The organism is Maritalea mobilis (assembly GCF_019800885.1).
In the GTDB taxonomy this organism is placed as follows: domain Bacteria; phylum Pseudomonadota; class Alphaproteobacteria; order Rhodobacterales; family Rhodobacteraceae; genus Roseibacterium; species Roseibacterium beibuensis.
This window is the reverse complement of the sequence record NZ_JAHVKE010000003.1, coordinates 1-56,353: the sequence shown is the minus strand read 5'-3', so window position 1 is coordinate 56,353 and position 56,353 is coordinate 1. Positions and strand designations below refer to the sequence as shown.

Genomic DNA, 56,353 nt, shown 5'->3' with positions numbered 1-56,353 from the left:
CCCGACCCGCAGCCGATGGGGACATAAACGGTGTCGAGGTCGGGTACGGCCGAGAACAGCTCGAACCCATAGGTCGCCACGCCGCGCACCAGTTCCTCGTGGAACGGCGGCACGATGAAGAGCCCCTCTTCCCCGGCGACGCGGAACGCTTCCTCCCTCGCGGTGTCGAAATCCTCTCCGAACTTGATCAGCTCGGCCCCGAAGGCGCGCATCGCGGCGTTCTTTTCCACCGAGTTGCCACGTGGGACATAGACCTTGGCCGTCAGCCCGGCGGCTACCGCCGCCCGCGCCTGCCCCTGCCCGTGGTTGCCGCGCGTCGCCGTGCAGATGCCCGGCACATCGGGATGGGTGCGTGTCAGCCAGTCGATGAAGGTGATCGCGCCGCGCACCTTGAACGATCCGGTGGGCGTGTGGTTCTCGTGCTTGATCCAGACCTCGGCCCCGAACCGCTCGGCCAGTTGCGGCCATGAATATTGCGGGGTCGGCAGCATCTGGCTGGTGACGAGGGCGTGGGCCTGTTCAAGGTCGGAACGGGTGAACTGCATCGAAAACCTCCGGGCGCGGTGCGTTTTCGCGAAGCCTACCCTGCGCAGGCCGCCTTGTATGCAGCCCATTGCGAGGCCTAGGGTCGCGCCAGGCAGACAGGAGGGACGGCATGACGATACTTATCACCGGCGCGAACCGTGGCATCGGCAAGGGGCTGTCCGAGGCCTATGCGGGTCGCGGCGAAACCGTCATCGCGACCGCCCGCAGCGCCGAGGGCTGCACGCCGCTGGACGTGGCCGATCCGGCCTCGGTCAGCGCGCTGGCCGAAGGGCTGGATGGGCAGGCCATCGACCTGTTGATCTGCAATGCCGGGGTTTATCCCGACAAGGATCAATCGCTCGACACCGGCTATCCGCCCGAGATGTGGGCCGAGGTCTTTGCGGTGAACGTCACGGGCGTATTCCTGACGGTGCAGGCGCTTCTGCCGAACCTGTCGAAATCCGCCGCCCCGAAAATCGCCATCATCTCCAGCCAGATGGGGTCGGACACGCGGGCACCGGGGGGAAGCTACATCTACCGCGCCTCCAAGGCCGCGGCGCTGAACCTGGGCCGGAACCTCGCCACCGACCTGCGCCCGCGCGGGATCGCGGTGGGGATCTATCACCCCGGTTGGGTCCGCACCGACATGGGCACCGAGGCCGCCGATATCGGCCTGGACGACAGCGTATCGGGACTGATCGCGCGGTTCGACGCCCTGTCGCTGGAGACGACGGGCTGTTTCGAGACATGGGACGGACGGCCACACCCGTTCTGACAAGGCCGCTCCCCGACAGATCGGCCCTTGCGGCACTGGGTTCAGCGGCCTATGAGGCGCGCTGAGACAAAGAGGGACGGGGCGCATTTCATGCCCATTCTGGTGATGAAATTCGGCGGCACGAGCGTTGGCTCGCTCGACCGCATTCAACGCGCCGCAAAGCGCGTGGGCCGCGAGGTGGCCAATGGCTATGACGTGATCGTCATCGTCAGCGCCATGTCGGGCGAAACCAACAAGCTGGTCGGCTATGTCGAGGAAACCTCACCGCTGTTCGATGCGCGCGAGTATGACGCCGTCGTGTCCTCGGGCGAGAACGTGACCGCCGGCCTGATGGCCATGACCTTGCAGGAAATGGATGTCCCGGCGCGCAGCTGGCAGGGCTGGCAGGTGCCGGTCAAGACCACCAGCGCCCATGCCAGCGCCCGGATCGAGGAAATCCCGAACGAGAACATCCTCGCCAAGTTCGGCGAAGGCATGAAGGTTGCCGTTGTCGCGGGCTTCCAGGGGATCAGTCCCGAAGGGCGCATCACCACGCTGGGACGCGGCGGGTCGGACACCACCGCCGTTGCCTTTGCCGCCGCTTTCGGGGCCGAGCGGTGCGACATCTACACCGACGTGGACGGGGTCTATACCACCGACCCGCGCATCACCGCCAAGGCCCGCAAACTCGACCGCATCGCCTTCGAGGAGATGCTGGAGCTTGCCAGCCTCGGGGCCAAGGTGCTGCAAACCCGGTCGGTCGAACTGGCCATGCGCTACAATGTCAAACTGCGGGTTCTGTCGAGCTTCGAGGAACCCAGCGACGAGGCGGGCACGCTGGTCTGTGCCGAGGAGGATATCGTGGAAAGCAATGTCGTGGCCGGTGTGGCCTATTCCCGCGAAGAAGCGAAGCTGACGCTGACCCATGTCGAGGACCGGCCCGGCATCGCCGCCGCGATCTTCGGCCCCCTCGCCGATGCGGGTGTGAACGTGGACATGATCGTGCAGAACATCTCGGACGCCGGGATGACCGACATGACCTTCTCCTGCCCGGTGAACGAGGTGAAGCGCGCTGAGAAGGCGCTGAAGGACGCGCGGGATGCCGGCGAGATGGGCTTTGCCGAGTTGATCGCCGATACCGAGGTCGCCAAGGTTTCCATCGTGGGGATCGGCATGCGCAGCCATGCGGGCGTGGCGGCGAAGATGTTCAAGACCCTCCGCGACGAGGGGATCAACATCAAGGTCATCACCACCTCCGAGATCAAGGTCTCGGTCCTGATCGACCGGAAATACATGGAACTGGCCGTTCAGGCGCTGCACGACGCGTTCGAGCTGGACAAGGCCGCCTGATCCGAAAGGACCTTTGCGGCTGGCGCAAGGCGGGCTTGCGGGCTTGGGCGGTGCAAAAATGCTGCACCTGCATAATATCATGGAAACTTGACCCGGTAAGTTGCATCCGTGAGGTTCCCATGACGACCAGCAGCCTGGCCCACGCCGCCGCTTCCCCCTTTGCCCATTTCGGCGCGCGTGTCGTCGAGATCTTCGCCGCCGTCGCCCATGCGCTGTCGGTCAGCGCAGGTGCTCAGCAGCGCATCGACCGCATCCATGCGCTTCAGGCGTTGAGCGACGCGGAACTGGCCGAGCGCGGCATCGCACGCGACGATATCGTCGCGCATGTCTTCGACGATTTCATCAAGTCCTGATCCTTCGATGTCTTGAGGCCGTATCCGGAGTTCGCCCCGGATGTGCCCCATGGTGCTCGGGCCAACGTCGAAGCGGGCCTGCGGAACATCGCTGCAGCGCGGCAATGGAACGCCGCGCCGGTGATTACCCTACATCTGGCCCTCCAGGTCCCAAGCCCGGCGACCGTTTTAGGTCCTTCCCGTTTCTCCCACAGATTCCCCACCTGCGCCGCGAGTGCGGAGGCCCCTAGCCGCCTATCGCACCGAGATCCCTCGTCCGATGCGCAGCGCCCTTCCGTCCCGACCTTGACACTCCGGCGCGTCTGCCCTCCCTCATGGGGGGCGAACAGGACCAACGGGACAAGACCAGATGCGCATCATCGACATTCGCGAGGTGACCAAGCCGATCGCCTCGCCGATCCGCAACGCCTATATCGACTTTTCCAAGATGACCGCGAGCCTTGTGGCGGTGGTCACGGACGAGTTTCGCGATGGGCGGCGGGTGGTTGGTTACGGCTTCAACTCCAATGGGCGGTACGGGCAAGGCGGGCTGATCCGCGAACGCTTCCGCGACCGTGTGCTTGAGGCCGACCCCGACAGTCTGCTGGATGACACCGGCCTGATCGACCCGGGCAAGGTCTGGGCCGCGATGATGGTGAACGAAAAACCGGGCGGGCATGGCGAACGCTCGGTGGCCGTGGGCACCATCGACATGGCGGTCTGGGACGCGGTGGCAAAACTGGCGGAAAAGCCGTTGTTTCACATGCTGGCCGAAAGCGAGGGGCGCACACCCGAGCCGCGCGTCTTCGTCTACGCGGCGGGCGGCTATTACTACCCCGGCAAGGACGACACGCAGTTGCGCGCCGAGATGCGCAGCTACCTCGACCGGGGCTACACCGTCGTGAAGATGAAGATCGGCGGCGCTTCGATCGACGAGGACAAGCGCCGGATCGAAGCCGTGCTGGACGAAATCGGCACCGAGGCGCAACTGGCCGTCGATGCCAACGGGCGCTTCGACCTGGAAACCGGGATCGCCTATGCCAAGATGCTGCGCGACTACCCGCTGTTCTGGTACGAAGAGGTTGGCGACCCGCTCGACTACCAGCTTCAGGCCGCGCTGTCCGAGTTCTACCCCGGCCCGATGGCCACCGGCGAAAACCTGTTCAGCCATCAGGATGCGCGCAACCTGCTGCGCTATGGCGGGATGCGGCGCGACCGCGACTGGCTGCAATTCGACTGCGCGCTGTCCTACGGGCTGGTCGAATACAAACGCACGTTGGAGGTGCTGGACCAATTGGGCTGGTCCCGGCGGCGCTGCATCCCGCATGGCGGGCACCAGATGTCGCTCAACATCGCGGCGGGTCTGGGCCTCGGGGGCAACGAAAGCTACCCGGACCTGTTCCAACCCTATGGTGGTTTTCCCGATGGCGTCGCGGTCGAGGATGGCCATATTACCATGCCGGATCTGCCGGGCATCGGGTTCGAAGGAAAATCCGACCTCATTTCGGTGATGCGTGACTTGGCGGAATGACCGCCCGATCAGGCCATTAACCCTTCTTCCGTTGCGCGCCCCCTGCCCCGCACGGTAGGACTCGTTTCCGGGGCAGGCGCCAACGAGGCGCCAAAAGGCGCGAGGGTCATGGTCGAGCAATCCGAAAGCGAAAGCCGCAAGCTGCTGTCACGGCTGCAGGCCGTGATGGCCGAGGCCGCTGCCGGCCAGGAACGGCTGGACCGGATCACGCACCTGATCGCGGATTCGATGGGGACCGAGGTTTGCTCGATCTACCTGCTGCGCGACGCCGACACGCTGGAGCTTTGCGCGACGCAAGGTCTTGCCGCAGAGGCCGTGCACGTGACGCGCATGCGCATCGGCGAGGGCCTTGTCGGCCGCGTGGCACGGCAGGCCCGGCCCATCAACACGCCGAACGCCCCCGCCGAACGCGGCTTTCGCTACATGCCGGAAACCGGGGAAGAGGCCTATTCCTCGTTCCTCGGCGTGCCGATCCAGCGCCTGGGCGAACGGCTTGGCGTGCTGGTCGTGCAGTCCAAGGAAGCGCGGAAATTCTCGGGCGACGAGGTCTACGCGCTCGAGGTTGTCGCCATGGTCATCGCCGAGATGACCGAGCTTGGCGCCTTCATCGGCGAGGGCGCGGCGATGAGCGCGCGGCACCAGCAGCAGGTGCTGCTTCGCGGGTCCGTGGGCCAGGAAGGCGCGGCGATGGGCCATGTCTGGCTGCACGAACCCCGCGTGGTCGTGACCAAGCCCGTGTCCGACGATCCCGAGACCGAGGCACAGCGCCTTCGCGATGCGGTCGCCCAGCTTCGCCTCGACGTGGACGAGATGCTGACCCGCGCCCCGACCGCAGATGCCGAGCAGCGCGAAGTGCTGGAAGCCTACCGCATGTTCGCCCGCTCGCGCGGATGGATGCGCCGGATGGAGGAAGACATCCAGCGCGGCCTGTCGGCCGAAGCCGCCGTCGAGAAGGAACAATCGACAGCCCGCGCGCGGATGGAAACGCTGCCCGACGCCTACCTGCGCGAACGGCTGCACGACCTCGACGATTTGTCGAACCGTTTGCTGCGCCTGCTGACTGGGCAAGGAACGGATACGGGTGCGGAACTGCCGCCCGATCCCATCCTCGTGGCGCGCAATATCGGCCCAGCCGAGTTGCTCGATTATGGTCGCCGCCTCAAGGGCGTCGTGCTGGAGGAGGGCTCCGTCGGGTCGCATGCCGCCATCGTGGCGCGGGCGCTGGCGATCCCCCTCGTGATCCATGCCAAGCGCATCACCACCGAAGCGCTGAACGGCGATCCGATCCTTGTTGATGGCGACGAAGGCATCGTGCACCTGCGCCCCGAGGAAACCGTGGCGCAGGCCTTTCGCGACAAGCTGGCCATGCAGGCCGAGGCGCAGGAACGCTATGCCTCGATCCGCGACAAGCCCGCCGAAAGCCTTTGCGGAACGGTCGTGTCGCTGCAGATGAATGCGGGGCTCATGGCCGATCTGCCGTCCTTGCCGTCCTCGGGTGCGGAAGGCGTGGGCCTGTTCCGCACCGAGTTGCAGTTCCTGACACGCAACAAGGTGCCGCGCCGGGGCGAGTTGGCGGCGCTGTATGCGCGTGTGATCGACGCGGCGCAGGGCAAGCGTGTCGTGTTCCGCACGCTCGATATCGGGTCGGACAAGGTCCTGCCCTACATGAAACCCACCGAGGAGCCGAACCCGGCCCTCGGCTGGCGCGCGATCCGCGTGGGCCTCGACAAGCCGGGGGTCATGCGGATGCAGTTGCAGGCCTTGATCCGCGCCGCGAACGGCGGCCCCCTGTCGGTCATGTTCCCCTTCATCGCCCAGTTGGAGGAGTTCACGGCGGCCCGTGACCACCTCATGCGCGAGATGGAGCGCGAGGCGACGCTGGGCCATACCCTGCCCGAGAAGCTGGAAATCGGCGCGATGCTGGAGACGCCCAGCCTTGCCTTCGCGCCGCGCCAATTCTTCGAGATGGCCGATTTCATCTCGATCGGGGGCAACGACCTCAAGCAGTTCTTCTTTGCCGCCGACCGCGAGAACGAGCGCGTGCGTAAGCGGTATGACACCCTGAACGTGTCCTTCCTGACCTTCCTGGAACAGATCGTGCATCGCTGCTCGGACACGGGCACGCCGCTGAGTTTCTGTGGCGAGGATGCCGGACGCCCGCTCGAGGCGATCTGCTTTGCCGCGATGGGCTTGCGCACCCTGTCGATGCGGCCAGCCTCGATCGGGCCGGTCAAGTCGATCCTGCGCCGCGTCGATCTGCGCGAGGCACGCAGCGTCATCAACGAGGCCCGCGCCGAGGGCGCGCAGTCGGTGCGCCCGGCCGTGATGGAGTGGCTGCGGCGGCAATAACCCCGTGCCCACTGGACGCCCCAGCCCGATTGGCCTAGCCAGACGCCACGTCAACGGGAGGGTCAGGCATGGGACAGGGCGTGAAGGGGTTCGGCGATTGGGATGTCATCATCGTCGGCGCAGGCTCGGCCGGATGTGTCTTGGCCAACCGGTTGTCCGTAGATCCCAAAACGCGCGTCCTGCTGTTGGAAGCGGGCGGGCATGACAACCATCCGTGGGTGCATGTTCCGGTCGGTTATCTTTACGCCATGGGCAACCCGCGCCTCGACTGGTGCCTCAAGACCGAGGCCGAACCGGGGCTGAACGGGCGCACGCTGAACTACCCGCGTGGCAAGGTTCTGGGCGGCTGTTCGTCGATCAATGGCATGATCTACATGCGCGGACAGGCGCGCGATTACGATCTCTGGCGGCAGATGGGCAACCCCGGCTGGGGCTGGGACGATGTGCTGCCATATTTCAAACGCTCCGAAAACTACCACGGCGGCGCGGATGACGAGCATGGCGCAGAGGGTGAGTTGCGCGTCGAGAAGCAACGGCTCAGCTGGCCCATCCTCGACGCGGTGATCGAGGCCGCCAAGGAACTGGGCATCCCCGAGACCCACGATTTCAACCGCGGCGACAACGAGGGCGCGGGGTATTTCGAGGTCAACCAGCGCGGCGGCGTGCGCTGGAACGCGCGCAAGGCGTTCCTCGACCCGGCGAGAGGGCGCGAGAACCTGCGCATCGTCACCGATGCCGAGGTACAGCGCCTCAGCCTCGATGGCCGCCGCGCGACGGGTGTGATCTTCCGCCAGGACGGGCAGCTGTTCCACGCCAAGGCGCGCGGCGAGGTGGTCTTGTCGGCGGGCGCCATCGGAACGCCCAAGATCCTCGAACTCTCGGGGATCGGGCGCGGCGAGATTCTGCGCGCGCATGGCATCGAGGTGGTGCAGGACACACCGGGCGTGGGCGAGAACCTTGCCGATCACCTGCAGATCCGCACGATCTACCGGATCGAGGGCGCGCGCACACTGAACGACTACTACGCCAACCCGATGGGCAAACTGAAAATCGGGCTCGACTACGCGCTCGGGCGGAAGGGTCCGCTGGCCATGGCGCCCTCGCAATTCGGCATCTTCACGCGCTCCAGCCCCGAGCATGAAACCCCGAATATCGAGTATCACGTGCAGCCGCTGTCACTGGAAAAATTCGGCGAACCGCTTCACCCGTTCCCGGCGCTGACCGTCTCGGTCTGCAACCTGCGGCCCGAAAGCCGCGGCTCCTGCCACATCACCAGCCCCGAGCCGGACGCGGCCCCTGCGATCAAACCCAATTACTTCTCGGCCCCGGCGGACCAGCGCGTGGCGGTGGACTCGATCAAGCATGCGCGGCGGCTGATGGCGACCAGGACCATGGCGCAGTTCAACCCGGTCGAGATCAAACCGGGCCCCGAGGTGGATGGCGAAGAGGCACTGTTGAAAGCGGCGGGCGACATCTCGACCACGATCTTCCACCCGGTCTCGACCGCGCGGATGGGGTCGGATGCCGAGGCCGTGGTCAGCCCGGAGCTGACGGTGAACGGCATCGCGGGCCTGTCCATCGCGGATGCCTCGGTCATGCCGACGATCACCTCGGGCAACACGCACGCCCCCGTCACGATGATCGCCGAAAAGGCCAGCGACATGATCCGGGCGCGGCTGCGGGCCTAGTGCCCTTCCTCGGCGCCCCAGCGCGTCACCCGGCCTGAGACGCCGTCCCAGTCGCCCACGCCCAGCACACGGGCCGGGTTCGTCGGCGGCGGCATCTCGACCCCGTCCAGACGCCGAAACCCGAAGCGGCTGTAGTAGGGCTCATCGCCGACCAGCAGGATGCGCGGCCAACTGAGCGCCTCGGCCCGCGCGACACCCTCGCGGATCAGCATGCCGCCCAATCCCTCGCCCTGCCGGGTCGGGTGCACGGCGACCGGCCCAAGCAAAAGCGCCTCGGCGCGCCCGATACGCACCGGCCAGAACCGGATCGCCCCGCCAAGGATACCGTCCGGATCACGTGCGACGAGGCACAATTCGCGCACGGCGGGGATGCCATCGCGCAACCGGTAACTCGACAGGGCCTCTCGCCCCGGTGCAAAGCACAGATCGTAAAGCGCCTCGACCTCCCAGCGGTCGTCAGGATTTTCGCGGGTCAGCGCGTACATGGTCGAAAAAATTGCCCGGTTGCCTCTGGCCGAGGGCCTAGCACGGCGCTACCCCTTTGCCAAACACGCCAGGAAAGACGCGCATCTCATGTTCTACCGACCCGAGGACGGCCACGGCCTGCCCCACAATCCGTTCAACGCCATCGTCACGCCGCGCCCGATTGGCTGGATCTCGACGCGCGGGGCGGATGGATCGGAAAACCTTGCCCCCTACTCGTTCTTCAACGCAGTGGCCTATGTCCCGCCGCAGGTCATGTTCGCATCGACAGGCAGCAAGGATGACCGCGGCGACACGAAGGACAGCGTGGCCAATATCCGCGACACGGGCGTGTTCTGCGTCAACATCGTGGAATACGCGATGCGCGACATGATGAACCAGACCTCCGGGCCATGGCCCAAGGAAACGGACGAGTTCGACCTGGCCGCTATCGCTCGGGCCGAGTGCGAGACGATCGCCTGTTCCCGTGTTGCCGCCGCGCCCGCCAACCTGGAATGCCGCCTCACACAGATCGTGAAGCTGGAGGGCGAGGCGAATTTTGCGGTCTTCGGCGAAGTCGTGGGCGTGCACATGCGCGACGACTGCATGAAGGATGGCCTGTTCGACGTCTTGTCCTTCAACCCGCTGACCCGGCTGGGGTACCGCGACTATTCGGTCGTGCGAGAGGTCTTCAGCCTCAAGCGCCCGGGCGAGTGAGGCAGGCCTGACCGGCCCGCCCCGCCGATGGGTCAGTGCCCGCCGAGGATACCTGTGCGCACCGAGTAGTTCGTGGCGATCTGGTAATCGGGGTCATCGTCGCTATCGATCATCAGGTGCCCGGCCTTGGTCAGCAGGCGGTGGCAATCCCGCGACAGGTGGCGCAGTTCGATCCTCTTGCCGGCGGCCTCGTAGCGACCGGCCAGTTTTTCGATGGCTTGCAGCGCGGATTGGTCCGCCACCCGGCTATCTGCGAAATCCACCACCACGCGGCCCGGGTCATTCTCGACATCGAACAGTTCGTTGAACCCCTCGGCCGAGCCGAAGAAAAGCGGCCCCTGCACCTGGTAGACCTTGGCGCCTTCGGGGGTTTCGTAGGTCTTGGCATGAATGCGGGTCGCGTTCTGCCAGGCATAGGCCAGCGCCGAGACGATGACGCCCACGACCACCGCCGTGGCGAGGTCGGTCAAAACCGTCACCACGGTCACCAGCACGATCACGACGGCATCGGTCAGCGGCACCTTGGTCAGGATCTTGAGCGAGTTCCACGCGAAGGTCCCGATCACGACCATGAACATCACGCCCACCAGCGCGGCCAGCGGGATCTGCTCGATCAGGGGCGCGGCAAACAGGATGAACACCAGCAGGAACAGCGCCGCCGCGGTGCCCGCGATGCGCGTGCGCCCGCCCGATTTCACGTTGATCATGGACTGGCCGATCATGGCGCAGCCACCCATGCCGCCGAAAACGCCCGTCACCGTATTGGCCACGCCTTGGGCCACGCATTCCTGGCTGGCGCCGCCCCGCTCGCCGGTGATCTCACCGACGAGGTTCAGGGTCAGAAGGCTTTCGATCAGGCCGATGGCGGCAAGGATCAGGGCATAGGGCAGGATGATCCACAGTGTTTCCAACGTCATCGGCACGGCCGGGATGTGGAAGGCGGGCAGACCGCCCTCGATCGAGGCCATGTCGCCCACGCGCGGCACGTCGAGGCCGAAGCCGATCACGATGGCCGCCGTCACGGCGATGCCCGCCAGCGGGGCGGGAATGACCGTCGTCACGCGCGGCAACAGCCAGATCACCGCCATGGTCAGCGCGACAAGCCCCAGCATCAGGTATAACGGCAGGCCCGACAGCCACTCGCCATTCGCCATGCCATGGCCGGCATGTTCGGCGCTCCCCGGCACCTGGAACTGGCTGAGTTGCGCGAGGAAGATCACGATGGCCAGCCCGTTCACGAAGCCCAGCATGACCGGGTGCGGCACCAGCCGGATGAACTTGCCCAGCTTGAACACGCCGGCCGCGATCTGGATGATCCCCATCAGGACAACGGTCGCGAACAGGTATTCGACGCCATGCTCGGCCACGAGGCTGACCATGACCACTGCCAGCGCGCCTGTCGCGCCCGAGATCATGCCGGGACGCCCACCGATCAGCGCGGTGATCAGGCCCACGATGAACGCGGCGTAAAGGCCCACGAGCGGGTGCACGCCCGCGACAAAGGCAAAAGCCACGGCCTCGGGCACCAGCGCCAGCGCGACCGTCAGGCCAGAGAGCAGTTCGATCCGAAGCCGGTCGAAGCTCATCCCGTTTTGGACGATGTTCAGATCGGAGGTCGACAGGCGGCCGGTGACCGCCGCCAGAAGGGTGCGGGTCATGTCGTCACTTTCCGGTTCGGGGAGGGCGCCAGGGTTCGCGTCGCCGGCGCGCCGTCACATATGTTTGGCCCGCGCATAGGCCAAATGGCCGGCCAAAGCACGGTATTCTTGGGCATACTGCCATCGCTGCGTCGCAGCGTAAACCATTCTCAGCGGGTGGCCGCCATGCGAAAGCGGCATAGCTGCCCTGCGATTTTCGACGTCAGGGCCGGAGGATAGCGGGCACGAAGGGACGGATCGTCGATTTTTCGAGCAGCGGCTTCAACCGCTTCAGGAAGGCCCCGATCAACCCTTCGCCGCTTGGGGCGGCCAGTGCCTTGCGTATATCGCGGGTGCGCAGGCTCAACACCTCGGGCGGCACGACGCCCGTGAGATGCTCGAGATCCGGCTCCAGAAAGGCGGTCGACCCCACCCGCGCCCGCGTGACGAACACCCCGATAACGGGCGGCAAACGCTCGGGATCTTCGAGGAAGCGGCGCAACGGCGCGGCCAACCGGCCCCGCCAGATAGGGCCCCCGACGATCAACAGGTCGGCCGGGCCGATCGCTTGGGACATGGAAATATCAGGCAGGGTGGCACGCAGCGCATCAATTTGGGCGCGGACCCACCCCAAGGGGCCGCGATACCGTGGACAAAGGATTTCCAGGATCTCGCACCCGGTCTCATCCGCCAGAGCGCGCGCAACGGCCCGGCTGTGTCCCGATCGGGAATAGATGACAATCCGTGCCTGCATCCTTGTCCTTCCCGCTCAATTTTCTATCAGATGAAAACTTTTCACTCTGTTAACTCTATTTGACACTAAATGTGTCAACTTGGCGAGTCTTGCAACCCCGGCCAGAGGATGGTTCTGCTTGGGGGTCGCAAACATCATGAGGGTAGCGGGCCATGTTCACGAAGATTGCCGTGATCGGCGGATCGGGCGTCTATGACATCGACGGGTTGGAAAATGCGGAATGGGTGTCGGTCGACAGCCCCTTCGGAGCACCCTCCGACCAGATCCTGACCGGGCGTCTGGGCGGTGTCGACATGGCCTTCCTTCCGCGTCACGGGCGGGGGCATGTGCATTCCCCCTCCACCGTGCCTTACCGCGCGAATATCGACGCGCTGAAACGGCTTGGCGTGACAGACGTGATCAGCGTTTCGGCCTGCGGCTCGTTCCGCGAAGAGATGGCGCCAGGCGATTTCGTGATCGTCGACCAGTTCATCGACCGCACCTTCGCCCGCGAGAAGAGCTTTTTCGGAACCGGCCTCGTCGCGCATGTCTCGGTCGCGCACCCGACCTGCCCGCGCCTGTCCAAGGCCTGCCTTGAGGCCGCGACCGCCGAGGGGATCACCGTGCATGATGGCGGCACATACCTCGCGATGGAGGGGCCGCAATTCTCGTCGATGGCCGAGTCGAAGATGTATCGCGACGCCTGGGGCTGCGACGTGATCGGCATGACCAACATGCCCGAGGCCAAGCTCGCCCGCGAGGCCGAGCTTTGCTACGCCTCGGTCGCGATGATCACCGATTATGACAGCTGGCACCCCGAGCACGGGGCGGTCGATATCAGCGACATCATCGCCACGCTGACCGGCAATGCCGACAAGGCCCGCGCGCTGGTGGCCCGCCTGCCCGCGCTGTTGGGCGCGGAGCGTGCGCCCTGCCCCCATGGCTGCGACCGTGCGCTTGACTACGCGATCCTGACTGCACCGGACAAACGCGACCCGGCGATGGTCGAGAAACTGTCTGCCGTCGCGGGCCGCGTCCTGGGATAGGATCTGATCATGCCCCTCGACACCTGGCTGACCTTTCTTGCCGCGTCCTTCGTGCTGCTGATCATACCGGGGCCGACGATCCTGCTGGTGCTGTCCTATGCCCTCAGCCAGGGGCGGCGCGTGGCGCTGTCGACAGCGGCGGGCGTCGCCTTGGGCGACCTCGTCGCGATGAGCGCGTCGCTTGCCGGCCTCGGCGCGCTGGTATTGGCGTCCGCCACCCTGTTCACCGTCCTGAAATGGGTCGGGGCGGTGTACCTGGTCTGGCTCGGGATCAAGCTGATCCGCTCGGCCCGCGCGGGTGAGGTCGCCCTGCCGGAAACCGGTATCGTCAGCCCGCGCCATACCTTCGGGCATGCGGCGGCGGTCACGGCGTTGAACCCGAAATCCATCGCCTTCTTCATCGCCTTCGTGCCGCAATTCCTTGACCCCGGCGCGCCGCTTCTGCCGCAATTCGGCATCCTGATCGCCAGTTTCGTCAGCCTCGCCGCCCTGAACGCGCTGGCCTACGCCCTTCTGGCCGACACCCTGCGCCGCCACCTCGTGCGGCCCTCGGCGATCGCGTGGCTGACGCGGGCCGGCGGCGCGACGCTGATCGGCATGGGTGTGCTGACGGCCACCCTGCGCCGCGCTTGAGGCCATGGGACTGACACCCGGCACGCTGTGGTCCCTGCTGGGGTATCCCGGCGGACCGCCGGGGCTGGAAAGCTTTGCCATCGTAGAGGCCTCTACCGAAGGTACGATGACGGTCGAGGCGGTGCGGCTGACCATCTCGGGCAAAGACGTGCCCGCAACGCTGCTGCGCCCACGCGCTGCCGGTCCACGCCCCGCCCTCCTCTATGCACATGCCCATGGCAACGCCCCCGGTATCGGGCGCGCCGAGCTGCTGTCCGGTCGGCCTGCGCTGCTGTCCCCGTACGGGCCGGCCCTTGTCGAAGCGGGGTTTGCGGTTCTCTGCCTCGACATGCCGGGCTTTGGCGACCGGCAAAAGGACGGGCCGGAGAGCGCCCTGGCGAAGGCCGCGCTGTGGCGCGGGCGAACACTTCTGGGGCAAATGCTGTCGGAGTTGTCCGGAGGCCTGGACTTTCTCTGCCGCGATCCCGGCATCGACGCCACCCGCCTCGCCACGCTCGGGATCTCGATGGGCGCGACGCATGCCTATTGGCTCGCAGCCCTGGACCCGCGTGTTCGTGCCTGCGCGCATCTTTGCGCCTTCGCCGAGATCGCCCCGCTGATCGACAGCGGGGCCCATGACCTGCATGGGCCGTACATGACCGTGCCGGGCCTGCTGACAGAGGGGGACATGGGCGATGTCGCCGCCCTGATCGCGCCACGCCCGCAGTTGGTCTGTTCCGGCGCCGATGATCCGCTGACCCCGCCCGAGGCCTTGACCCCGGCGCTTTCGCGCCTGCGCGCGGCCTATGCGGCTTGCCTAGGCGCCCTTTCCATCCTGACGGAACCCGGCAGCGGACATGCGGAGACACGCGCGATGCGCGATGCCGTGCTGTCCTTCCTGCGCCACGCCCTGGCATGACCCGGCAGCGCCGCCACACCCCTGCCCGTGTGCGCACCCGCCGCCTTGATCCCGCCCCGCGCGCTTGCCATCAACACCGCATGTCTCGGCTCTTGATCATCCTGGCCCTTCTCGGCCTGACGCCCCTGCGCGCCGACGCGCAGGAGTATATCGAGGTGCCCGGCCTGATCTCGGACGAGGCGTTCTATCGGCTTGTCGCCTGCGCCGCGCCGCCGGATGGTCCGTGCAACAAGCCGTTCATCCGTTGGCCCGAGGACCGACGTCTGTCGCTGCGCATCGGGATCGCGCAGATCGCGCCGGGCTTCCCGGACTACCGCTTCGATCTCGTGGATGTGGCGCTGGATGACGCCATAGACGAGATTAACGGCGCTGGCGCGCACCTGTTTCTGGAGCGGGCCTACGAGCCGCCCTTCGACATTCCCCTGCATCTGGTCGGGGCGCGCCAAGGGGGCCGGATCACCGGAACCGGTGTGCCCGAGCTTGACGGCAGCGACATCGCCATCGGCCGCGTCGCCATCCGGTCGCGCGGGGCCGAGATCACGGCAGCCGCCATTGCCATTTCCGCCGATATCCGCCGCCGCGAGATCGCCTCGGTCGTGCTGGAGGAACTGGTCCAGGCCATGGGCCTTGTCACCGACATCGACTCGCCCGCCTACGAACGCTCGATCTTTGCCGAGAACGGCAATTCCACCGTCCGGCTCAGGGGGCAGGATCTTGCCGCCCTGCGTCGTCATTACCCGCGGCTCTGACCGCCCTCGTCACCTGAAAGGCCCCGTCCGATGCTCGATACCAAGGTTCTGCAGGACTACATCCGCACCATTCCCGACTTCCCGCACGAGGGCATCATGTTCCGTGACGTGACGACCCTGTTCCAGGATCCGCGGGGCTTCCGGCTGGCTGTGGACCAGTTGCTCGCCCCCTTCGTGGGACAGCGGATCGACATGGTGGCGGGCCTTGAAGCGCGCGGTTTCATCCTGGGCGGCGCGGTGGCGCACCAGCTGTCCAAGGGCTTCGTGCCGATCCGCAAGAAAGGCAAACTGCCCGCCGCGACCATCGAGCAGGAGTACGAGTTGGAATACGGGCGCGCGACGGTCGAGATTCACGACGATGCGCTGAAGCCCGGCGACAAGGTTCTGCTGGTCGACGACCTGCTGGCCACTGGTGGCACGGCAGAGGCCGGTATCAAATTGATCGAACGGCTGGGGGCCGAGGTCGTGGGCTGTGCTTTCGTGGTGGACCTGCCCGAGATCGGCGGCCGACAGAAACTGGAAGCGATGGGCATGGCCGTCCACGCCCTGTGCCACTACGAGGGGGCCTAGGCGCCCCCGAGCGCCGCAAGGATCGCCGCGTCGGGCATTTCAGCGCCGCCAATCCGCACACCATCGCGCAGGACCGAGAACACCGCGGCCGGGTAGACGGCGCGGTGCCGGGCGCTTTCGGGGTCCATGAGCTTGTCATGGCGCAGCACGATCCCCCGCGCCGCCGCCGCTTCGATCAGCCGGGTGGCGCGCGCCTCAAGGGCCATGCTTTCCCCGGTGGTCTGAAGCACCGGACCCGCCCCAAGCAAGGCCGCGCGGGTTTGCCAATCGCGCGGCAGACGCGCCAATGGCCATGGCCCGTGCAGAACCCGCCCCCAAAGGCGTGCATTGCGCGCCGTCTCATCCAGCGTCATCCACCCGCGACCGGGCGCGAGATCAGGGGAAATCAGCCCCTCGTCCCGCCCGGTGACGGCCAGAACAGCGGCATAGCCATAGTATGTCGCGAACCCTTCCACGCCAGCCCAGAGGCGACGCACCGCCTCGGCGGCGTCGGGGCCTGGCGCAACGCGCAGATCATGCACCACGACGGCGCGTGCCCCGCCTTCGATCGGCCGCCAGGACAGGCGACCGGGCTGGAACATGACGAACCCCTTCAGCGGGGGGCGTACCATTCGGATTTCGAGCCCCTCGGCGAAGCGGGCCATCAACCAGTCTCGATCGTAGGGGGCGTGCGGGGCGGCCAGCATCCGGTCCACCCGCTGAAACGAGCATCTGTCGAATGTCGGCGGTGACACAGTCACCAGTTCTTTCAACTTCCGCGGCATGGCGGGCTCCCCGCATGAGCATCAGGTCGCGCGACCCAAGGCCAAATTGCCGCAGTATCCGACGGTCTACATTGATCTGACGCAAACCGGACCATCCGGCAGATTTACGGTTTGTTTACCATTGAACGACATCTTGAGGGCGTTCGCGTTTCCCCAAGGCGCGGATGTCTGACGACATGTCACGTCAAAGGGGCTGCGCGCCCTGTCCCAGTTTCGGTGCGCAGCCCACCTTTCCAACCATTTGTCGCGATTGTATTTCCCGCGCCAAAAGGCTAGCCCATGACCGTCGCGGGCGTGATGGAATTGGTAGACATATCGGACTTAAAATCCGTGGGCCGTATGGCCGTGTGGGTTCGAGTCCCACCGCCCGCACCATCCATGCCCCCGTTTGGACGCCGGGGGATGCTGGTCAAAACCCGAAAGAAAAGCGCCGCAGCAGCACGAGCGACACGCCGAAACTGTCTTCACTATGCACGATGGGCGAGTCCGCGGCATCACCGGCCAGCCGGTCCCAGGTCAGCGTGCCGTCGAGGCTCCAGTCATTGGACAACTGGTAGGTCGCGCCGACCTCCAGCCCGTAGCTGACAAGCCCTGCACCGGGATCATAGGCCGAGAAGGACGAGGCGCCGGCCTCGGTCGGCGTCACGCCGAAATAGGTGGCCGTGTAATCCTCGGACCCCCAGAGCATGCGCGGGCCCACCGTGAGGGTCAGATCCTGCGACGGGCGGAAGATGGCGTCTGCTCCAAGCTCGCCCACGAAGCTCTCGTGACCGATCACGCCGTAGCGGATATCGGCGAAGGCTGCGAAATTCTGCGCCGTGTACCCGATGCCCCCACCCAGTTCGACGCTGAAATCGACATCGTCGAGGCCTGCCAGTTCGGGGGAGTCGTCATCCGTCCGTTCGCCGATAAAGCGGAACGATCCGCGCGGCCGCCAGCCGTAGGACGTTGCGTTCGGATCGGGGTCCCCGATTTCAACGCCGCCCAGCCGCAGATGGCCAAACTGAAACCCACCTGCAACGCCAGCGCTGTAATCCTCCGAGCCGAAATAGTCCGGCGACACCTGACCGCCGAGACCAGCCGAGAAGGACAGCTCGAAATCGGATTGGGCCTGCGCCGCAAAGGGCATGCAGACGAGTACGGCAACAAGGTGGGGCAGCTTCATGATCTTGGCTTGGCTCCGTTTTGGACAGCAGCACAAAAGGGTCTCGGAAGGCATCAGACCCCACAATTACGAACTTAGCACGCTCTGACACCCAGCACAGCCCGGATAGGCAAAACCGATAGAAAAAGAAAAACGCGCCTTTAAAGGCGCGCTTCTCCTTACCGGCCAGCTTGGATCAAGCCGGCTCAGGCAGCTTCGGCCTCGGCCTGGTTGCGACGTTCGCTTTCCTCGCGGCTCAGCGCCACCGAGGTGCGGACACCGCAGGCCACGAATTTCATCAGGCCTTCGACCACGCGTTCGTTCGGGTCGATCCCGGCACAGCTAAGCACCTCGCGCCCGTCGCGCGACCGCGCCCAGCGGGCAATTTGCTCAGGGCCGTTGCCGTATTTCTTGTCGTCGGCAATCGCATCATCGAGCGCTGCCAGAACGACCGCCGCGAAAAGCTTTCGCGCGCGCTGACCCTGTTCGAAGTTGAAGGCGGTGCCATCAACGAAATCTCGCATTTCGTCGTCCTTTGTTTTTGCTCTTGCAATTTCGGCGTGACGCCTCTTATGCCCAGATTCTATGCAGCGCAGGGATGCGAATATTGCAAGTGTGGTATTCTTCCAGCGCATGGCTGGTGGTCAATCCCCACAGGTTCCGGTGTATTGTCAGCGTCTCCAGCGCCAGATATAGGGACGCTCAACACTATCTCAAGTTATTGCCAAGGTTTTGACACGATGCCCAAGATCAACGGGAACGAGATCCGCCCCGGAAATGTGCTGGAACACAACGGCGGCCTCTGGGCGGCGGTGAAGGTCGACCACGTCAAGCCCGGCAAGGGCGGCGCCTTTGCGCAGGTCGAATTGCGCAACCTGCGCAACGGGTCCAAGGACAACGTACGCTTCCGCTCGGCCGACAAGGTCGAGCGCGTGCGGCTGGAACAGAAAGACCAGCAATTCCTGTATGAACAGGACGGTATGCTCGTCTTCATGGATACCGAAACCTACGAACAGATCGAACTGCCCGCCGAGATCCTTGGCGACCGCCGCCCCTTCCTCCAGGACGGCATGACGATCGTGGTGGAGTTCTACGAAGCCGAAGCACTGAACGCGACGTTGCCGCAAAAGGTGACCTGCAAGGTGGTCGAGACGGAACCGGTGGTCAAAGGCCAGACTGCGGCCAACAGCTTCAAGCCGGCCGTTCTGGATAACGGCGTGAAGGTGATGGTGCCGCCCTTCGTGGGGCAGGACGAAGATATCGTCGTGAACACCGAAACGATGGAATACGCCGAGCGGGCCTGACCCCGATATCAGCACCAGGTTTCAAAGGCCGGGGCCAAGGGCGCCGGCCTTTTTTCATTGGCTGCGGGGATGGGGCGTCAGTCTCTGCCGCCCGACCAGGGCGAGCGTGGCGTGCGCCGTGTGCCCGAGCGCGGGATGCGTCCGAGGTCGGACAGCGGCGCCTTCGCATCGCGCGGGGTCGAGACGCGGCGCACCCTCGGAATGGGACTGCGCCGGTCACGGTCCAGAACATAGTTGACCTCTTCATGCGGGGGTTTGCCGTGGGTTCGCGACCACCACTCAGGCCCCCCGCGTTTCAGCCAGGCCGGCAGAACCAGCACGAGCCCCGCGATGAAGCCGCCCGCATGGGCCCAATAGGCAACCCCACCGCCCGCGACATCCATCGCAAGGCCGTTCACCAGTTGCAGCCCGAACCAGATGCCCAGCATCAGCCAGGCGGGGATCGTGAACACCTTGAGGATGACGACAATGATGACCAGAACGTCGATCCGCGCGCGTGGAAACAGCAGCAGGTAGCCCCCCATCACCCCCGCGATGGCCCCGGATGCGCCCACCATCGGGATGGACGAGGTGGGGTCGGCCAGGATCTGGCCGCCGGCTGCCGCAACACCCGAGGCAAGGTAGAAGGCCAGGAAGCCGAGATGGCCGAGCAGATCCTCGAGGTTGTCGCCAAAGATGTAGAGGAACAGCATGTTGCCCAGCAGGTGCATCCAGCCGCCGTGCAGGAACATCGAGGTCAGGACCGTGTGCTGATCGAAACCCGAGAGAACCTCGCGCGGCACAAGCGCCCATTGGTCGAAGAAGGCACCCAGCATCGCCTCGCTGCCCGAAAGCGACGGGAAGTAACTGAGGAAAATGACGACATTCGCCGCGATCAGCGCCCAGGTGACGTAGGGCGTGCGGTCGGAAGGGTTATGATCGCGAAACGGAAACATGCCTGTCCGACACTTGGGGGCCGAAGCGCAGAGGTCAAGCGCGTGAGCGCGCTCAGTCGAGGTCGTCGGCCGCCAGCATCAGACGGATTTCGCGCCGGACCATCTTGCGCACGTTGCGCGTGATGCGCTGCCCCAGCGCCCCCTGCAACTCCTCGCGCACCACCTCGGCCACGATTTCCCGAAGCGTTTCCTCGTCAAGAATTCCGGTTTCATCCTCCGGGAAGGAGAAGGGGCGATCATCGCCCAGATCCTCGTAATCGGCTTCATCGGGCGCCATGTCGCCGCGATTGGCAGGCCCCGTTTTCCAGTGCATGGCACGCCCGGGCTCGGGGTCACCGGGGCGCATGTCGTGACCGTGATCCACGCCGGCGGCGTCCTCGACCACCGAACTCGGTTCCAGCCTCGGCCCGGGGACCGACGTGTCGAGCGCCCGATCAAAATCCACGACTTCGGCTTCGATGGGGGTGTCGCCCTGCCCTGCGCCCTCGGCGTCGGAGTGGTGCCGCATGTCAGCATCTGGCCGCCGCGAAAAAATCGGTGTGAAATCCGCGTTGTCCGGGTCGCCTGTCGGCCCGTGGTCTGTCATGTTCGATCCTTCCTCGCCTTCGGGCGCAGAGTCCGCCTCGGGCGGGTCGACAGGGTGCACACCGCGGACAGTGGCAAGCTCGCGCAGGGCCCGGTCCGCGTTGCTGCCGGGCCAATCGACATCCCCGGTTTCGGGCTCGAACTCGGCGGGGGCATCCGACAGCGTTTCGCCCAAAAGCTCGGCAACAGCCTGATCGACAGCCGCCGACTCGTCGGTCGGTGCGTTGTCCTGCGCCTCTGCCGAGGGGTCGCCGTCGGTGAGGTCCATGTCTTTCGTCGGGTCGAACTCCTGCCCGGCGGCGATCCCCTCCGGGTCGGTCGCCATCGAGGGCGCTTCGGCGTCGGGGGCGTGATCGTGATCGGCCTCGGACCCGACCGAATCGAACTCGGACAGACGGTCATCCGGCTGCCAGTCGCCCTGCCCTTCCTCGGCCTCGGACAGGGGGACGCTTTCTGTAACTGGACGAACTGCATCCTTGGTTTCGGACAGCTCCGCCCCGGCGTCTTCGCGCACAGGGACGGGCGCCCAGGGATCATCCGGGTCGGTGACGCGCAGCGCGGGCGTCAGAACCAGTTTGTCAGTGTCGCCCCGGGCCGCCGCTGCAGGGCCCGGCTGCGCTTTGGGAACCGCCGAGGCGTGGTGATCGGAGACAAGACGCCGGATTGAGGACAGGACATCCTCGATCTCGTCGGAACTCTTGGCGGTCTTCGACATCTCGCTCACTCCTCAACCGTGGCCGCGCACGGACGCGGTGCCCCTTCGCGCGACCGCCCATTTCTTCGGGCCGTGTCACCGAGGCTTTCGCAGCAGGATACAGGCAAGAGGCCATCCGCACAACGGATAGCTAAATTCAAAGGTTTTGAGCGGCTTAAACGCTCCGCTTCACGTGGATTCAATCCGAGCGGCCGACCCGCTGCAACACGCTGTCCAGTTGCGCGCCCTGCGGCGAGGCAAAGCGGGCGGGGGCACGACCGAAGAGCTCGGCATAGGCCGCCGGATCGTATTCGGGCACATGAAGGCCCAGATGCTCCACGGTCAAAAGGCCGGACGCGGCCAGCAGGGAATAGGAAGCGACGTAAAGATCGGCCTGCGCCTGGATGCGCGCGATCCGGGCATCGAGCACGTCCTGTTCGGCATCGAGCACGTCAAGCGTTGTGCGCGCGCCCAGAGATGCCTCTTCCTGTACGCCCTCGAACGCCAGTTCAGCGGCCGTGATCTGCTGATCCGCGGCCTGGATCTGGGCGTTGGCGATGCGCATCTGCGCCCAGGCATTGCCGACCTGCTGCACGTTGACCAGCACCTGCTGGTTGAGGCCCGCGCGCACGGCGGCGGCCTGCGCCAGCGCCTGGCGCTCGAACGAGGCAAGCTGCCCGCCCCGATAGATCGGTTGGGTCAGGGTGATGCCGATGGAGGCCCCTTCGCCCGGATTACCGGTGAACGGCGTAGGATCGACATCGGTGTAGGAATACCGGCCATCCAACGTAACGCTAGGCAGGTAGGCCGACCGTGCCTCGGCCACGGCGAGTTCTGCGGCGGTCACCTCGTGCTGAAGCGCAAGCACGTTGGGGTGGCTCTGCCGGGCCAGCGCTTCGGCCTCGGCCTCGGTCCGCGGCAGGCCCGGAATCGACCCAGGCCCCGACAGACCGCTCGGGTACCGTCCGATGGCGAGGTTGAAGAGTTCGCGGCTGATCTCCAGCGTCCCCTGCGCGGCAGCAAGTTCCGAGCGCGCTTGCGCCAGTGCCGCCTCGGCCTGGGCCACGTCGGTCCGCGTGTCTTCGCCCACCTCGAACCGGTCGCGCGCGGCGCGCAATTGCTGCGTGATCACGCGCACGTTCCGTTCGCGCACGTTGACCACCTGGATATCGCGCCAGACATTCATGTAGGCCGTGACTGCATCGAGCAGCACCTGCTGCTCGAGCGCGACAAGCTCCTGACGGGCGGCCAGCAAGGTCTCGCGCGCGCCTTCGATCGCGGCACGTCGGCCGCCGCCTTGGTAGATCACCCATTCCGCGACCAGCGAGGCCGTCGATGTGGTGGTATCCGCAACAAGGTCCCGGTCCATGGAGGCCACGAAATTGAGCACCGGGCGCAGGGCCGCCATGGCCTGCGCCACACCTTCATCGTCGATCCGAAGAAGGTAGCGATTCTGCTCCAGAAGGAAGGAATTGGCATAGGCATCGACCATAGCCTGCCGGAGCGAATCCGCCGAGGCCGGCATTGCCATTCCACCCAGGGCCAACGCGCCCGCTGCCAAAGTCAGGCGCAGCCCCGCCCTGATCCTTTGGAAGGTCGGCTTCATCGGAAACTGCATGCGCTCATACCACCCTATGCTGGGCATCCGAAGACCGCTCCGGCTTGCCCGATTTCGCTTTGGTTTGCACGCAGCGGGCGCCGGTTTCCGTCGCCCGAGCGCTGTTCAGAACACGAAGCTCGGGGCGCGGGCGAAGCCCGGCAAAACCTCGGCCGTCGCGTTGAATTCCATCCGCCAGCTGACATGGCCCTCGGGCGATTTGAACCCGATGCGCACCTCACCCAGGGCGCCTTCCATGAAGATCGCGATGATCTGACCGCCCGGCTTGAGTTGATCGTAAAGCGAGGTCGGAACCTCCTCGACACCGCCCGAGATCACGATGGCGTCAAAGGGGCCATGCTTCGCCGCGCCCTCGGGCAGCGGACCGGTGATGACGGCGGCATTCACGACACCTTGCGCGCCAAGCGTCGCTTCGGCCTCGGCGGCAAGTTCGCCGTCTTCCTCCAGCGCCACGACCGCTTCGGTCATGCGGGCCAGAAGCGCCGTGATGTAGCCAAGGCCTGAGCCGATTTCGAGCACCACGTCCGTGGGTTCGAGTTCCAGCGCATCGAGCATCTTGGCCGTGGAGCGCGCGTCGAGAAGCTGACGGTGCGGCGCGATCTCGATCGGGCCGCCAACGTAAGCCAGCTCGCGCTTGGTATCCGGCACGAATTCCTCGCGCGGAACCTCGAGCATCGCATCGATGATGGTAAACTTGGTCACGTCCGAGGGGCGCACCTGCGTGTCCACCATGGTAACGCGACGGGAAGCGAAATCCGTCATGTAGCTGAACCGCGTCGTCTAGTTAGCGTTGTCACGTGTCTTCGCACAGGCCGCAGGGCCGCGCAACCACGCGGATGCCCGAGGAAGGTGGTTTCGCGCCACATGTGGCGTGACGTCCATAGCCGGTGCCACGAGTGCTCCATGCAAGGCATCTTGCGCTGGACCCAACGATGGGCTACCTGACCGAACACACCACGGCGGCGAGTTGGCGGAGTGGTGACGCAGCGGATTGCAAATCCGTGTACACCGGTTCGATTCCGGTACTCGCCTCCATTTAATTTCAATGGCTTAGCGGATTCTGGGCGCGCACCGAACGGCGCGTCTAAACATTTGTCTAAACATTCTGTTTTTGTTCTGTTCGCGTTTCGGCGCTCATCGCGACGGCAAGAACACGTCCAAAACGGACTTAGAGCGTCGGACGCGCGCCCGCTCTGCGAGGGCTTCGATCGAGGGGACAAGGGAAAGCGCCAGGTCGCACGAAAACGTGTCTCGAGCTCAGGACCGCTTTAGGTCGGTGCGTAGCTGCTGCGCCCGCACAGCGCGCACTCGCTGGCGCACCTTCTTCGTGTAGTGCTGGACCATGGCGGGGCTTTGACCAGTGACGGAAGCGATAAGGTCATCGCTGCAACCCGCCTCCACCAGCTCACAGGCGGCGTTGTAGCGCCATGAGTGAATATCGTAGGCCGTAGCCCCGATCCGCTCCCTGACCTTCCTGACAGCCGCTGACGCGCCCCTGTAAGACCACCGGTTCGCGCCCCGTTCATTCGTCAGGATGAACACGGAATGGCGGCTGGCGGCGTCCAGCGCAGCTTGCAGCTCGGGCAGGATCGGAACCCACAGCTCTTTCGAGGTCTTGCTCTGCCGGACCCAGACAGCGCCATCTTCGATGTTTGACCAGCGCATGTTGAGAACGTCCCCGATCCGCTGACCGGTGCCGACGCATAGCTCCATCACGAGCCGCTCTCTGGTGCCCAGCTCGCAGGCGGCGCGATAGGCGTCCAGAAGCTCTTGCGGCCATGGCTCACGCTGTGGGCGCTTCTGGGACTTCAACTCAGGCACACCGCGCGCTGGGTTCGAGTCACGCCAGCCAAGATCGACACAGTGCTCCATGAGCACGCGCAAAACGCGGAGCGAATAGTTCGCGAAATAGGCCTTATCGGCGTTCGAGTCTCGCAGCCGGATCACGTCCTTGCGCTGCATCTTGGCCGGATTGGCCTCGCCCATGATCTCCCGAAAGAAGTCGAGGTGCTTGTCGTAGTCCAGCCCCGTGCGCGGCTTAAGGTTCCGATACCTCGGCGACTTGCGATAGTCATCGATCAACGCGCCGAAGTTGCGGGAAACGACCACGCGCGGCCTGTCTTTCTGAGAGAGAATGCCCGCATATTCGCGCCAGAACTCCGGCGTACCGAACTCGCTTTGGAACTTCTGCGACGGCCACCCACGCCGTTGGAAGTAGATACCGTTGCGTTGCCGGTAGACGTGTTTGGGAAGCTCACGCTTGGCCATGGCGCATATCGATCCTGTCGAATTCGTCCGCATCTTCGCCTGACGCGAGCACAAGCTCAATCTTGCGGCCATCAATAGTGACACGGCTGACCTGCTTCCCGGCCCGCTCAAACGCGGAGAGCAACCTCAGTGCCTGATGCTCAATTTTGTTCGACGGCATCTTTCCCAAAGCTCCGACAACTGATCTCACGAACCCCGAGCGAAACCCCAATAAAGGTTCGCGCATCCTGACCGGCTGAATGAGAATTCTGTTCCCATGCAAACTGGTTGAGAGAGACGCTAGGAGGTGCAAGCGCGCTTGGGCAAGCGCCCTTGCTTGGCGAGATCAACTGCGGTGTCACTAAACGTATATACCCACGCCGCAACAAACGTAACAAATCGTTACTCACCCCATGTTCAGAGCCGCTAAGCAGCGCCAGCGGTGTCACTAAATGCATATCACAACAAGGAGTGTGGGGGATACATGACCCGCCTCCCGCCCCCTCCGATCCTTGACGTCTCCGGGGGCAGAAGGCTAGCCGTTGCGCCTCAGATTGAATTAACGATGCGGGGGAGACGGCCTCGGTTGAATTCAGCGGGGAGCAGAGACCGGTCATTCGCCGCCAGTGCGAGGATATCGGGCGCGGAAAGAGAAAGAGGAGGTTGAGAACGGCTGAAAATCGAGCATATCACGGCATGCCCGCAAGGCAGCTAGGAGCCCGACGCCGACGATTCAAAACCGCAAACACCACCAAAGTAGCGACGTTCTTGACGCAAACACGCGCACGGCTTGCCATCACTCCGGAACCGGGAGCTACCGAAGACGCTAGGTAGGCGATCTAAACGGACCAATCGCGACATGTCGGCTCATCGGCACAGCTTGGATGTGCGTAGCGATATAGCGCCTGAGGGAGGCCTGACAGACCAGACGTCAATCATGACCGTTCTGAAAAGGTCCGGATCGCACTCCAAAACCGAGAAAAGAGCATGTGTGTTGATTTTCTGCCCAGCTGCATTGGCCAAGAACGTTCCTTATCCCGCTCTTCAAAGGTTCGCGATCTCAGCCTGGAGCGCAACGTGGATGTTATCCATAATCCGCCTCTGCATCTTAAACCAACCACCCTCAACGTCAGAAATCGGAACTCCCTCAAAGTCTTCTTGCAGAAAGCTCGCGTACCCTTTTTCTGTGTGTTCGTTCAGCTCAATATGACAGTGCTTGTTTCGATATGCTTTCAACCTCATGAATGAACGGCGTAAGCTTGGAAGTTCACTTTCGAAATCAGCGTTCTTAGCAACGCCACCGCTTAGAAATTTATCGGCAGGCTCAACAAGATGCTTGTGTGCATGAACCAAGAACGAAATTGCATCGCCCTCATTTTCAACGAGAGGCACCTCAACAAACTGGTGCCCCTTTAGGCTTGTAGAACTTGGGTACATTGCGAAAAGTCCATTTTGCATTCGCTCTTCGTTAAGAAGTATTAGGTCCTCAATGATCGATTTTGATCGCCGCTTTAGCCACGCCACCCTTTGATCCTTGTGTCCAAACCTACTTTCTTCATCGGCTAAAATCGCTTCTCGTTCGGTTTGCTGCAGGTATCGCTTAACCACTGGGATTCGAAACCGTGGCATTGCTCCGCTTGGAACTTCGACAAGCCCATAGTCACGAATATGCCGTATGTCTTCGTTTCGAGACGCCAGCGTGGAAAAATCAGCCACCTCACCGGCGGCAAGTATCTTCAACAGCTCATACTCTTGGGGATATAGTTCAGCGATCTCCGAAACCACGTGGCCACAATATGCACTAAGCTCGGCGTCTCGCTCTTTTGAGCACGCCATAATGTCATCGAGTGTGATACGCACAGGCCGTTCGCCGGCCTGTGCTTCTAAAAGTTCATGTTGAAAGCTACAGGCGAGTCTTGTTAGTAGTGGATGCCCACCGTATTGCTCAAACAGGTAATCAATAGCTTCGTTGGAGAAGAATAAGCCCATGCGAGAGCCGAAAAACTGGATCATGTTCCTTAGATTATCTATCTCTAGGCCTCTAAGATAATGGATGTTAAAGATACTGAACATAGGGTTTTGGACCGTACGGCCAGCCACAGCTGAACTTTCAAACCTATCAACGTCGCAAACCGTTGGGTTCACACCACACACAACATAGGAAATTTTTTCAGACTGCGTTTGAATGGTCCAAAGGGCCTGCCAAAAATCAATAAAGTCTTGAACCCAATGTGTGTCTGTTGGAGAGATTGGTGAAATATACTCGATCTCATCGAATATTAGGCAGAGCTTCTTTTTCTTTGGAATCGACTGCACGGCATCAGCTAGAACATCAAACACATCGATGCCTTCGCCTATTTTCTGCGTGTACTTTTTATTAAAGACCTTGTCGATCTCTTGAATGATCCTCGCCGTTAGGTCATCACAAGATGCTCTCCGAATAGGTCGGTTTTTACAATCAAAGAAGATAGTCTCCACGTCTTTTGCCTTTTGGAGACTTCGCTGGACCTTGAGCAGTACTGATGTTTTACCCGTCTTTCGCAAACCAAAGATACCACTATTCTGAGATTTCCTCACGTTATCGCAAATAGCAGCTACTATATCTTCTCGCCCATAAAAATAGCGGTCAGACTTAAGCGGCAACTTGTAATCAAAGAGGTTTCTTATAAACAAGTTGCGCTTGAGGTCATTCACAAATGACCAAGCATCATCGATGGCGTTATCAAGTGATGCCTTAGATACTGGAACAATTATGCGGTTTTCCGGATTTTCAGATTGATATTGAGCAACCCATTCATGGAGTTTGGGATCTGGAGAATAGAAGAAAGCAACGGTGGGGTCGATGCGTCCAGCAAGGGGCTGCTCACGACAAATCTGTTCAATTGCCTGCATCGAGCGCGCTTGCAGCGTTGGATAGAAAGATAAGAAAAACGGGATTTCCTTCTCAAAGCCGAAAGTTTGCGAAATTCGAGCTGCTGGGCGCAGTAAGGCCACATAGATATCCGTGTTTACAACTCGTCGATCACGCTCCCACGTCACTGTGAAGTGCCGAGCCAATGCGTTTATGAACCATTGCCTTTCAACGTCAGAAATCATGTGTCACCTATCGACCACCTTTGTATTGGAATGCGCTTAAAACGCAACATCCGCTCATTCTCGTCCAGCCACTGATTGCGCTCTCGAAGTCGCGAAAGGCCTCGGCCAGCTACAGCGTCAGTGATGAGTGTCAGTTGTGGACCGGTAGCGCCGGACTCTAGCTTGACCCAAAAAATCAGGATCACAGTGTTACATCTCCGATGGCTTCAGCTTGCCCTGCTGTTTGGCATTGGCCCGCCAGTGCTTCTTCCTAATGCCTTCTGGTTCAAGGTGTCGGTACGCCCCTCCTGAAAACCTCGGCCAGTCCAGAGCCAGCCCCTGCTTCACCAGCTCAGCGGCGAGGTCTGTTCCGTCCGCCAGGTAACACTTGGCAACGATCCGGTCGTAAGACACTTCCTCTTGAATATGGGCCGTCACGATCTGGCCCTTGCACATCTGGATCATGGCAAACTTAGACTTCTTGCCCCATGGATGGTGAAGTTCTGGTGCGTCAATTCCGGAAATCCGAATTTTCGTCCCACTGATTACTAACGTGTCACCATCAACGACGTAGGCTTTCCCCTTCAAAATCTGTGTTGGCGGAGTGCGATCCGGACCCGATCCGCCACTAACCTTTCTGGGAGGGAGCGGAGTAACAGGCGGCTGCGGGGAATAGGTCGGGCGATGGGGTGATCTCTGTTTCGCGGGTCGAAAAAGAGAACGGAAAAGTCTCCCAAGCATCTGCTAACGCCCTCTCAAATACTCGTCACTGGCTGGACCATATCCGATGGTTGCCAATTATCAACCGCGCCTCCGCACAACACCCGCCGAGGCTTGGGGAATGGGCTTTGCAGACTACAAAACACGTCTAAACATTCCCACTTCGTTCCGCCTATTTGGGCCCATTGTCTAAACAATTTATCTATAAAAATCAGCCGGATATACACTGTTGCAAATCCGTGTACACCGGTTCGATTCCGGTACTCGCCTCCAGATTTTCCCAATTTTTCAGGTCAGCGGCCTGACGGTCGCGTGTGACACCAGGTGGACGCACACCCCCTGGCGTGGCCGCCTTGTCCAAGCCGTTCTTGGCGAGGCTTTTCCCACTTCCTCCAAACCGTCACGTCTTCTGATGGAGAAGAGCAGTTGTTTGACCAATGGGCTGCGGCTTCACGCCTCCCCCCTGGTCATCGGACGCAAAGCGAATGGCCATACGCGCAGCGCCACCAGCCACGCCGATCAACGCAAATGCAAAAGTATGGCCCAGAGTGACCCACGATAGATGGATCAGGGGCATCCTGCCGCCCCTTGGGGACCGGGGCGCTTTAGTCGAGCGAAATTGGCCGGTTGGTTGCTCAGGTTACGTCTGAACGGCCCGGCTTGGGCATGCCGCTAAGAGCTGTCCATTAACACTTTTTTCACCTTTTTCGGATAGTCAGTCGGATTGGAGATACCGGGTTGCATGGCCTCCAGAGTTTTTCATGCCCCCCGGAAAAGTGCACGAATGTAAAAGGTACCGGCAGTACATGACTCTCCTACTGACGATCCCGAAACAGGACGTGGAGCTTGTCACCTCTCTTGACTTGCCTGTTGAGCTGGCCGTGCTCGAGGAAAGCGGTGCAGAGGTGGTGTCCGCCACGGACCGCGCGGTCTACTCGGTGCATGAATTGGCGACGCGTTGCATTGGAACGGCTGCAAGCAGCGCAACCGGTGTGACGGCTGTCGAGCAATTCCTTCCCAGTATCGCCGAGGCGGCCGGAACCGAGCCGCCCCGGCTATGCGATCTGACACGGGTGAAGCCAGAGGCGCGCGAGACGGAGTTGCTGCGTTTCCTCACGGAAAGCCTGACGGGGCTTCTTGAACGGCAGGCGCGCCGATCTGCGGACCTCTCCCGGTCTCTGGCCACCTTGCGACAGAGCCATGGCCAGATGCAGGCTGCCTTCGCGCAGTTGGAGAAATTCATTCTCGACAACAATCTCGCGCAGAGAACCGACGCGCTGTCCCTGCTACCCGGGCATGACATGGCGCCATTGGAGCTGCGCGAGGGCGATATCCTGACCCAACGGCTGCCGATCTCGAGCGCCGGTCTCAGCGATGTCGCGGTCTTCATCGAGGATGTCGACATTGCCGATCAGGGAACGCTGTCGATCACCCTGCTGACGAAGGAAGACGATAAGGTCAGAGGGCACTGGACGCTGTCGGGTCCACACATCACGGAGGGGCCGGTGCGCCTCGCCCTGCACAGCGCGCTCGAGGCTTCGGCGCTCACGCCAATCCTCGAACTCAGCTGGGAGGGAGAAGGCGCCTTGTGGCTGGCCACCTCGCTGAACCATCCCGATCCAAGGCTACAGGCCCGCATCGGCGACCGATGCGACCCGCGTGTCCTGGCGCTGCGTTGCTGGTCCTATCTGCCGGACAGCAAGGCGCCAATCCCGGCCAACGCGCTTCTCCCGGCAGACCCGGGAGCAGGCCCACGACGCAGTCGCATCCTGGACGACCTCGTGCTCGCTCAGGCCGAGGACCTGACGCCGGACAGCAAGCATTCCCGTTTTCTGGCCGACAAGGCGGCGCTTCTGGTTCACCCCATGCCGCAAGGGATATCCGCGATGCGACTTGCCGCCGGCGTGCCGGCGGGGACTGTCCACCTCGATGCGCGCATCCGAACGCTACAAGACCAAGCGCCGATGATCGAATACGCCATGGGCATCGCCCCTTCGGAACAGGCAGGCTTCACGCCGCAAACCTTTGAACCTGACGATCTGGTTGGCATGACCCCTTGGGTCAAGTTGAGCCCGCAGGAGAACGGCGAACTGCATCTCCCGCTCGAAACGGCCCTGTCGGACGACCATGATCTCGTGCTGATGACGCGCCTGGCGGTCCAGCCCGGCGGCACGTCCTGGGCCTGGTCGACGTTCTCCCGGATCCGGTTCACGGTGGCGTAGGTGCGGACATGGTAGCCGACCTCGCTTCAGCCGCCCCACGGCTGGCCGTCATCGTGCCAATCTTCAGGCATGCGTCACTCCTGATCGAGGCCATCGAGTCGGTGCTTGCGCAGCGGCTTGAGGGCGGCCTGCGGCTACTCCTGGTCAATGATGGCTGCCCGTTTCAGGAAACGGACGAGGTCTGCGCGACCTACGCGATGGCCTATCCGGAGATCGTGACCTATCTGCGCAAGGCAAATGGCGGGCTGAGCGACGCGCGCGACTGCGGCATCCGGCATGTGCTCGCGCATCTGCCAAGCGTCGAGGCACTCTACATGCTCGACGCTGACAACCGCCTCCAGCCCGACGCCCTGGCCCGCGCGCTCGCCGCGCTCGACGCCGCACCCGAGGTGGACTGGATCTATCCGAATATCGACATGTTCGGCCTTGAATGGCAGGGGGATTACGGCGGCGACTATTCGCTGCTGATCCATTCGGGCATGAATATCTGCGAAGCAGGGAGCCTCATCCGCAGACGGGTCTTCGAGGCAGGGGTGCTGTTCGATACCGGCTTCAAGATGGGGTGGGAGGATTGGGATTTCTTCCTCTCCGCAGCGCAGTTGGGGTTCCGCGGCAAGAACATTGAAGATTTCGGCTTTCTCTACCGCAAGCGGCCGGAAAGCATGCTGGCTGATTCCGAGCGCGACAGCGGGGCCTTGCAAGGGGCGATGCAACTAAAGCACAAGTCGCTCTACATGCCCCGCAGCCTCGTCGCGCTGGAGCATGCCGAAGCGCCGCGTTATGCCATCCACATCGCTGACCGGGGCGAGATCATCTGTTGCGTCGATCCAGACGCGCCGGGTATCCATCGGATCGGTTTCGCGGAGTTCGAGCAGAATTACTGGAACACGCAAATTTCGCCCGGGCGCGACCGGACACCGCCCTTCAATATCGTTCTGTCCTCGACCGTGCTCGACGGGTTGCGCGAGGCGCGACTGCTGCACTGGGTGCTTTGGAAACTAGAGACGATCTGCGAAACCGGCGCCATCGCGGCGTTGAGCGTGCAGACCGGCGCGCGCGACCGCCTTGCGGTCTCCGTCACCTCCCACAACGACAAGCCGGGCCAGCACAGCAAGGCTGTCGCCGTCGCCGTCCCGACGCGGCTGTTCTCCGACGTGATCCGCGACCCGCAGTCTGACTGGATCGACAGCCTCGCCCGCCGCAACCCGGACCCACCGGTCACGACGCTGGAGGTGCAGTTGCCGCAGGCCGCGTCGATCCTGACCAAGCTCAAGCGCCCCAGCGCGATCTTCGACACCCTGTCGCTCGTCCACCGCATGCGCGCGTCGCAATGGGCTCCCGCGGCTGACCGTCTCTGGACACACCACGTCGCCGGCGTGCACCTGCGCGGGCGGGAACACACGCTCCCACGCCGTGCCTTCGACGGCGCCCCCCTCCTCCCCCGCGTTCCCGACGGGCGGCGCCATATCGGCTTCTTGCTGCCTCTGGTGGAATTCGGCGGGGTCGAGAAAGTGGCCCAGCAGATGGCCCGGGGCCTGCGCGCCCACGGATGGGTGCCCCACGCCTTCGTTCTCGGCTGCGACGACATCGCCCTGACCCCGGACTGGAGCGACACATTCGAAACCACCAATCTGCTGGCTGATGCCGGGTTCTCCGCCTGGGGTGGCGGCGCGCACGACTACCTCGGCACCAACGTGCCGAAATGGGCCGAGTCGGGCCGGCATGGCGTGGTCCTCGGCCTGCTGCACTGGCTCGACGCTGCGATCAACTTTCATGGCGGTGCAGCTGTCGGCCTTATGGGTCAGCTACGGCGCATGGGGGTCAAGACGCTGAATTCCCTTCACCTTAACGACCTGACCCCACTCGGGCGGCCGGTCGGGAACACCTATCTCGGCGTCGCCTACGAACACGCCTTCGACTATTTCGTCCCCTGTTCCCACCAACTCGGCGACTGGCTGAACGGCATGGGGGTGCCGCAGGACAAGATCGTGCCGGTTCTGAACGCCCCAGGGTTCGAGATTGACCCCGACATCACCGCCCGCAGCATCGCGGCCCGCCGCATGCGCTCCGCGTCCGAGCCGCTGCGCGTGCTCTATCTCGGCCGTCTTGATCGTCAGAAGGGCCTCGACCGGCTGGCTGAGGTGATCCGGCGGTCGAACGCCGAACGGCTGAACGTCACCTGGCGGGTGCTCGGCAAGGCCGTGATCGCAGACGACGCCCCGGCCCTCCCGCCCGAGGTTGCCGCGGTGCTGGAGCCGCCGGTGTGCCGCCCCCGCGACCTTGCCGCCGCCTATGCCTGGGCGGATGTGGTGGTGCTCCTGTCGCGCTACGAGGGGCTGCCGCTGACGGTGCTGGAGGCGATGCGGGCGGGCGCCGTGGTGATCGCCACGGATGTCGGCGCAACGGGCGAGGTGCTCCGGGACGGGGAGACCGGAATACTGGTGCCGCAGGACAAAGCGGTGGAGCAGTGCATGGCCGCCTTGCGCCGCTTCAGCCAGAACCGCGCAGACCTCGCCCCCCTGGCCGAACGCGCGGTTGCGGCAGGCGCTGTACGGGACTGGACGGCCGCGACGGCGGACCTGGCGGGCAAGTTGACCGAACCAGAGGCCGTGAACGAGCCACCTGACCTCCATGCCGCTGAGTCCACCGCTTCAGAAGGTGGGAAACGGTCGTCCGTCCGGAACGAGCAGGAGGCGCAATCCGATGTCCGTGTTTAACTACGAGCACAGAGTAAGCTACTATCCCGTTCCGAAGATCGCCTGCACGTCAATGAAGAAGCTCTTCTTCCGTCTCGAGAACGGATTTGAGTTTCGTAATTTCCGCGCCAACGGGAAGTCGAAGACGATCCACAGTTTTTATGGCAGCAGGCCTTTTGAAAAATCTCGGCAGGACGATGTTGAAGGACACTTCCGAGTGGCCGTGGTCAGAGATCCTGTAGACCGTCTCGTCTCCTGCTACCGGAACAGGGTGGTTTTTCATAAGGACCTGAGCGAGCAACGGCTATCCCCGGCGGCCGTTGCAGCGGGCTTGGTGCCAGATCCATCTTTGAGCACATTTGTCCGGGAACTGGACGGCTACGTCCAGCACACCGGCAGTATTTCGCATCACGCGGCACCGATCGTTACCTACCTTGGCCACGATCCAAAATGGTTCTCAGCCATACGCAATCTTCAAGAAATCGAGCAACTTATCACGGAGCTTCAAGCCATCGTCGGCAACGAGCACCCGCTGTCCCTACCGAGGGAGCAAACGGGCGGACCAAAATTGTCCCGGCAGGATTTGACGCCGTCCGAGATCACGAAGATCGAACAGTTCTACGCCAAGGACTACGATATCTACGGTCGGTTCTTCTAGCCATAGTCCACGTTCATCACTTGAACCGCGCCGCAAACCCGTTCTCCGAATAAAACGCTTTCATCTCGTCGAAACAGGCCGCGATCCGGGCGTTTGCACCGTCCCAGTCATGGTCGATCATCGCCTGCGCCGGGTCGCGCCAATCTTCGGTGACGTCCTGATAGGGCAAGCCATAGACGTCGCAGAACTCCGTCAGGCGCGAGTCGTAGACGTAGTAGTAACAGGGCTTGCCCTGCAGCAGCGCCACCATGTTGCCGTGGAATCGGAAGCCGAGGATCGCGTCGAGGTCCCGCGCCTTGGCCAGCCATTCCTCGATACTCTTGACGCTGACCATGTGCGCCATCAGCCGTTCGGGCGAAAACAGCTGCTCGGCCTTCATGCGGGCGATCACCTCGGCCGCGGCCTGCCGTCGTTCGTCGAAGGGCAGGTCGTGGTCGGCGATGTCATATTCGCGCAACACGCCCTGTTCGAAGACCGAGAGGTTCGCCGCGTTCTCCAGCGCCCAGGCGATGACCCGGCCATGCATGGCGCGCGCCTCGTGCGGCGCGTGGCAGAAGATGTTCGCCGACAAGCCGGAATGGATCGACACGCCGATCGACCGCTCGGGCATGGCCAGCATCTCGGGCACCCGGATCTGCGGGGCGCTCAGCGTGTAGAACAGCGACGGGCATCCGGTGACGCGGATGTTCTTGCCGCCGAGCCGCTCCACCACGGCGGCGGTGAAATCGCCCCGGACCGAGATGCTGGCGGATTTCTCGTTGAGCCGTGCGATGAAGTCGCGCGCGCCCTCGTTGCCATCGAGATACGAGGCGTCCTGCGTCGGGTTCTGCGCGCCAAGCCCGACGATCGCCATGGGGGCGTCGATGCTGTCGAGGGTCTTGTTCGCCTCGTCGAAATTGAAATGCTTGTGCAGATAGGTCGACCCGCGAATGATCGCCCGTTCCACCGGCTGCGAGAGCGTGCCGCCGAAGCCGACGCGAACGGTCTCGCCCAAGTCAAGCTCGCGCAGGATCGCGATACAGACCAGCATGTCGCCATAGTTCGGCTTCCAGGCCGAGCGCCGCATATCGGGCCAGGTCGTGAGGTTGCGGCTTGCGGTGTGATTGAAATGAACTAGAGCACTGGTCATAGCCGTCCCATCTTCCGGCGGATCCCGCCGCGATCCGCGCTTCGCTACCGGTTTTGGCTAGCCCCTACCGCACCTCGCATCCAGATTTGAACTTGAAAGACACACCCACCTCAACGTTCCCGACATGCGCGGCATTCAGGCCATAACCAGGGTGACCAGATCGGGGATCTCGCCCCTTCAAGTGCTTTCATTCAAAGAAGCAAACCGGTCGCGATAGTGGTAGTCTGCACGCGCCGGTTTCACCCGGTTGTCCGCCCCGCGTGGCATCGCATCAGAACGGAAAGATCAGCGGGACGACCAGCAAGGTGATCGCCGCGACAACGACGGTCAGCGGCCCACCCGTTTTCAGGAAGTCGCCAAAGCGATAGCCGCCCGGGTTGACCACCAGGGTCACGACAGGCGACGAAACCGGCGAGGCGAACCCCGAAGACCCCGCGATCAGGACAGCAACAGCCATCGGAACAGGCGACACGCCCATCGAGAGCGCCGCCTCCACCGCAATCGGTGCGACAAGGACAAGGGTCGCGGTGTTCGACAGGATCCAACTCAGCGACATGGTCAGAACGAAAAGGGCCAGAAGGACGGCACGCGGACTGTCGTTGCCGGCCATGTGCAGCAACGCGTCCACGATCATGTCTGCGCCGCCCGTCTTGTCGAGCGCTGTCGAGAGCGGCAGCATCCCCGCGATGAGAACCAGTGTTTCCAACCGGATCGAGCGGTAGGCCTGGTTCGCCGAGATCGTGCCCGTCATCACAGCGGCGATGGCCGCAAGGATCACGGCCATCGTGATGGACAGCCCCCCGACCGAAACCCCGATCATGGCTGCCAGGATCAACAGCGCGATCCAGAGCTTGTTCGAATTCGGGACTGATTGTGCCCGCTCGGCTGGCTCTTCGAGAATGACGAAATCGCGCCCCTCCGCGTTGATCCCGTCGAGCCTCGGCCAAGGCCCGGCGACCAGCAGACGGTCGCCGCCGCGCAGGGGCGTGGACTGCATGTCATCAAGGCGCGACGTGTCGCGAAGGATGTCCAGCACTTCGAGCCCGTAGGTCGCGCGAAAGTCGAGATCGGACAGGGTGCGCCCCCTGATCCCGGCCTCGGGGTGGATCATGACCTCCATGATGCCAAGCGTGTCGATCCAGCGATTCATATCCTTGTAGAAGGACCGAAACGGCGCGACGCCTGGGGTCTCGCCAAACCGGGCAATCTCTTCATCGGAGCCGGTGACCACGATCAGGTCGCCGCGCTGAAACTCCATCCCGATGGAAAACAGCGCCGTATGGGGCGTGCCCGCGGGCCCGCGTCGCCACCGCGACAGGATCCGCGGCGCGGTCTTGGTCAGGTCGCGGGCGGCACTTCCGGTGAAATCGCGCTCAAGCCGCAGAACCTCGACCCGATCGAAACCGTGGTTGCGGTAAAGCTCGGCGAAGGAACGGTCGGTGCGGCGCATCCGGCCGGTCCCGTCGGTCGTCAGCGGACCAAGCAGATGACGGCCCACCAGCACGAAGAAAAGCAGCATCGCCAGAAGGACGAGCGCGCCCACGAGGCTGAAGCTGAAAAAGCCAAGCGGCTGCCCTGTCGCCGCTCGCAAGGCGTCAGAGACGGCGAGATTGCCGGGCGTGCCGATCAGCGTCAGCATCCCCGAGATGAGCGCGCCGAAGGACATGGGCAGCAGCAGGCGCGCGGCATTTATGCCGCTGTCGCGTGCGATGCGCAGGACGATGGGAATGAAGATCGCCACAACCGCTGTCGAGGACATGACCGACCCGAGGATCGCCGCGCCGACGCTGAGCGGGATCATGAGGCGCACCTCCTGTCCGCGGCCATGGCGCAGGATCAGGTCGCCCACGCTGCGCGCAACGCCGGTTCGGTCCAGCATTTCGCCCACGACGAACAGGCCCGCGACCATGATGATGATGGTCGCCCCGAACCCCGCCACGGCCTCGGCCGGGGTCAGGATGCCCGAGAGCGCCAGCGCGACCAGCACGAACAGCGCGATCAGGTCATAGCGCACGCGGTTGGAGGCCATCATGATGGCCGCCAGTCCCATCAGGTAGAAGACGAGGGTCGCGTCACTGGGCATCGGGCGCGCTCCGGCAGGGGTGGACCTGCCACCGCCCTACCCTATCGCGCAGACGGCCTCCAGCCGCACCGATGTCGCGAGATGCGCCTCGGGACGGTTTGCGTCAGCTGGCCTGCGCCTGGAACACATGCGCAAAGCGGTCGCGCAGTTCCTTTTTCTGGACCTTGCCCATGGTATTGCGCGGCAACTCGTCCAGCACGGCGACGTGACGGGGGCGCTTGAACCCGGCGAGATTGGCGCGGGTCGCGGCCTCGATCGCGTCGAGGTCGAGCGTGCTGCCAGGTTCCGCCACCAGAACGGCCACGACACTCTCGCCGAAATCGGGATGCGGCGCGCCAATGACTGCGCTTTCCAGAACGCCGGGCTGGTCGTCGAGGAACAGTTCGATTTCCTTGGGGTAGATGTTGTAGCCGCCGGAAATGATCAGGTCCTTGCCACGCCCGACGATGGTGACATAGCCGTCCGCGTCGATCATCGACAAATCACCGGTGATGAAGAAGCCGTCTTCGCGCAACTCTTCCTTCGTCTTTTCGGGCATCTGCCAATAACCCTTGAAGACGTTGGGTCCGCGCACCTCCAGCACGCCGATCTCGCCCGTCGGCAGCTCGGCCCCGGTTTCGGGATCGCAGACCTTTACCTCGACGCCCGGAAGCGGGAAGCCGACCGTGCCCGCCCGGCGGTCGCCGTCATAGGGGTTCGACGTGTTCATCGAAGTTTCGGTCATGCCGTAGCGCTCCAGAATGCGGTGCCCGGTGCGCTCGGCGAAACGTTCATGGGTCTCGGCCAATAGCGGGGCCGAGCCGGAAATGAACAGGCGCATATGGGCCGCAAGATCCCGGGTGAAGCGCGCATCGTCCAGAAGCCGGGTGTAGAAGGTCGGCACGCCCATCATGGTCGTCGCCTCGGGCAGCCGCGCCAGCACCGTGTCCACATCGAATTTCGGCAGGAAGATCATCGAGCCGCCTGCCAGAAGCGAGACGTTGGTGGCCACGAACAGGCCGTGGCTGTGGAAGATCGGCAGCGCATGCAAAAGCACGTCCTCGGCGGTGAAGCGCCACGCCTCGGCCAGCGCCTCGGCGTTGGACAGAAGGTTGCGGTGGGTCAGCATCGCCCCCTTCGACCGGCCCGTTGTTCCCGAGGTGTAGAGAAGCGCCGCGAGATCGTCTTCGCCCCGCTCGGCCACCGCGGCCGTTGTCGCCTGATCCGCACGCAGATCTTTCAGCGAACCACCGCCGTCGCCCGCCAGTGTATGCAGAAGGCAGCCATTGTCCTTCGCGATGCCCTCGACCTCGGCCACTTCGCCCGGATCGCAGACGAAGAGCGCGGCCCCGCTATCGCCGACGAAATATTCCAGCTCGGCCGGGGTATAGGCCGTGTTCAGCGGCAAGAAGACCGCGCCGCGCTGGATGCACCCGGCATAAAGCGCCAGCGCCTCGGGTGATTTCTGGATATGGACCGCCACGCGGTCGCCCGGTTGCACGCCCAGGCTCTCCAGCGCGTTTGCATATTGCGCCGCCATGCCGAGGAAATCCGCGTAACTGATCGCGCCCCCATCGGGCAGGTGAAGAAAGGGCGTCTGCTGCCCGGCATGCGGTGCGAAAAGGGCGTCGAAAAGCGGGTTGGTCATGGGTCCTCTTCCTGCAAGCAGAGTGGTCGGCGCGGGCCGGGATCAGGCGCCCGTCTCGGCCTCTTGTTCCGGGAGCTTCATGTAGCGCGAGAAGCCTTCGGTGATATGCACGATGGCAGCCCGGCGCGCGGCCTCGGGCTTGCCGTTATCGACAGCGGCAGCGATGTCGAGGTGTTCGGCCAGCGACTTTTCCATGTTCGTGGGCAGAGACAGGCCCTTGCGGCGGAACAGGTGCATTTCCTTGACGAGATTATCGTAAATGAGTTTCGCCTTGGGGTTTTGCGCGCCGGCCAGAAGCAAGTCGTGAAACTCGATGTTCAGTTCGTAATAGCGCGGCACATCCTCCTCCGCGATGGCCGCTTTCATCTGCTCGATATTGGCCTGAAGCGCGCCCGGCAAGTCGGGCTCGAGGCCTTCGTTCACCCGCCGCGCCGCCGCCGCGCAGGCCATCGCGAACACCGCGCCGCGCAGATCGTAGAGGTTGCGCACCTCGGCCAGCGTGGTCTCGTGCACGAAGGCGCCGCGGTTTGCGATCAGGTCGATCAGGCCACTATCGGCAAGCGAGCGGATCGCCTCGCGGACCGTGCCGCGGCTGACCCCCATCGCGTTCGACAGCGCCAATTCGTTCATCTTCTCCCCGGCGGCCAGTTCGCCATCGACGATCATGCGCTCGATTTCCGCCCGCACTTCGGTGGCCAGCGTCGCCCGCCGCGCCCCGATCGGTTTCATGTTCATCTCCATCGCCCTTGTCTTGCTGTGGCCAACGGCATTTTGTCAACAATTAACATTTTTATTGTCATCTGCCGACGATTACCATACACCAGTACGCAACCGATCGACCATGGGGGAGGAACATGGCCCAGCCCGCAAATCAGACCTCGGCCGCCGCGCATGATGCCGCACCCGTGGCCAGCACCGCGCTGCAAGGCCTGCGCGTTCTCGACCTGACGCGCGTGCGCTCGGGACCGACCTGCGTGCGCCAATTGGCGGACTGGGGTGCCGACGTGATCAAGATCGAGGCGCCCGTCGACACCGCACAGTTCGGCGGACCACGCTCGGGGCCGGATTTCCAGAACCTGCACCGCAACAAACGCAGCCTGACCCTCGACCTGAAGACCGAGAAGGGCCTCGAGGCGTTCAAGCGGTTGGCCGACAGCGCCGATATCATTGTCGAGAATTTCCGGCCCGGCGTGAAGAAACGCCTCGGCATCGACTACGACACGCTCTCGCAGACCAACCCCGGGCTGATCTATGCCTCGATCTCGGGCTTCGGGCAGGATGGCCCCTTGGCTGACCGCCCCGGCTTCGACCAGATCGCGCAGGGCATGGGCGGGCTCATGTCCATCACGGGCGAGCCCGGTCGGGGACCGATGCGCGTGGGCATCCCGATTGCGGATCTCTGCGCAGGCCTTTTCGCGGCGCAGGGCATCCTGATCGCGCTGTTTGAGCGGCAGAAATCCGGCAAGGGCCAGTGGATCCAGACCTCTCTGTTGCAGGCACAGGTCTTCATGCTGGATTTCCAGGCCGCGCGCTGGCTCATGAACGGCGAAGTGGCCGGACAAGCCGGCAACAACCACCCGACCACGATCCCGACCGGCGTGTTTCCCACCTCGGACGGGTTCATGAATATAGCCGTCGCGGGCGAAGTCATCTGGCAACGCTTCGCCAAGGCCCTCGGGCGTGAAGACTGGATCGAAGATTGCCGGTACAAGACCGCGCCCGACCGTTCGAAAAACCGCGAGGCGCTCAACGCCGAGATTGCCGAGATCACGGCCACCCAGCCCACCGCGCATTGGATCGATATGCTGATCGACGCGGGTGTGCCGGCGGGCGAAATCAACGACATCTCGCAGGTTTTCGAGACGCCGCAGGTGCGCCACCTCGGCCTTGCCCAGCCCGTGACCAGCCAGGAACGCGGCGACACCGAGCTTGTGGGCCAGCCCATCATCATGAGCCGAACGCCCAGCCAGATCGCCGCGCCGCCGCCGATGGCCGGACAGCACAGTGCCGATATCCTGTCCGAGATCGGCTATTCCGAAGCCGAAATCGCAGAGATGAAAGCCGCGGGCGCCACCTGACCCATCCGACAGAAAGACGGACCAGCCATGACCGACAAGATCCTGACCGAGCAGTCGGGCGAAATCGCCCGGATCATCTTCAACCAGCCCGAAAAGCGGAACGCCGTCTCGCTTGAGATGTGGGAAGCCGTGGAAGAGGCGATGACGCGCTTCGCCGCCGACCCGTCCGTGCGCATCCTGATCCTGTCAGGCGCAGGCGGAAAGGCCTTTGTCTCGGGTGCAGACATCTCGAAATTCGAGACCGAGCGCGCCAGCGCCGAGGCCGTGGCCCATTACAACGCCACCACCAAGCGCGTCTATGACATGGTCGAGGCCTTTCCCAAGCCCACCATCGCCCAGATCGACGGCTATTGCATCGGCGGCGGCGTGGCCCTGTCGCTATGTTGCGACCTGCGGATCTGTGGCGAAAGCTCTCAATTCGCCGTGCCCGCGGCCAAGCTGGGGCTCGGCTACGGGTTCGAAGGCATCAACCGGCTGGTCAACGTGGTCGGCCCCTCCTTCGCCAAGGAAATCTTCTTTACCGCGCGGCGTTTCACGTCCGACGAGGCGAAGGTGATGGGGTTGGTCAATCGCGTCGTGCCCGACGACCAGGTCGGGCAGACGGCGCAGGAAACGGCCGAGATGATCGCGGGCAACGCCCCGATGACGGTCGAGTCGGTGAAATACATTGTCAGCCAGGTGGTGGCCCCCGAAAGTCAGCGCGACCTCGACGAATGCGCGGCGCGGGTGAAGGCCTGCTTCGACAGCAAGGATTACATCGAGGGGCGGCGCGCCTTCCTCGAGAAACGCAAACCGAATTTCGTGGGCGCCTGATGGCCGGTGACAGCCCCCGTCGCATAGACGAAGCCGCCGCCCGCGCCCATGTCGATGCGGCGCTGGCCGGTCACGCGCAGGATTTCGAAACCTTCTTCTTCGCCCGGTTTCTGGGTCTGAGCTTCGATTACCTGCCTCACGATGCACCGGATGCCGAAAAGGACTGCTGCCGCCTGACCTTCGAGGTGACGGACATGGTGAAGAACCCGCAAGGGTCGCTGCATGGCGGGGCGATGGCGTCGGCCATGGACATTTCCATGGGACATCTGGTCAACAAGGTGGCGGGTCCCGGCGCGACGATCGAGATGAAGGTGCAGTTCATGCGCCCCGTCACAGAGGGCACCATGACGGTCGAGGGGCGGTTCACGCGCCGCGGCCGCACGATGTCGTTCATGGAAAGCCGGTTGACGGGACCGGATGGCAAATTGGCGGCCCTTGCCACGGCGACGTGGAAGATGCCGCAGTCCTGAAGAGGCACGAGACAGACAATGACCTTCTTTTCCCCCGAGTTGATGACAGCGGTGCGGGACCGCTTCGCCCTGGTCGAGGAGTGCCCTTTCGAGGGCAAACGCGTGTTCTTCGAGAACGCGGGCGGTGCGCTGACGCTGAATTCCGTGGTCGAAACCTCGGCCAAAATGGCCGCGATCCCCGACAACCAGGGCCGTGACAACCCGGCAGCGCATGCGCTTGTCGCCATGATCAACAAGGCCAAGGACGACATGCGGGTACTGTTCAACGCGCCCGAAGGACAGTTCTTCGTCGGCGAAAGCGGCACGGAACTGTTGTTCCGCCTGATCCGCACGGCGGTGATGGGAACGCCCGACGGCATCGTGCTGGGCTCGACCGTGGAACACCCCGCGACCCGCAGCGCCTGCGCCAAATGGGCCGAGGCCGCTGGCAAGACGCATGTCCTGATCGCCCATGACGACGACACGGGCGCGGTGTCCGCCGAAGCCTACGCGGCCGCCGTGACACCGGATACGCAGGTGGCGACCATCCTGCACACCTCGCCGGTGACGGGGATGGGTATGGACGTGGCCGCCATCGCCAAGGCGATCCGCGCGGTCGCGCCCGAGGCCTTCATCATCGTCGATGGCATCCAGCACGCGGCCCATGGCCGGCTGGACATCGCCAGCTACGGTATCGATGGCTATGTCGTGTCGCCCTACAAGGTCTTTTCGCGCCACGGCTATGGCGTGGCCTGGGCCTCGGACCGTCTGTCGGCCCTGCCCCATGACCACCTGCTGAACGCGCCGGGCGAGCCCTGGGAACTGGGCACGCGGGACACCGGCGCCTACGTGACCTTCTCGGACGTGGTCGATTACTTCGACTGGCTGGGCGGGCAGGTGTCGGACGCGACCGACCGGCGCGACCGCATCGTTGCCGCCGGGGCCGCGATCCACGCGCATGAGGCCGCTCTGACCGACGCGATGATCCACGGCACCGGCAACCTCAAGGGGTTGGCCGACATGCCCGAGGTTACGATCATCGGCGGCGTGGACAACCCGCGCCGGGAGGGGCTGGTCTCGATCTCGGTCAAGGGCATGGATGCGCCCGACGTGGTGACCAAGCTGCGCGAGCGCGGCATCCGCACCCACACGCGCAAGGCCGACCATTACTCGGGCAACATCCTCGACCCGCTTGGCCTGCCCGGTGCGATCCGCGTGTCGATGTGCCACTACAACACCGAGGCCGAGGTGGCGCAGTTCCTGCAAGCGATGCGCGAGATCGTGGAAGAGACCGCTTAACCCTCGGCCATCGCGCGCAAACCGGACAACACCTCGGGAGAGAGGCTCAGGCCCCTCTCCCGTGCTGTTTTCAGAGATTGGACGGCCCGAGCGCCGGGCAAACGAACGGGCCGAGCGGGATCGACCGGGGCGGAGTTGGTGAGATCTTCTGACGCACGGGCCATGCGCGCCGACAGCGCCTCGGGCGGCATAAGCCGCGCAGCATCGATCACGAGGACCAATTGGCCAAGGTCCTGCGCCCTGCCCGGTTCCCGCGCGCTGTTCGTGACCGCCCGCAGCATCGTTGCCCCCGATAGCCCGGCTGACAAAAGATCGAGGCAGAGCGCGAGGTTCGCGCCCTTCGCCCCGCCGGTGGCCTGCATCAAGCCGTCCATCGCCGCCACGGGGTCGGTCGTTGGATGCCCCGAGATATCCGTCGCCCAGGTTTCGGGGATCGCCCGCCCGTCCCGCGCCGCCGCACGCACCTTGGACCGGGCCGCAACGGACAAGGCGATGTCGAGAAGAACCGGCACCCCGCCCGGATTGGGAACGCCGATGCCCAAGGGGTTGTTGCCGATCCTGGCCTCTCGTCCACCGGGCGGCGCGATCATGGGGGCCGTGTTGGTCGTGATGAGCGCGGCAAAGCCCGCCTCGGTGGCGCGCCAGAGATAGGGCGCCAGCGCGCCAAGATGATTTCCCCCGCGCACGAAGGCCGCGCCGAGGCCCGTGTCGCGCGCAGCCTCCATCGCGGCGTCGAGTGCTGCGCCGGCGACCGCGGGGCCCAGTCCGTTCCGGCCGTCGACATGGCGCAGCGCTGGCCCCGGTGCAGTCACCACGGGGCGCGCTTTCGGGTCGATGCCGCCCGCTGCGATACGGTCACGATAGACAGCGACGCGCGACAGGCCGTGTGTGGCGATCCCCATCATCTCGGCCAGCACCAGCGCCTCGGCGGCGGCCTCGGCGGCCTCCGGGTCAACGCCCGCAATGCAAAAGGCGCGGGCCGCCAAAGCCCGCGCCTCTGTTTCGCTTATCGTCACCCGCGTCAGCCTCCGGCCTTTTCGGCCTGCCCCGCGGATTTGCCGAAGCGATTGAGCAGCGGCAGGAAGACCACCAGCGCGATGGTGATGGCGATGATCCAGAGCGAGGCGGAGCGTTCGACGAAGATCATGAAAGACCCGCGCGAAATGGTCAGCGTCTGGCGCAACGCCTCTTCCGCCAAGGGCCCGAGCACCAGCGCCAGGACCAGGGCCGCGGGCGAGAACCCGTAAAGCCGCATGAAGAAGCCGATGATGCCGGCGGCGAACATCAGGTAAGTCTCGACGAAGGAGGCGTGGACGCTGAACGTGCCCAGCGTGCAGATCACCACGACCGTGGGTCCGAGCACCCGGTAGGGCACCTTGATCAGCTGGACGAACAGCGGGATCGCGAAGATCGAGATCGCCAGCAGCGCCATGTTGCCCAGATACATCGAGGCGATCAGGCCCCAGGCAAGTTCCGGATTCTGCTCCATGAAAAGCGGGCCGGGGCGCAGCCCCCACAACAGGAAGGCCGCCAGCAGAACAGCGGTCGAGGCCGAGCCGGGGATGCCCAGTGTCAGCAGCGGGATCATCGCCCCCGAGGACGCCGCGTTGTTCGCCGTTTCCGGCGCGACAAGCCCCGCCATCTCGCCCTTGCCGAAGTTCTCGGAGTTCTTCGAGATCGAGCGCTCGGTCGAATAGGCCATGAGCGACGCGATCGTCGCGCCAGCCCCCGGAATGACACCCACCACGAAACCGAGGACGGAATGGCGCGCCATGGTCATACGGGTCGAGATCCAGTCCTGCGCGGTGGGCCAGAACCGCTCTTCGTTCTCGTACTGGATGATCCCGCCCGAGCCGGTCTTGTGCAGGCCCTGGTAGAAGGCGAAAAACAATTCGCCGAGGCCGAACAGACCGATGGCGATGGGAATGAAATAGATGCCGCCGATCAGTTCCGCCGAGCCGAAGGTGTAGCGCCCCTGCCCGGTCTCAAGGTCGACTCCGACCGTGCCCAGCGCGAAACCGATCAGCGCCGAGATCAGGCCAAGTTTCCATTCCTTGCCGATCATCACGACCAACGTCAGCATTCCCATGATCGCCAGCAGGAAATATTCCGGCGGTCCGAAGCTGCGCGAGACCTGGGCGAACATCGGGGCGAGGATGGTGATAAGGATCACGCCCACGGTGCCGCCCACGAAGGACGCGACCGCCTGCATCACCAGCGCGGGACCGGCCCGGCCCTTCTTGGCCAAGGGGAATCCGTCGAAGGTCGAGGCGACCGTGGCGCTTTCCCCCGGCGTATTCAACAGGATCGAGGTGATCGTGCCGCCGTACATCGCCCCGTAGTAGATCGCCGCCAGCATCATGATGGCCGAGATCGGATCCATGCCGAAGGTCACGGGCAGCAGGATGGCCAGGCCGGCCGAGGGGCCGAAGCCCGGGATCACACCCACGATCATTCCCACCATCGCACCGGCGAGCAGGTAAAGCATGTTGATCGGGGTGATGGCGACCGAAAGGCCCATCAGGAGATCGCCGAAGATATCCATGAGGTCGTCCTTTGTCCCCGGCGGGCGGGGTCTGGGGTTGCGTCAGAAAGGAAGGTCGATAAGGGCGGGCGGCATGTTCGCGTTGAGCAGCCGATCGAAGAGCAGGTAGACGCCGCCGGGAATGGCGACGGTCAAAATTGCGTTCTGCACGTAGCGGCCACGATTCAGCACGCTGAGCGCCACCCCGAGGTAGATCACCGTGGCGATGAACCCGCCGAACAGTCTCAAGAACACGGCATAGCCGATGGCCAACGCCATCAGGGTCACCACATCCGCCCATTTCTGCGCCGGGCTGGTATCGGCCTCGCGCTTCATCAGCGCATCGACGGTGACCCAGATCATCAGCAGAACCATCCCGACCCCCACGATCCGCGGGAAGAACCCGGGCCCCAGCCGCCCCCGGCGGGTCAGGAAATCGAGATCGACGAAGGCAATGTAGCTGTAGAAGACAGCCCCTGCGAGCACGACGAGCAGGAAGGCGATACGCATGGAAACCAGTCCCCGGGATGTGCGATGGAAGGGGCTGGCCGGACCATCTGTCCGGCCAGCCCGACTATTCGGACGAGCGCTGGCTCAGTCGATGGCGCCGACCGACCGCAGCACTTCCTCGAAACCGTTCTTGGTGTTCTCGAGGAAGGTACGGAAATCCTCGCCGTAGATCACCGTCGGCGTCAGCGTGTTGCTTGCGATGTACTCGTCCCATTCCGGGGTCTCGACGACCTGCTGCATGGTGTTGATCCACCATTCCTGCGCCTCGGCAGGGGCGTCGGGCGCAAGGATCAGGCCGCGCGGCATGGACACGCCGATGTCATAACCAAGCTCGGCCATGGTCGGCACGCCTTCGAGGGCCGCGGGCGTGTTCTGGCCCGAGAAGACCAGCGGACGCAGTTCGCCCGACTCGATCAGGCCGAGGATCTCGCCCGGGTTGCCGACCATCGCGTCCAGCGCATCCGACAAGAGCGCGGTGGTCTGTTCGGACATCGAGTTGAAGGACACGTAATCGAACTCGAACCCGGCGCGCTGCGCGAAGAGCGTCGGTACGATGAAGTCGACGTTCACGGTGCCGGTGCCGCCGATGTTCATCGGACGCTCCTGCGCCGCGGCGATGAATTCCTCGACCGTTTCGATCTCGGACGAGCCGTTCACCACCAGCACGAGGTCATCGGTGGCCAGCAACGCCACCGGCGTGAAGTCTTCGGGCTGCCACGGCGTATCCGCCTGGAGCGGGGTGGTCACGAAGCTGCCCGAGGTGGTCGAAATGCCGTAGGGGTTGCCCGACTGCGCATAGAGATAGCCCCATCCAACAGCACCCGAGCCGCCAGCGCGGTTCTCGGCCGAGATGTCGCCCGGGTAGAGATCGTATGTGTTCAGGATCTCGATGATGGTGCGGGCCATGATGTCGTTGCCACCGCCCGGACCGAAGGCGATGGTCCAGTCGAGCGTTTCGTCCGCCGATGGGTATTCCTGGGCGATTGCCGGGGCCGCGAAGGCTGCTGGCACGGCGAAGGCTGCTGCAATGGCGGTTGCCCGCACCCAGCCGCTTTGGCTTTCATTGGTGGTGGTCATCTTGTCCTCCCTCTTGGGTTGCATGTGGCGCCCCCTCCCAAGGGGCCATCTGCCACAGGTGATGGAACGCTCGACGTGCCCTCCCGACACAGCTGTTCAAAGCGTCTCCAGAAGTCTCCTCTTGCCGTTCGTGTGGTGCTGCCCCCCTTCGGCCCGCGCCGCGTCCGCATCGCCACGCTCGATGGCCGCCACGATGCGTTTGTGTTCGGTGTTCGACAGGGCCAGCGACTCGGCGCCAGACAGAACGCGCAAGCGCATCAGCCGCACTTCCTTTCCAAGCGACGAGTAGAGCGCCACGGCCCGCCCCGCGCCCGAAATGGTGGCGATGTAGTCGTGAAATTCGAGGTTCAGCCCGAAATAGGCCTGCTCATCGCCGCATGCTGCGGCCTCATCCATGCGGGCGATGAAGGTTCCAAGCTCGGTCTTAGCGTCCGCATCGGCATGTTTTGCTGCCAAACCACAGAGATAACCGGCGATCATGGCGCGCAGGTCGTAAAGCTCGGCCGCCTCCTCCAGCGACAGGTCGCGCACGAAAACGCCCTTGTTCGCAACGGTGCGAACCAACCCCTCGCGCTCAAGCGACCGGGCAGCTTCGCGCACCGGACTGCGGCTGACCCCAAGCTGGTCGGCAAGGCTTGCCTCGTTCAGGCGCTCACCACTGCGGATCTCCCCGTTCAGGATCATGCGCTCCAACTCGTCACGCACCTCGGTCACGAGGGTCCGCTGCCGCAAACGCTGGACCGAAGCCCGAATATCCGTGCGCATTTCCATGGTGTCATCACGCAACATGGATTGTAGATTGTCAACATTATTCTGCTGATTGACAATCCGAGAGCCGCGCTGAACATTTGCAGCGCATGGCAACGCGTTGGCACCGAAACGCCGCGAAACATACAACGCGCTGATTGATTTGAACAAATGGACGGAGGGAAAGATGACGGATTTGCCACTCAGGGGGAAAACGGCGTTCGTCTCCGGCTCCGGACAGAATATCGGGCGGGCTATCGCGCTGCATCTTGCACGCGCGGGGAGCAATGTCGTGGTCAACGGATCGAGCGACGAGTCGGCGGCGGAAACGACCGCGGCGATGGTCAAGGACGCAGGTGCCGAGGCGCTGGTTGCGATGGGCGACATGGGCAATCCCGACGACATTGCCCGGATCGCCGACGCGGCGTTGGCGCGCTTTGGAACCGTCGATATCCTAGTGAACAACGCGGCGCGCCGACCGCATAAACCGTTCCTGGAGATGACGCCCCAGGATTGGCACAGCGTGATGGATGTCGCGTTGACCGCCGTCTTTCACACCAGCCAGGCATTCCTGCCGGGCATGGTCGACAATGGCTGGGGCCGGATCATCAACTTCGCCGGGATGAAGGCCATCAAGGGCTATTTCGAAGGGGCTCCGATCTCGGCCGCGAAACACGGGGTCTGGGGGCTGACCAAGGCGCTCTCGACCGAGTTCGCGCCCAAGGGGATCACGGCTAACGTCATCTCGCCCGGCCAGATCCGCAAGGAAACGGCGACCGAGGATGACCCCGCCCGCGCCGCCAGGATCCCGACGGGTTTCATGGGCCAGCCCGATGACATCGCCGCAATGGCCGCCTTCCTCGCCTCCCCGGCCGCGAAATTCGTCACCGGCCAGATGATTGCCGTGAATGGGGGCGAGACGACCTGAGCCGGCACATGAAAGTCGTGACCCCATGAGCTTCCCGGCCGACGCCTGGTTTCGCGCCCATCCTGTCCGGCAACAGGGGTTGACCCTTGTGCTGGCCGGGATCGGCGCGGTGCTGTTCTGGGCCCTCGACTTTCCGCTGCCCGTTCTCTTCGGCCCCCTTGCCGCCTGCCTCTTCGCATCGCTTGCCGGTGCGCCGCTCAAGGGTGTGCGCCCGCTCAGCCAGGGGATGCGCACGATCCTCGGGGTGGCGATCGGGGCATCGCTGACGCCGGCGGTCATCGGCTTGCTGCCCCAGATGGCGGCCTCGGTCGCGCTGGTGCCGCTCTATATCGTTGTGATCGCCCTGATCGGTGTCCCGTTCTTCCGCAAGGTCTACAAGTTCGACGCCCCGACTTCCTGGTACGCGGCGATGCCCGGCGGGTTGCAGGACATGGTGATGTTCGGACAGGAGGCCGGGGCCGACACCCGGGCGCTGGCATTGATTCACGCAACCCGGATGATGATTGTCGTCACTATCGCGCCGATTGTGCTGACGCAGGGGTTCGGCGTCTCGCTGGACAACCCGATCGGCCAGCCCGCAAGCGACATTCCCTTGCACGAGCTTGCGATCATGGCGCTGGCGGCCATCGGCGGTTGGGCGCTGGCGGTTCGGATCGGCCTCTTCGGCGCACCGATGTTGGGGCCTTTGATCGTGGCCGGCATCCTGACCCTGACAGACGTGATTCACCATCGCCCACCCGCCGAGGCGATCCTTGCCGCGCAGTTCTTCATCGGGATCACGCTTGGCGCAGGCTATATAGGGGTCACCTGGCACGAGATCCGCCGCGACGTGGTGGCCGCCGTCTTCTTCGTCCTCATGCTGTCTGCCGTGACGCTTGGCTTCACGGAACTGGTCATCCTGACCGGGCTGGCCCCGCCGGTGGATGCGTTCCTTGCCTTCGCCCCGGCGGGACAGGCCGAGATGACGGTGCTGGCCATCGTGGTGGGCGCCGACCTAGGCTATGTCGTCGTCCACCACCTGACGCGGGTGTTTCTTGTCATCATGGGGGCGCCGGTGGCCGCTCACCTGTTCAAGATCGGCAAAGCAGGACGCGACCCGAAGGATCAGTGATGGTGGTCGTGCGCCGCTGTGGCTGCCGCGGTCGCCACCACCTCGTCCAGCGGTCGCGTCGCCTCGCCCGAGGCGAGATAGGCGCGCACGGCTTCGATCGGGTCGACGGTTGCGGGAACCGCCACGCGAATACCCCGTGCCCCGAGGCGCGTCACGAACCCTTCGCCACAACTGCCGACCAAGAGCGCGTGCATGGCATAGAGCGGATGGCTGTCATCGCGGCCCTTCCACTCGTGCAAGGACATCTCGCGCGGCAGGTCGAGACGATCGACTTCGACCGGGGCGGCCGGGTCGGTGGCATCGAACACGATCCAACGGCGCGTCTTGCCGGCATGGGGCGTGATGGTTCTGAAATTCTGAGACGCAACGGCGATTTTCATATGCCCCCTCCCTCACGCAGCCGGGGCGAGGTCGGCAATCTCCTTGCACCACGCCTCCATGCGCGTCGTCGCGATTTCCATCGGCGCTTCGAGGAAAGAGATGACAAAGCGGTTGCCCATGTCGCTGACCCCGATGGAGCGGGGGCGCACGGCCAGCATCACCGGATCGGGCAGCTTGTAACCAAAGCAAAAGACGAGGTTCTTGGCGGCGACGATCTCGGGGTGGATCTCTCCGTCGAAGGCGCTGGTGTGGGCGAAATGGTCGAAAATCGCGATCTCGGCGACGTTCGGTTCGGCGTCGATACGCGCCTGAAGCGCGGCGATCACGTCATCGACCGACTGGCAGCTGGTCTCTTCCTTCGGAATCTCGAGGTGAAAAACCGGGTATTTCTGCTGAAGGAGCATCTGTTTCATGGGGACCTCTGGGGAGTGACCGCGAAAGCGCGGGATGCGGCGCAGATTCCACGCTCCCGCGCCCCAGTCCATGACATAGGTCAATTATTGACAGTTGCCCCCATCGCGGCAGAGAGGGCCTCTGCCGCCCGCGTCACCGCCTCGGCCAATCGTGGAATGTCATCCGGCGTGACCCGGCTGGATGGCCCCGAGACGGAGATGCCCGCCACCGCCTCGCCGTGAAGGTCGCGCACGGGCGCCGCGATGCAGCGCATGCCGTCGTTCTTTTCTTCGTCGTCGATGGCATAGCCACGGGTGCGGCTGACGGCCAGATCCGCGATCAGCGCAGCCGGCTCGGTCAATGTCTTGTCGGTGAAGCGTTCGCGCGGATGCGCGGCGAGCAGCCGGACCAAGCGCTCCTCAGGCATCTGCGACAACAGCGCCTTACCGATCCCCGAGGCGTGCATCGGCGACAGCGTGCCCGGCGGAAAGAAGGCCCGGATCGACGCCGTCGTCTCCACCTGGCTGACGAACAGCACGTTCGACTCGCGCGCAATGCCGAGATTGGCGGTTTCGCCCGTTGCCTCCATCAGGTCCCGCAACACCGGGCGCGCCCGTTCGACCAGCGAGGTTCGGCGCAGGAATCGCGCACCGATCAGGAAGGCGCGCGGCCCGATCTGCCAAAGCTGGGCGGCGGCGTCGAATTCCACCAATCCCCGCCCTTCCAGCGTGACGAGGATGCGGTAGACGGTGGCGGGCGACTGCCCCAGATCCTGCGCCAATTCCGACAGGGTCGCGCCCGGCGTCTCGGACAGGTGTTCGAACACCTCCATCGCGCGGTCGAGCGATTTGATGGTGTTCTGGGCCGTCTTGTCATCCCAGGCCTTTGGCCGGCCACGGGCGCGGCGAGAGGCGGAATCAGGGCTGTGGTCGTCGCGCATCGGCACCTCGCGGGATATAAATGAAAAATCTTTTCAACAGGTGAAAAATTTAAAGCATTGTTTTTATTTATCTTCATGCAGACTTAGCATTTCTGAAATGATTTTTCAAAAAAATTGTGCAGCGCGGGCCTGCGGCGTAGTCTGACCACAAGAGATGGGAAGGAGACGGCCATGAGCTTTCAGAATCCGGTGTTCATTCCGGGACCGACCAACATGCCCGAGGCGTTGCGCCGGGCGTGTGACATGCCGACGCTCGATCACCGGTCGAGCCTGTTTGCCGACATTCTCCAGCCCGCCCGTGCAGGTGTGCAGGAGATCATCCGGTCCGACAGTGCCGAGATCTTCATTTTCCCCGCCTCGGGGACCGGTGGCTGGGAAACCGCCATCACCAACACACTCAACCCCGGCGACAAGGTGCTCGCGGCGCGCAACGGGATGTTCAGCCACCGCTGGATCGACATGTGTCAGCGCCACGGCCTCACGGTCGAGGTGATCGACGTGACCTGGGGCGAAGGCCTGCCGGCCGATCGCTATGGCGAGATCCTCGCAGCCGACAAAGCCCACGAGATCAAGGCCGTTCTGGCCACCCACAACGAGACGGCAACCGGCGTCCTGTCCGACGTCGCCGCCCTGCGCAAGGCGATGGATGCGGCCGGTCACCCTGCCCTTCTGTTCGTCGATGGGGTGTCTTCCATCGGCTCCATGCCGTTCGAGTTCGACAGCTGGGGCGTGGATGTGGCCGTCACCGGGTCGCAGAAAGGGTTCATGCTGCCCGCGGGGCTTGCGATCACGGCCTTCTCGGACAAGGCGATGAAAGCTGTCGAAACCGCGGGGCTGCCGCGCTGCTTCTTCGACGTGCGCGACATGGCCAAAACCTACGCGAATAATGGCTACCCCTACACGCCCGCCGTGGGCCTGCTGAACGGTCTGAAGCTGAGCTGCGAGATGCTGCTGAGCGAGGGGCTGGACAATGTCTTTGCCCGTCACGCCCGCATTGCCGACGGCGTCCGCGCGGCGGTCTCGGCCTGGGGGATGGAGCTTTGCGCCGCATCGCCCGACCTCTATTCCAACTCGGTCAGCGCGATCCGCACGCCGGACGGGTTCGACTCGACTAGGATCGTCACCCATGCCTCCGAGGTCTACGGCGTCGCCTTCGGCGTCGGCCTTGGCGACGTGGCGGGCAAGGTGTTCCGCATCGGGCATCTGGGTTTGCTGACCGACGTGATGGCACTATCTGGCATCGCAACCGCCGAGATGTGCATGGTCGACCTTGGCCTGCCTGTCACGCTCGGGTCGGGCGTCGCCGCCGCGCAGGAGGTTTACCGCAGCACGGCAGGCGCCATGGCGCTGGCCGCCGAATAAGGGAGGCATTGATGAAAGACGTGGCCGATACCCTGCCGACTTATGACGACGTGATCGCCGCGCATGAGCGGATCGCGGCCTATATCCACCGCACGCCGGTGCTGACCTCGACCTATTTCAACGAGCTGACCGGTGCCGAGTTGTTCTTCAAATGCGAGAACTTCCAGAAAGCCGGCGCGTTCAAAGTGCGCGGCGCCTGCAACGCGGTCTTCGGCCTGTCGGACGAACAGGCGGCGAAAGGCGTAGCGACCCATTCCTCGGGCAACCATGCCCTGTCTCTCAGCTATGCGGCCGGTCGGCGCGGCATCCCCTGCCACGTGGTCATGCCGCGGACAGCACCCGACGCCAAGAAGGCCGCCGTGCGTGGCTACGGGGGCCAGATCACCGAATGCGAGCCGTCGACCAGTTCGCGCGAGGCGGTCTTCGCCGAGGTGCACGAGCGCACCGGCGCGGATTTCGTCCACCCCTACAACGATCCGCGCGTGATCGCCGGTCAGGGCACCTGCTCGCGCGAGTTGATGGAGCAGGTCGACGGGCTCGACGCCGTGATTGCCCCGATCGGGGGAGGCGGCATGATCTCGGGCTGCTGCCTAACGCTGTCCAACATCGCGCCGAACGTGGAAATCTACGCCGCCGAACCGGAGCAGGCCGACGACGCCTATCGCAGCTTCAAGGCGGGCCATATCATCGCCGACGATGCGCCGGTGACGGTGGCCGATGGCCTCAAGGTGCCGCTGAAGGAAAACACCTGGCATTTCGTGTCGCATCACGTGACCGACATCCTGACGGCCAGCGAGCAGGAAATCATCGACGCGATGAAGCTGACCTGGCAGCGCATGAAAATCGTGATGGAGCCAAGCTGCGCCGTGCCGCTGGCCACCATCCTGAAGAACCCCGAGGTGTTCCGCGGCAAGCGCGTGGGCGTGATCATTACCGGCGGCAACGTCGACCTCGACAAATTGCCCTGGATGAAGGGCTGAGCCGGGCGGTGCGCCACGGCGCATCCTACGGGAAACGACGAACAGGGAGAGACACGATGAAGGACATGAGCGATTTCGACGGGCTGGAAGTGGGCTATGACATTCCCGCAGTGCCCGGCATGAGCGAGGACGAGATCCAGACACCCTGTCTTGTGCTGGACCTCGATGCGCTGGAGCGCAACATCAAGAAGATGGGTGACTACGCCAGGGAGCACGGCATGCGCCATCGCGTGCATGGCAAGATGCACAAATCGGTGGACGTGGCGAAGCTGCAGGTCGAGATGGGCGGTGCCTGTGGCGTCTGCTGCCAGAAGGTCAGCGAAGCCGAGGTCTTCGCCCGTGGCGGGATCAAGGACGTGCTGGTCTCGAACCAGGTGCGCGACCCGCAGAAGATCGACCGCCTCGCCCGCATGCCCAAGCTGGGGGCTCGGGCGCTGTGCTGTGTCGACGATGTCGAGAACGTGGCCGATCTGTCGGCAGCCGCCCAGAAGCACGGAACCGTGATCGAGTGCCTGGTCGAGATCGACTGCGGCGCGGGCCGTTGCGGCGTAACGACCACCGAAGACGTGGTGAAGATCGCCAAGGCCATCGATGCAGCCCCCGGGCTGAAATTCGCGGGCATCCAGGCCTACCAGGGCGCGATGCAGCATCTCGACAGCTATGACGACCGCAAGGCCAAGATCGACGTGGCCGTGGCCATGGTGAAGGACGCGGTCGACGGGCTGAAAGCCGAGGGGCTGGAGTGCGACATCGTCGGCGGCGGCGGCACCGGCAGTTACTATTTCGAAAGCACCTCCGGCGTCTATAACGAGCTGCAATGCGGCTCCTACGCCTTCATGGATGCCGATTACGGCCGCATCCTCGACAAGGATGGCAATCGCATCGACCAGGGCGAATGGGAGAACGCGTTCTTCATCCTGACCCAGGTGATGAGCCATGCCAAGGCCGACAAGGCCATCGTCGATGCGGGCCTGAAGGCGCAATCGGTCGATAGCGGCCTGCCGGTGATCTACGGGCGCGACGACGTCGAATACGTGAAATGCTCGGACGAGCATGGCGTGGTCATGGACCCGCAAGGCGTTCTGAAAGTCGGCGAAAAGCTGAAGCTGGTGCCCGGCCATTGCGACCCGACGGCCAATGTCCATGACTGGTACGTTGGCGTGCGGAACGGCGTGGTGGAAACCGTCTGGCCCGTCTCGGCCCGCGGAAAGGCCTACTGAGCGATTTCGCCGCCTGTCGGCGGCGCCCCGTGGGGGGGGGGGGGGGGGGGGGGGGGGGGGGGGGGG

General features: G+C 63.9%; 52 protein-coding genes and 2 tRNA genes (1 of these 54 cut by a window edge). 27 read left to right on the top strand and 27 right to left on the bottom strand.

From position 1 onward, the window contains the following. A protein-coding gene (locus KUV65_RS13975) for a threonine dehydratase (RefSeq protein WP_222191345.1) crosses the window boundary here: on the bottom strand, nt 1–545 show its 5' portion. 427 nt of this gene lie to the left of the window's left edge; 545 of the gene's 972 nt are visible here — the first part of the coding sequence; it begins with the start codon at nt 543–545; its stop codon lies beyond the left edge, outside the window. 110 nt (nt 546–655) lie between these two features. On the opposite strand from KUV65_RS13975, the gene KUV65_RS13970 reads away from it, so the two are divergent. From KUV65_RS13970 to KUV65_RS13945, 6 genes are all read left to right on the top strand, one after another. Then, nucleotides 656–1,300 (top strand): SDR family oxidoreductase, encoded by a 645-nt coding sequence (locus KUV65_RS13970; RefSeq protein ID WP_222191344.1) that lies wholly within the window; start codon nt 656–658, stop codon nt 1,298–1,300. Nucleotides 1,301–1,390: 90 nt separating this feature from the next. Further along, nucleotides 1,391–2,629 carry an aspartate kinase gene (locus KUV65_RS13965; protein WP_222191343.1) on the top strand — a complete coding sequence of 413 codons (1,239 nt, stop codon included), beginning with the start codon at nt 1,391–1,393 and terminating at the stop codon, nt 2,627–2,629. 119 nt (nt 2,630–2,748) lie between these two features. After that, entirely contained in the window at nt 2,749–2,982 is a 234-nt protein-coding gene (locus KUV65_RS13960; protein WP_222191342.1) for a hypothetical protein, read from the top strand. Between the two features lie 349 nt (nt 2,983–3,331). Beyond that, nucleotides 3,332–4,492 carry a mandelate racemase/muconate lactonizing enzyme family protein gene (locus KUV65_RS13955; RefSeq protein WP_222191341.1) on the top strand — a complete coding sequence of 387 codons (1,161 nt, stop codon included), beginning with the start codon at nt 3,332–3,334 and terminating at the stop codon, nt 4,490–4,492. Between the two features lie 108 nt (nt 4,493–4,600). Then, nucleotides 4,601–6,841: a phosphoenolpyruvate--protein phosphotransferase gene (ptsP, locus tag KUV65_RS13950; RefSeq protein WP_222191340.1), complete on the top strand. Its 2,241-nt coding sequence runs from the start codon at nt 4,601–4,603 to the stop codon at nt 6,839–6,841. Between the two features lie 68 nt (nt 6,842–6,909). Continuing rightward, a complete protein-coding gene (locus KUV65_RS13945) occupies nt 6,910–8,529 on the top strand; it encodes a GMC family oxidoreductase (RefSeq protein ID WP_222191339.1) in 1,620 nt (539 codons plus the stop codon). Here the strand turns inward: KUV65_RS13945 and KUV65_RS13940 are convergent. Then, nucleotides 8,526–9,014, bottom strand: coding sequence for a GNAT family N-acetyltransferase (locus KUV65_RS13940; RefSeq protein ID WP_222191338.1), 489 nt, complete (start codon nt 9,012–9,014; stop codon nt 8,526–8,528). The two genes, KUV65_RS13945 and KUV65_RS13940, sit on opposite strands and share 4 nt — an antisense overlap. A gap of 88 nt (nt 9,015–9,102) precedes the next feature. Between KUV65_RS13940 and KUV65_RS13935 the strand changes: the two genes are divergently transcribed. Then, a complete protein-coding gene (locus tag KUV65_RS13935; RefSeq protein WP_222191337.1) occupies nt 9,103–9,708 on the top strand; it encodes a flavin reductase family protein in 606 nt (201 codons plus the stop codon). A 32-nt stretch (nt 9,709–9,740) separates the two neighbouring features. On the opposite strand, the gene KUV65_RS13930 is transcribed toward KUV65_RS13935, so the two are convergent. Further along, nucleotides 9,741–11,294 carry a SulP family inorganic anion transporter gene (locus KUV65_RS13930; RefSeq protein WP_222191432.1) on the bottom strand — a complete coding sequence of 518 codons (1,554 nt, stop codon included), beginning with the start codon at nt 11,292–11,294 and terminating at the stop codon, nt 9,741–9,743. A gap of 274 nt (nt 11,295–11,568) precedes the next feature. Then, entirely contained in the window at nt 11,569–11,922 is a 354-nt protein-coding gene (locus KUV65_RS13925; RefSeq protein ID WP_222191336.1) for a hypothetical protein, read from the bottom strand. Nucleotides 11,923–12,251: 329 nt separating this feature from the next. Between KUV65_RS13925 and KUV65_RS13920 the strand changes: the two genes are divergently transcribed. The 5 genes from KUV65_RS13920 (at nt 12,252) to KUV65_RS13900 (ending at nt 15,974) form a co-directional block, all read left to right on the top strand. Beyond that, a complete protein-coding gene (locus KUV65_RS13920; protein WP_222191335.1) occupies nt 12,252–13,124 on the top strand; it encodes an S-methyl-5'-thioadenosine phosphorylase in 873 nt (290 codons plus the stop codon). Between the two features lie 9 nt (nt 13,125–13,133). Beyond that, complete coding sequence (locus KUV65_RS13915; RefSeq protein WP_222191334.1) at nt 13,134–13,757, top strand: LysE family translocator; 624 nt, start codon at nt 13,134–13,136, stop codon at nt 13,755–13,757. Between the two features lie 4 nt (nt 13,758–13,761). Beyond that, a complete protein-coding gene (locus tag KUV65_RS13910; RefSeq protein ID WP_222191333.1) occupies nt 13,762–14,655 on the top strand; it encodes an alpha/beta hydrolase family protein in 894 nt (297 codons plus the stop codon). An 80-nt stretch (nt 14,656–14,735) separates the two neighbouring features. Next, nucleotides 14,736–15,404, top strand: a complete 669-nt coding sequence (locus KUV65_RS13905; protein ID WP_222191332.1) for a DUF2927 domain-containing protein — start codon at nt 14,736–14,738, stop codon at nt 15,402–15,404. Nucleotides 15,405–15,434: 30 nt separating this feature from the next. Then, the gene (locus KUV65_RS13900) at nt 15,435–15,974 is read left to right on the top strand and encodes an adenine phosphoribosyltransferase (protein WP_222191331.1); all 540 of its coding nucleotides are present in this window, start codon (nt 15,435–15,437) and stop codon (nt 15,972–15,974) included. Here the strand turns inward: KUV65_RS13900 and KUV65_RS13895 are convergent. Further along, nucleotides 15,971–16,738 carry a hypothetical protein gene (locus KUV65_RS13895; protein ID WP_222191330.1) on the bottom strand — a complete coding sequence of 256 codons (768 nt, stop codon included), beginning with the start codon at nt 16,736–16,738 and terminating at the stop codon, nt 15,971–15,973. The genes KUV65_RS13900 and KUV65_RS13895 overlap by 4 nt on opposite strands. A 288-nt stretch (nt 16,739–17,026) precedes the next feature. On the opposite strand from KUV65_RS13895, the gene KUV65_RS13890 reads away from it, so the two are divergent. Continuing rightward, nucleotides 17,027–17,113, top strand: a tRNA-Leu gene (locus KUV65_RS13890). Between the two features lie 34 nt (nt 17,114–17,147). On the opposite strand, the gene KUV65_RS13885 is transcribed toward KUV65_RS13890, so the two are convergent. Together KUV65_RS13885 and KUV65_RS13880 are read right to left on the bottom strand one after the other, a co-directional pair. Next, nucleotides 17,148–17,903 (bottom strand): MipA/OmpV family protein, encoded by a 756-nt coding sequence (locus KUV65_RS13885; protein WP_222191329.1) that lies wholly within the window; start codon nt 17,901–17,903, stop codon nt 17,148–17,150. 185 nt (nt 17,904–18,088) lie between these two features. Beyond that, a complete protein-coding gene (locus KUV65_RS13880) occupies nt 18,089–18,406 on the bottom strand; it encodes a DUF6280 family protein (RefSeq protein ID WP_222191328.1) in 318 nt (105 codons plus the stop codon). 216 nt (nt 18,407–18,622) lie between these two features. Between KUV65_RS13880 and efp the strand changes: the two genes are divergently transcribed. After that, a complete protein-coding gene (gene efp, locus KUV65_RS13875) occupies nt 18,623–19,186 on the top strand; it encodes an elongation factor P (protein WP_222191327.1) in 564 nt (187 codons plus the stop codon). A gap of 77 nt (nt 19,187–19,263) precedes the next feature. Here the strand turns inward: efp and KUV65_RS13870 are convergent, their stop codons facing one another. The 4 genes from KUV65_RS13870 to KUV65_RS13855 form a co-directional block, all read right to left on the bottom strand. Then, the gene (locus KUV65_RS13870; RefSeq protein ID WP_222191326.1) at nt 19,264–20,121 is read right to left on the bottom strand and encodes a rhomboid family intramembrane serine protease; all 858 of its coding nucleotides are present in this window, start codon (nt 20,119–20,121) and stop codon (nt 19,264–19,266) included. 52 nt (nt 20,122–20,173) lie between these two features. Next, nucleotides 20,174–21,421, bottom strand: a complete 1,248-nt coding sequence (locus KUV65_RS13865; RefSeq protein ID WP_222191325.1) for a hypothetical protein — start codon at nt 21,419–21,421, stop codon at nt 20,174–20,176. Between the two features lie 178 nt (nt 21,422–21,599). After that, a complete protein-coding gene (locus tag KUV65_RS13860) occupies nt 21,600–23,018 on the bottom strand; it encodes a TolC family outer membrane protein (protein WP_222191324.1) in 1,419 nt (472 codons plus the stop codon). Between the two features lie 105 nt (nt 23,019–23,123). Further along, entirely contained in the window at nt 23,124–23,780 is a 657-nt protein-coding gene (locus KUV65_RS13855) for a protein-L-isoaspartate O-methyltransferase family protein (RefSeq protein WP_222191323.1), read from the bottom strand. A gap of 199 nt (nt 23,781–23,979) precedes the next feature. On the opposite strand from KUV65_RS13855, the gene KUV65_RS13850 reads away from it, so the two are divergent. Next, a tRNA-Cys gene (locus KUV65_RS13850) sits at nt 23,980–24,053 on the top strand. A gap of 222 nt (nt 24,054–24,275) precedes the next feature. Here KUV65_RS13850 and KUV65_RS13845 read toward each other — a convergent pair. The 4 genes from KUV65_RS13845 to KUV65_RS13830 all read right to left on the bottom strand — a co-directional run bounded on the left by KUV65_RS13845 (nt 24,276) and on the right by KUV65_RS13830 (nt 29,081). Further along, a complete protein-coding gene (locus KUV65_RS13845; protein WP_222191322.1) occupies nt 24,276–25,286 on the bottom strand; it encodes a tyrosine-type recombinase/integrase in 1,011 nt (336 codons plus the stop codon). Next, nucleotides 25,273–25,512 (bottom strand): hypothetical protein, encoded by a 240-nt coding sequence (locus tag KUV65_RS13840; protein ID WP_222191321.1) that lies wholly within the window; start codon nt 25,510–25,512, stop codon nt 25,273–25,275. The genes KUV65_RS13845 and KUV65_RS13840 overlap by 14 nt, the downstream gene beginning before the upstream one ends. Before the next feature lie 797 nt (nt 25,513–26,309). Continuing rightward, nucleotides 26,310–28,361 carry an ATP-binding protein gene (locus tag KUV65_RS13835; protein ID WP_222191320.1) on the bottom strand — a complete coding sequence of 684 codons (2,052 nt, stop codon included), beginning with the start codon at nt 28,359–28,361 and terminating at the stop codon, nt 26,310–26,312. A gap of 189 nt (nt 28,362–28,550) precedes the next feature. After that, the gene (locus tag KUV65_RS13830; RefSeq protein WP_261331807.1) at nt 28,551–29,081 is read right to left on the bottom strand and encodes a thermonuclease family protein; all 531 of its coding nucleotides are present in this window, start codon (nt 29,079–29,081) and stop codon (nt 28,551–28,553) included. 860 nt (nt 29,082–29,941) lie between these two features. On the opposite strand from KUV65_RS13830, the gene KUV65_RS13825 reads away from it, so the two are divergent. From KUV65_RS13825 to KUV65_RS13815, 3 genes are read left to right on the top strand one after another with little or no spacing between them, the layout of a single operon-like run. After that, the gene (locus KUV65_RS13825; protein WP_222191318.1) at nt 29,942–31,282 is read left to right on the top strand and encodes a DUF6212 domain-containing protein; all 1,341 of its coding nucleotides are present in this window, start codon (nt 29,942–29,944) and stop codon (nt 31,280–31,282) included. Between the two features lie 8 nt (nt 31,283–31,290). After that, complete coding sequence (locus KUV65_RS13820) at nt 31,291–33,999, top strand: glycosyltransferase (protein ID WP_222191317.1); 2,709 nt, start codon at nt 31,291–31,293, stop codon at nt 33,997–33,999. Continuing rightward, entirely contained in the window at nt 33,986–34,636 is a 651-nt protein-coding gene (locus KUV65_RS13815) for a sulfotransferase family 2 domain-containing protein (protein ID WP_222191316.1), read from the top strand. The genes KUV65_RS13820 and KUV65_RS13815 overlap by 14 nt, the downstream gene beginning before the upstream one ends. A 16-nt stretch (nt 34,637–34,652) precedes the next feature. Here KUV65_RS13815 and KUV65_RS13810 read toward each other — a convergent pair whose 3' ends face one another. From KUV65_RS13810 to KUV65_RS13795, 4 genes are all read right to left on the bottom strand, one after another. Next, nucleotides 34,653–35,765, bottom strand: coding sequence for a polysaccharide pyruvyl transferase family protein (locus KUV65_RS13810; RefSeq protein ID WP_222191315.1), 1,113 nt, complete (start codon nt 35,763–35,765; stop codon nt 34,653–34,655). A 271-nt stretch (nt 35,766–36,036) separates the two neighbouring features. Further along, a complete protein-coding gene (locus tag KUV65_RS13805) occupies nt 36,037–37,848 on the bottom strand; it encodes an SLC13 family permease (RefSeq protein ID WP_222191314.1) in 1,812 nt (603 codons plus the stop codon). A gap of 103 nt (nt 37,849–37,951) precedes the next feature. Then, nucleotides 37,952–39,475, bottom strand: coding sequence for a malonate--CoA ligase (locus KUV65_RS13800; RefSeq protein ID WP_222191313.1), 1,524 nt, complete (start codon nt 39,473–39,475; stop codon nt 37,952–37,954). A 42-nt stretch (nt 39,476–39,517) separates the two neighbouring features. Further along, the gene (locus tag KUV65_RS13795) at nt 39,518–40,204 is read right to left on the bottom strand and encodes a GntR family transcriptional regulator (RefSeq protein WP_222191312.1); all 687 of its coding nucleotides are present in this window, start codon (nt 40,202–40,204) and stop codon (nt 39,518–39,520) included. Nucleotides 40,205–40,329: 125 nt separating this feature from the next. Between KUV65_RS13795 and KUV65_RS13790 the strand changes: the two genes are divergently transcribed. Genes KUV65_RS13790 through KUV65_RS13775 form a run of 4 tightly spaced genes read left to right on the top strand, consistent with a single transcriptional unit; the run spans nt 40,330 to nt 44,114 of the window. Beyond that, nucleotides 40,330–41,553 carry a CaiB/BaiF CoA transferase family protein gene (locus KUV65_RS13790; RefSeq protein ID WP_222191311.1) on the top strand — a complete coding sequence of 408 codons (1,224 nt, stop codon included), beginning with the start codon at nt 40,330–40,332 and terminating at the stop codon, nt 41,551–41,553. Nucleotides 41,554–41,580: 27 nt separating this feature from the next. Next, on the top strand, nt 41,581–42,366 hold the full coding sequence (locus tag KUV65_RS13785; RefSeq protein WP_222191310.1) for an enoyl-CoA hydratase: 786 nt from the start codon (nt 41,581–41,583) through the stop codon (nt 42,364–42,366). Beyond that, a complete protein-coding gene (locus KUV65_RS13780) occupies nt 42,366–42,836 on the top strand; it encodes a PaaI family thioesterase (RefSeq protein WP_222191309.1) in 471 nt (156 codons plus the stop codon). Before KUV65_RS13785 ends, KUV65_RS13780 begins: the two co-directional genes overlap by 1 nt. 18 nt (nt 42,837–42,854) lie before the next feature. Then, nucleotides 42,855–44,114, top strand: coding sequence for an aminotransferase class V-fold PLP-dependent enzyme (locus KUV65_RS13775; protein ID WP_222191308.1), 1,260 nt, complete (start codon nt 42,855–42,857; stop codon nt 44,112–44,114). Here KUV65_RS13775 and KUV65_RS13770 read toward each other — a convergent pair. The 5 genes from KUV65_RS13770 to KUV65_RS13750 all read right to left on the bottom strand — a co-directional run bounded on the left by KUV65_RS13770 (nt 44,111) and on the right by KUV65_RS13750 (nt 49,014). Further along, nucleotides 44,111–45,130 (bottom strand): Ldh family oxidoreductase, encoded by a 1,020-nt coding sequence (locus KUV65_RS13770; RefSeq protein WP_222191307.1) that lies wholly within the window; start codon nt 45,128–45,130, stop codon nt 44,111–44,113. The genes KUV65_RS13775 and KUV65_RS13770 overlap by 4 nt on opposite strands. Before the next feature lie 5 nt (nt 45,131–45,135). After that, on the bottom strand, nt 45,136–46,659 hold the full coding sequence (locus tag KUV65_RS13765; protein WP_222191306.1) for a tripartite tricarboxylate transporter permease: 1,524 nt from the start codon (nt 46,657–46,659) through the stop codon (nt 45,136–45,138). A 42-nt stretch (nt 46,660–46,701) separates the two neighbouring features. Beyond that, nucleotides 46,702–47,148: a tripartite tricarboxylate transporter TctB family protein gene (locus KUV65_RS13760; protein ID WP_222191305.1), complete on the bottom strand. Its 447-nt coding sequence runs from the start codon at nt 47,146–47,148 to the stop codon at nt 46,702–46,704. Between the two features lie 84 nt (nt 47,149–47,232). Continuing rightward, nucleotides 47,233–48,225 carry a Bug family tripartite tricarboxylate transporter substrate binding protein gene (locus KUV65_RS13755; RefSeq protein ID WP_222191304.1) on the bottom strand — a complete coding sequence of 331 codons (993 nt, stop codon included), beginning with the start codon at nt 48,223–48,225 and terminating at the stop codon, nt 47,233–47,235. Between the two features lie 96 nt (nt 48,226–48,321). Continuing rightward, complete coding sequence (locus tag KUV65_RS13750; protein ID WP_222191303.1) at nt 48,322–49,014, bottom strand: GntR family transcriptional regulator; 693 nt, start codon at nt 49,012–49,014, stop codon at nt 48,322–48,324. Between the two features lie 145 nt (nt 49,015–49,159). On the opposite strand from KUV65_RS13750, the gene KUV65_RS13745 reads away from it, so the two are divergent. Both KUV65_RS13745 and KUV65_RS13740 read left to right on the top strand, forming a co-directional pair. Continuing rightward, entirely contained in the window at nt 49,160–49,900 is a 741-nt protein-coding gene (locus KUV65_RS13745) for an SDR family NAD(P)-dependent oxidoreductase (RefSeq protein ID WP_222191302.1), read from the top strand. A gap of 25 nt (nt 49,901–49,925) precedes the next feature. After that, a complete protein-coding gene (locus KUV65_RS13740; protein WP_222191301.1) occupies nt 49,926–51,011 on the top strand; it encodes an AbrB family transcriptional regulator in 1,086 nt (361 codons plus the stop codon). Here the strand turns inward: KUV65_RS13740 and KUV65_RS13735 are convergent. The 3 genes from KUV65_RS13735 to bhcR form a co-directional block, all read right to left on the bottom strand. Then, nucleotides 51,005–51,391 carry a NifB/NifX family molybdenum-iron cluster-binding protein gene (locus tag KUV65_RS13735; RefSeq protein ID WP_222191300.1) on the bottom strand — a complete coding sequence of 129 codons (387 nt, stop codon included), beginning with the start codon at nt 51,389–51,391 and terminating at the stop codon, nt 51,005–51,007. The two genes, KUV65_RS13740 and KUV65_RS13735, sit on opposite strands and share 7 nt — an antisense overlap. A 12-nt stretch (nt 51,392–51,403) precedes the next feature. Further along, the gene (locus KUV65_RS13730) at nt 51,404–51,805 is read right to left on the bottom strand and encodes a DUF6858 family protein (RefSeq protein WP_222191299.1); all 402 of its coding nucleotides are present in this window, start codon (nt 51,803–51,805) and stop codon (nt 51,404–51,406) included. Nucleotides 51,806–51,885: 80 nt separating this feature from the next. Next, nucleotides 51,886–52,725: an HTH-type transcriptional regulator BhcR gene (bhcR, locus tag KUV65_RS13725; protein WP_222191298.1), complete on the bottom strand. Its 840-nt coding sequence runs from the start codon at nt 52,723–52,725 to the stop codon at nt 51,886–51,888. A 171-nt stretch (nt 52,726–52,896) separates the two neighbouring features. Between bhcR and bhcA the strand changes: the two genes are divergently transcribed. From bhcA to bhcC, 3 genes are read left to right on the top strand one after another with little or no spacing between them, the layout of a single operon-like run. Next, on the top strand, nt 52,897–54,087 hold the full coding sequence (bhcA, locus tag KUV65_RS13720) for an L-aspartate--glyoxylate aminotransferase BhcA (protein WP_222191297.1): 1,191 nt from the start codon (nt 52,897–52,899) through the stop codon (nt 54,085–54,087). 11 nt (nt 54,088–54,098) lie between these two features. Beyond that, nucleotides 54,099–55,067: a beta-hydroxyaspartate dehydratase BhcB gene (gene bhcB / locus KUV65_RS13715; protein WP_222191296.1), complete on the top strand. Its 969-nt coding sequence runs from the start codon at nt 54,099–54,101 to the stop codon at nt 55,065–55,067. Nucleotides 55,068–55,123: 56 nt separating this feature from the next. Beyond that, entirely contained in the window at nt 55,124–56,287 is a 1,164-nt protein-coding gene (gene bhcC, locus KUV65_RS13710) for a 3-hydroxy-D-aspartate aldolase BhcC (RefSeq protein ID WP_222191295.1), read from the top strand. Nucleotides 56,288–56,353 lie beyond the last annotated feature (66 nt).

Bases quoted from the DNA above. Each gene is read 5' to 3' on its own strand.
- bhcR (WP_222191298.1), bottom strand. From the start codon at position 52,725: ATGCGCGACGACCACAGCCCTGATTCCGCCTCTCGCCGCGCCCGTGGC.
- KUV65_RS13970 (WP_222191344.1), top strand. From the start codon at position 656: ATGACGATACTTATCACCGGCGCGAACCGTGGCATCGGCAAGGGGCTG.
- KUV65_RS13900 (WP_222191331.1), top strand. From the start codon at position 15,435: ATGCTCGATACCAAGGTTCTGCAGGACTACATCCGCACCATTCCCGAC.
- KUV65_RS13810 (WP_222191315.1), bottom strand. From the start codon at position 35,765: ATGACCAGTGCTCTAGTTCATTTCAATCACACCGCAAGCCGCAACCTC.
- KUV65_RS13915 (WP_222191334.1), top strand. From the start codon at position 13,134: ATGCCCCTCGACACCTGGCTGACCTTTCTTGCCGCGTCCTTCGTGCTG.
- KUV65_RS13800 (WP_222191313.1), bottom strand. From the start codon at position 39,475: ATGACCAACCCGCTTTTCGACGCCCTTTTCGCACCGCATGCCGGGCAG.
- KUV65_RS13930 (WP_222191432.1), bottom strand. From the start codon at position 11,294: ATGAGCTTCGACCGGCTTCGGATCGAACTGCTCTCTGGCCTGACGGTC.
- KUV65_RS13730 (WP_222191299.1), bottom strand. From the start codon at position 51,805: ATGAAACAGATGCTCCTTCAGCAGAAATACCCGGTTTTTCACCTCGAG.
- KUV65_RS13765 (WP_222191306.1), bottom strand. From the start codon at position 46,659: ATGGATATCTTCGGCGATCTCCTGATGGGCCTTTCGGTCGCCATCACC.
- KUV65_RS13895 (WP_222191330.1), bottom strand. From the start codon at position 16,738: ATGCCGCGGAAGTTGAAAGAACTGGTGACTGTGTCACCGCCGACATTC.
- bhcC (WP_222191295.1), top strand. From the start codon at position 55,124: ATGAAGGACATGAGCGATTTCGACGGGCTGGAAGTGGGCTATGACATT.
- KUV65_RS13775 (WP_222191308.1), top strand. From the start codon at position 42,855: ATGACCTTCTTTTCCCCCGAGTTGATGACAGCGGTGCGGGACCGCTTC.
- KUV65_RS13815 (WP_222191316.1), top strand. From the start codon at position 33,986: ATGTCCGTGTTTAACTACGAGCACAGAGTAAGCTACTATCCCGTTCCG.
- KUV65_RS13885 (WP_222191329.1), bottom strand. From the start codon at position 17,903: ATGAAGCTGCCCCACCTTGTTGCCGTACTCGTCTGCATGCCCTTTGCG.
- KUV65_RS13795 (WP_222191312.1), bottom strand. From the start codon at position 40,204: ATGAAACCGATCGGGGCGCGGCGGGCGACGCTGGCCACCGAAGTGCGG.
- KUV65_RS13920 (WP_222191335.1), top strand. From the start codon at position 12,252: ATGTTCACGAAGATTGCCGTGATCGGCGGATCGGGCGTCTATGACATC.
- KUV65_RS13785 (WP_222191310.1), top strand. From the start codon at position 41,581: ATGACCGACAAGATCCTGACCGAGCAGTCGGGCGAAATCGCCCGGATC.
- KUV65_RS13925 (WP_222191336.1), bottom strand. From the start codon at position 11,922: ATGTCCCAAGCGATCGGCCCGGCCGACCTGTTGATCGTCGGGGGCCCT.
- KUV65_RS13760 (WP_222191305.1), bottom strand. From the start codon at position 47,148: ATGCGTATCGCCTTCCTGCTCGTCGTGCTCGCAGGGGCTGTCTTCTAC.
- KUV65_RS13870 (WP_222191326.1), bottom strand. From the start codon at position 20,121: ATGTTTCCGTTTCGCGATCATAACCCTTCCGACCGCACGCCCTACGTC.
- KUV65_RS13880 (WP_222191328.1), bottom strand. From the start codon at position 18,406: ATGCGAGATTTCGTTGATGGCACCGCCTTCAACTTCGAACAGGGTCAG.
- KUV65_RS13835 (WP_222191320.1), bottom strand. From the start codon at position 28,361: ATGATTTCTGACGTTGAAAGGCAATGGTTCATAAACGCATTGGCTCGG.
- KUV65_RS13905 (WP_222191332.1), top strand. From the start codon at position 14,736: ATGTCTCGGCTCTTGATCATCCTGGCCCTTCTCGGCCTGACGCCCCTG.
- KUV65_RS13955 (WP_222191341.1), top strand. From the start codon at position 3,332: ATGCGCATCATCGACATTCGCGAGGTGACCAAGCCGATCGCCTCGCCG.
- efp (WP_222191327.1), top strand. From the start codon at position 18,623: ATGCCCAAGATCAACGGGAACGAGATCCGCCCCGGAAATGTGCTGGAA.
- KUV65_RS13805 (WP_222191314.1), bottom strand. From the start codon at position 37,848: ATGCCCAGTGACGCGACCCTCGTCTTCTACCTGATGGGACTGGCGGCC.
- KUV65_RS13750 (WP_222191303.1), bottom strand. From the start codon at position 49,014: ATGTTGCGTGATGACACCATGGAAATGCGCACGGATATTCGGGCTTCG.
- KUV65_RS13940 (WP_222191338.1), bottom strand. From the start codon at position 9,014: ATGTACGCGCTGACCCGCGAAAATCCTGACGACCGCTGGGAGGTCGAG.
- bhcA (WP_222191297.1), top strand. From the start codon at position 52,897: ATGAGCTTTCAGAATCCGGTGTTCATTCCGGGACCGACCAACATGCCC.
- KUV65_RS13965 (WP_222191343.1), top strand. From the start codon at position 1,391: ATGCCCATTCTGGTGATGAAATTCGGCGGCACGAGCGTTGGCTCGCTC.
- KUV65_RS13860 (WP_222191324.1), bottom strand. From the start codon at position 23,018: ATGCAGTTTCCGATGAAGCCGACCTTCCAAAGGATCAGGGCGGGGCTG.
- KUV65_RS13735 (WP_222191300.1), bottom strand. From the start codon at position 51,391: ATGAAAATCGCCGTTGCGTCTCAGAATTTCAGAACCATCACGCCCCAT.
- KUV65_RS13745 (WP_222191302.1), top strand. From the start codon at position 49,160: ATGACGGATTTGCCACTCAGGGGGAAAACGGCGTTCGTCTCCGGCTCC.
- KUV65_RS13935 (WP_222191337.1), top strand. From the start codon at position 9,103: ATGTTCTACCGACCCGAGGACGGCCACGGCCTGCCCCACAATCCGTTC.
- KUV65_RS13865 (WP_222191325.1), bottom strand. From the start codon at position 21,421: ATGTCGAAGACCGCCAAGAGTTCCGACGAGATCGAGGATGTCCTGTCC.
- KUV65_RS13960 (WP_222191342.1), top strand. From the start codon at position 2,749: ATGACGACCAGCAGCCTGGCCCACGCCGCCGCTTCCCCCTTTGCCCAT.
- bhcB (WP_222191296.1), top strand. From the start codon at position 54,099: ATGAAAGACGTGGCCGATACCCTGCCGACTTATGACGACGTGATCGCC.
- KUV65_RS13910 (WP_222191333.1), top strand. From the start codon at position 13,762: ATGGGACTGACACCCGGCACGCTGTGGTCCCTGCTGGGGTATCCCGGC.
- KUV65_RS13830 (WP_261331807.1), bottom strand. From the start codon at position 29,081: ATGCTTGGGAGACTTTTCCGTTCTCTTTTTCGACCCGCGAAACAGAGA.
- KUV65_RS13840 (WP_222191321.1), bottom strand. From the start codon at position 25,512: ATGCGCGAACCTTTATTGGGGTTTCGCTCGGGGTTCGTGAGATCAGTT.
- KUV65_RS13740 (WP_222191301.1), top strand. From the start codon at position 49,926: ATGAGCTTCCCGGCCGACGCCTGGTTTCGCGCCCATCCTGTCCGGCAA.
- KUV65_RS13755 (WP_222191304.1), bottom strand. From the start codon at position 48,225: ATGACCACCACCAATGAAAGCCAAAGCGGCTGGGTGCGGGCAACCGCC.
- KUV65_RS13855 (WP_222191323.1), bottom strand. From the start codon at position 23,780: ATGACGGATTTCGCTTCCCGTCGCGTTACCATGGTGGACACGCAGGTG.
- ptsP (WP_222191340.1), top strand. From the start codon at position 4,601: ATGGTCGAGCAATCCGAAAGCGAAAGCCGCAAGCTGCTGTCACGGCTG.
- KUV65_RS13820 (WP_222191317.1), top strand. From the start codon at position 31,291: ATGGTAGCCGACCTCGCTTCAGCCGCCCCACGGCTGGCCGTCATCGTG.
- KUV65_RS13790 (WP_222191311.1), top strand. From the start codon at position 40,330: ATGGCCCAGCCCGCAAATCAGACCTCGGCCGCCGCGCATGATGCCGCA.
- KUV65_RS13845 (WP_222191322.1), bottom strand. From the start codon at position 25,286: ATGGCCAAGCGTGAGCTTCCCAAACACGTCTACCGGCAACGCAACGGT.
- KUV65_RS13945 (WP_222191339.1), top strand. From the start codon at position 6,910: ATGGGACAGGGCGTGAAGGGGTTCGGCGATTGGGATGTCATCATCGTC.
- KUV65_RS13780 (WP_222191309.1), top strand. From the start codon at position 42,366: ATGGCCGGTGACAGCCCCCGTCGCATAGACGAAGCCGCCGCCCGCGCC.